We start from the raw sequence: 54,966 nt of genomic DNA, 5'->3' as shown, positions 1-54,966 counted from the left end.
GTCCTGCCTGACGCTGGCCGAGACCTGCAATGGCGCCGCCATCACCACCACCTCGGGGCTGGCGGAAGGCGGCGTTCTGCATCCCTTGCAGCGCGCTTTCCTCGACGCCTTCGCGACCCAATGCGGTTTCTGCACGCCAGGCATGATCATGGCGGCCAAGGTGCTTCTCGACCAAACCCCGAACCCCAGCCGCGAGGACGTGGTCGAGGCGCTGTCGGGTAATATTTGCCGCTGCACCGGCTACGAGCCGATCATCCAGGCGGTGCTGACCGCCGCACGCTCCAATTCGCAGAACGCGGCTTGAGGAGGTCAAAAAGATGGAACTCCGCAAGAATTACTTCGCCGACCAGCGCAAGGACGATCTGCACGAGATCGGCCAGCCGCGGCCGCGTTCGGATTCACCCGGCCATGTCACCGGCAAGACCGCCTATTTCGCCGACCGCAATTTTCCCGGCATGCTGCATTTGAAGATGGTGCGCAGCCCGCACCATCACGCCCGCATCCGCAGCATCGATACGTCAGCGGCGGAAAAGCACTCGGGGGTCGTCAAGGTGCTGACCGCCAAGGATGTGCCGCACAATGTCTACACCATCCTGATCCTGATCCAGATCGGGCCGGAGGACGAAACGGTGCTGGCCGACGGCAAGGTGCGCTGGAAGGGCGAGGCCGTGGTGGCGGTGCTGGCCGAGACCGAGCGTGCCGCCCAGGAAGCCGCCGCCAAGGTCAAGGTCGACTACGAGGTGCTGCCGGCCGTCTTCGACATGGAGGAAGCGCTGAAGCCCGGCGCGCCGATCGTCAACGAATATCACGGCCGGAACTATTACCTCTACGACAGCGGCGAATGCCGCAAGGTGCGCTTCGGCGATGTCGAGGCCGGCTTTGCCGAGGCCGACCACGTGCTCGAACAGACCTACCAGTCTTCACCGATCGAGCATGCGCCGACCGAGACGACAGGCTGCATCGTCGCGCCGGAGGGCAACGACCGCTTCACCTGCTACACCAACACGCAGGCGATGTTCTTCACCCTCGACAACGCCTCGATCATTCTGCAGATGCCGGGCAACAAGCTGCATTTCGTCGGCGGCACCGTCGGCGGCGGCTTTGGCGGCAAGGTCGACGTCATCGTCGAGCCGATCGCCATCCTTGGCGCCAAAATAACCGGACGACCGGTCTGTTTTATCTACAGCCGCGAGGAAGAGATGCAGATTTCCTCGCCGCGCGCCGCCGAGAAAGTCGTCATCAAGGACGGCGTGATGAAGGACGGCCGCATCGTCGCGCGCAAAGTGACCGGCTACACCGACGCCGGCGCCTATTCGCGCCATTCGCCCTACGGCGCGCAGAAGGGCGCCGGACATTATCCCGGCCCGTATACGATCCCGAATGTCTGGATCGACACCTACTGCGTCTACACCAACCGCACCCCGTCCTCGGCGATGCGCGGTTTCGGCGTCACCATCGGCGACTTCGCGCTGGAGGTGCAGATGGACAAGCTCGCCCGGCTGATCGGCATGGACCCGCTCGAATTCCGCTTCATCAACGCCTACCGCGACGGCGACATCAAGGCGCATCGCCAGCCGACCGAGGGGGCGGCGCTGATCGAATGCATGCAGGAAGCCTCGCGCGCCGCCAACTGGCCGGTGGCGGAACAATTCATGGCGATGTCGTCTTACGCGAAGGGAGCTTGAAATGGCGATCAGGCGCGGACGCGGCGTTGCCGCGATCAACTATCCGACCGGCATGAATCTCGGCGGCGACCCGACCCAGGCGCTGGTGCATTCGACGCCGACCGGCAATTTCATGGTCACGCTCTCCAGCGTCGACCTGGGCCAGGGCATGAAGCAGATCATGGCGCAGATCTGCGCCGAGACGATAGGCGTGCCGACCGACCGCGTCGTCGTCGACACCGCCGACACAGACACCGGCCCGCACTGCATGGGCACCTTCGCCTCGCGCGGCACCCATCGCGCCGGCAATGCGGTTATCCAGGCGGCCAGGGAAGCCCGCCAGGTGATGCTGGAAGTGGCGGCCGAGGAACTTGAGGTAAACGCCTCGGACCTCGAGACCGACGGCCAGGGCAATATCCTGGTCAAGGGGGCGCCACAGAAATCGATCTCGATCTTCGATGTCGCGCTGTCGGCGCATTTCAAGCGCGGCCGTTCGATTTCCGGCCGCGGCATGTTTTTGATCCCCCGCTCCTATCCGGAAAAAGAAACCGGCGCGATGAAGCCCTCGACCTGCTATGCGCACGCCTGCACGGTGGCCGAGGTTGAGGTCGACGATGAGACCGGCGAGGTCACCGTGCTGGCGGTGAAGAACGTGTTTGAGATCGGCCGCGCGCTGAACCCGAAAATGGTCGAGCAGCAGTTGGTCGGTGGCTCATGGATGGGTATCAGCCATGCGCTCTACGAAACGACCGAGCCCTACTATCCCAACCGCGACCATGGCGGCACCGACTTCAACCAATATCTGATGCCGGGTCCTGGCGATCTCGCGCAAACCGAGATCATCGTGCTGGAACGACCCTCGGCGGACGGGCCGTACGGCGCCAAGGGGCCGGGCGAAATGTGCGCCAACCCGCAGATCCCGGCGGTCGCCAATGCCGTCTTCGACGCCGTCGGTGTGCGCATCGACACGCTGCCGATCACGCCGGAGCGCATCCTGCGGGCGCTGAAGGCGCAAGCGTCGAACTGAGTGCTGGAAATGGCTAAGAGAAGTGCCGAGACAGTCGCGACCTCGCCGGAGGCGGTGGCGTCGCGCCTCGCCGCCTCGCACTATCTCGCCGATGAGAGCCTGGCAACTGCCATCTTCCTGGCGATCCGGCTGGGCAAGCCGCTGCTGCTCGAAGGCGCACCCGGCGTCGGCAAGACGGAGGCGGCGAAGGCGATTGCCGAAGTGCTCGGGCGAGATCTGGTGCGGCTGCAATGCTATGAAGGCATCGACGCAGCACATGCGCTTTACGAGTGGAACTATCAGCGCCAGCTGCTCGCCATCCGCCACGCCGGTGAGCATGAGGTTGACATCTATGACGACCGTTTCCTGATCGCGCGGCCACTGCTGCAGGTGCTTAAGGCGCCGGAAAAGCGCGTGCTGCTGGTCGACGAGATCGACCGTTCCGACCATGAATTCGAAGCGTTGCTCCTGGAATTCCTGTCGGATTTCCAGATCAGCATTCCCGAGCGCGGCACCATTCGCGCGACGGCGCAGCCGATCGTCATCCTGACCTCGAACCGCACCCGTGAGCTGGCCGAAGCGCTGCGGCGGCGCTGCGTCTACCACTGGATCACCTATCCCGACGCCGGGCGCGAGGCCGAGATCATCATGCTGCGCGCCGGCGATGTTGCCGAGGCCACGGCGCGCGCGGTGGCTGCCGCCGTGCGCGATATTCGCGCCCGTCCGCTGGCCAAGCCGCCCGGCATCGCCGAGGCGGTCGAATGGGCCAACGCCGCGACGATCCTCGAAAAGGGCGGCAGCCCGTGGCCGGAAGCGTTTCGCCGCGCCATCGGCGTGCTGATCAAGGATGAGGAGGACCTTTCCTGCATCGCGCCCGAGCTCGGCAAAATTGTCGAGGAGGCGCTGGCGTGAGCCCCGCGGCTCTGCCTCGAGGGGCGACGCCGTTCCTCGGCTTCGGCCGGCTGCTGCGCCGCTACGGCTTTGCGGTGGCGCCCGAGCAGGTCTCCGGCTTCATGCAAGCGGTGACGCTGCTCGGTCTCCGTTCGATGGCCGACATCCGCGAAGCTGCGCTCGCGACGCTGGCGCCGCCGCCCGACCGCCGCCACGAATTCGAGGCGCATTTCCGGAGCCATTTCTATGGGGACGGAGAGGCGCTGGTCGAAGGCGACAGCGACGAGGAAACCCGCATCAAGGATGACGGCGAAACCAGCGAACAAGAAATCGAGGTAATCCGCCAGGAAGAAGGCGGCGAACTGTCTTCGGCCAGCGAACAGTTGAGCGTCCGCGAATTCAGCCGCGATAGCGACGGGCTTGCCGCCTTCCGCCGCAAGCTCGCCACCGCTTTGCCCGCCCGCCGCTCCTTCCGCACGGTGCGCACGCATGCGCGCGGCAAGCTCGACCTGCGCCGCTCGCTACGCGAAATCGTCAGTGCCGACGGCGATATCCCCTCACCGCTGCTGCGCCGGCGGCAGACAGTGCCGCGCAAGCTACTCATGCTGATCGACGTATCCGGATCGATGAAGCTCTACACATCGGACTATCTCAAGCTGGCGCATGCGGCCGTGCAAGGCGCCGACCGGGCGGAGGTCTTCACCTTCGGCACACGGCTGACCCGTATCACCTCGGCGCTGCGCATTCGCGACCGCGACCAGGCGCTGGCCCGCGCCGCTGCCCAGGTCGACGACTGGGACGGCGGCACCCGCATGGGACCGACGCTGCTCGCGTTTCTGTCGGTGCCGCGCTTCTCCGCCTTTGCGCGCGGGGCGGCAATCGTCATTCTGTCGGATGCGCTGGAGCGCGGCGATCATGCCGGGCTGGAAATCGCGATGCGCCGGCTGAGCGCCCGCGCCTTTCGGCTTTCGCTGGCGACGCCGCTGGCCGGCGATCCACGCTTCCGGCCGGCAACGGCGGCACTTCGCGCGATCCTGCCGGTGCTCGACGATCTGGTCGACGGCTCCTCAATCGCCGGTCTCACCGAGTTCATCCTGTCGCTCGCCCGCCCAGCTCCGGCGGCCGCGGCAATCTGGAAAAGGGTTTCGTGATGCAGAAGGCGATCGACGCGCATTTCCACATCTGGCGCCAAAAGGACCAGCCCTGGCTCGTCGGACCGATGGTGCCACGCATCTTTGGCCCCTACGAGCCGATCCGCCGCGATTATCCGATCGAGGAATTCCTCGCCGACCAGCAAGGCTCGGGCGTCGAGAAGGCGGTCTATGTCCAGACCAACTGGGCCAAGGAAGATTTCGAAAAAGAGGTCGCTTTCCTGCAGAAGACCGCGGAAGAAACCGGTTGGCCGCACGCCGTCGTCGGCTATGCCGACATGACGGTCGACGATGTGCGTCCCCAGATCGACCGGCTGAAAAAATATCCGCTGTTGCGCGGCGTGCGTATGCAGCTGCACTGGCACCAAACGCCGGCCTTCCGCTTCGCCGCCTCGGCCGATCAGGTCATCGATCCGAAGGTGCGGGCCAATGTCGCCCGGCTGAAGGATTACGGCCTGTCCTTCGACCTGCAGCTTTTCCCCGCCCAGATGAAGGATGGGCTGGCGCTTGTCGGCGACAACCCCGAGACGAATTTCGTTCTCACCCATGCCGGCATGCTGACCGACATGGAACCGGAGACCACCGAGGCGTGGAAGACCGGCCTGCGCACGCTGTCAGCGGCACCCAACCTCTATGGCAAGCTGTCCGGCCTCGGCACCTTCGTCCACCGCAACGACCCGGCGCTGATCAGCTATATCGTCGACGCCGCCATCGACATCCTCGGCAGCGACCATCTGATGTTCGGCTCGAACTTCCCGATCGAGAAGCTGTGGACCAGCCATGCCGAGCTGATCAGGGCGCACCGGGAAGCGGTGGGCAAGCACGGCACGACTGCAGAGGCGGACATCTTCTGGAACACGGCGGAGAAGGTTTACCGGCCGGTGTGAGGCGCGCAGACCTTCCCTTCTCCCCCTGTGGGAGAAGGTGGATCGGCGCGTAGCGCCGAGACGGATGAGGGGTGCTGGAAGAAACTCGGTGGAGGAAATCTCGGCGATTTGAAGCACTTACGTCTCCAAGGTAGCGATCCTTCCAGCACCCCTCATCCGACCGAGCTTCGCTCGGCCACCTTCTCCCACAAGGGGAGAAGGGAAGGCGCCACGCCTCACCTCACCTCGAACTCTCGATCGACCGGGATCTGCATCGCCGTGACCATCTGGTTGGTCTGCCCCGCCAGTCCGATGATCGACACCAGCTCGCCATGCTGCGCGTCGGTCATGCCTTTGGCCCGCGCCGCCGCAGTGTGCGAGTGGACGCAATAGGAGCAGCCATTGGCGGTCGAGACGGCGATGTAGATCATCTCCTTGGTCAGCGGGTCGATGGCGCTGTCGGCGACCATCACCGCCTTGAGCTGCTCCCAAACCCGCTTCAGCGAGACTGGATCATTGGCCAGCCCGCGCCAGAAATTGTTGACGAAGTCGGATTTGCGCGTCGCGCGGATATCGTCGAACACGGCCTTCACGGCGGGAATCGCCTCGACCTCGGCATCGGTCAGAAGTCTCGTGGTGGCCATGGGCAGGTTCCTTTCGTTTGAATCAGGTTTTGAGCAAAGGCGGCTAACCGGTTCGACCGATTCAGTTTCTACCTCGGAGTAGCGTAGAATCGTGGAGGTTGGCCGAAGCACCTCAGCGTCGTCATCCCAGGGCGGAGCAGCCGCGAAGCGGCGTCGCGAAGACCCTGGGATCCATGCCGTGACCTCTCGCGAGGGGTGCAGCGGAGCAGAATTCCGCACCGCTGCACCGCTCGAAAGTCGCGGCATGGATCCTGGGGTCTGCGCCGCGTCGCTTCGCTCCTTGCTTCGCCCCAGGATGACGAATGGACTGGCGACACAGCCAATTGTCGAAGTACGCATCGTCCTAATGCACCGCCGCATACATGATCTTCTCCTCCGTCGCTTCGGCCGGCGAGAACTCCTCGACGATGCGGCCTTGCCGGCAGACCAGGATGCGGTCGGATAGGTTCATGATCTCCGGCAGGTAGGACGAGATGACGACGACGGCCAGGCCTTCGTCGGCCAGCCGGTTGATGATCTGGTGAATCTCGGCGATGGCGCCGACATCGACGCCGCGCGTCGGTTCGTCGAAGATGACGATGCGCGGTTTCTGCACCAGCCCCTTGCCGATCACCACCTTCTGCTGGTTGCCGCCGGAAAGCTCGACCACCCGGGCATTGTCGTTGATCGCCTTGACGTTCAGCGTCTTCGTCCACTCCGCCGACAGTGCCCGCATCTCCTGCGCATTGATCACCCAGCCCTTTTCCCGTCCAGCCGCCAGGAAGCCGCCGAATAGGTTCTCGGCGACGTCCATCGTCTCGAAAATCCCCTCGCTCTTGCGGTCTTCGGTGACATAGACGATGCCGTCCGCCACCGCCTCGCTGGGCACGAGATAGCGCACCGGCCGGTCGTCCAGCTCGATGGTGCCGCCGCGCAGGAAGTCGCGCTTGTAGATGCCGGAGACGATCTTGAACGTCTCGGTGCGACCCGACCCGATCAGCCCGAAGACGCCGGTGATCTGGCCCTCGAAAATCGAGAAGGAATTGTTGCGCACGACATTGCTCATCGAGATGTCCTGCACCGACAGCACCTTCTTGCCGGCCTTGCGCAGCCTGGCCTCGTCGCGCTGGCTGTAGAGCTGTCCCGACAGCGTGCGCCCGACCATGGCGGCGACGATCCTGTCGCGATCGAAGGCGGCTGTGTCGTCGGTGATCACCAGTTCGCCGTCGCGCAGGATGGTGATGCGGTCGGCGATATCAAGCGCTTCCTCGAGCGCATGGCTGATGAAGACGATCGACACGCCCCTTGCCTTGAGCCGGCGGATCAGTGCGAAGAAGTGCCGCTTCTCCTCCGGCGTCAGCGTCGCCGTCGGCTCGTCGAAGATGATGATCTCGGCATTGTGGTGGACGGCGCGCGCGATCTCGACCATCTGCCGTTTGGCCGCGCCAAGCGTCGCCACCATGGCGTTCGGGTCGACCGGAAAGTTCAACGACTGCAGGAACTGCTGCGCCGAGATGTAGGTGCCGCGCAGCCGGTTGAGAAAGCGCTCGGTGCCGAGATAGAGGTTCTGCGCCACCGTCATCGACGGCACCAGGCTGGTCTCCTGGAATACCATGGCGATGCCGGCTTCAAGGGCGGCGTGCGGCGAGGGGTAGGCGATCTCCTGCCCGTTGTGGAACATCTTTCCCGATGTCGCGTCGACGACGCCGGCGATGATCTTGGTCAGCGTCGATTTTCCCGCGCCGTTCTCGCCGAGCAGCGCGTGGATCTCGCCCTTGCGCAGCTCGAAGCTGACCTTCTTCACCGCGGGCACGCCGCGATAGGTCTTGGTTACGTTCTCCAGGCGGACGATCGGTTCCATCAGCGATGCCCTTCTGGAGCCAGGTCGATGGCCAGCAGGCAATCGCCGCCTTTCGAGGCAATGAACAGGCGACCGTCTTTCTCCGCCACGCTGCAGATGCCATGACGCGTGCCGTTGGCGCGGCTGTGCAGGCTGTACTGCGGCCGCATCTCCCGATCGAGCCTGACCACCAGCCCGTAGGAGCGGCTCGGCGACCATGGCTTGTGGATGCCCATGGTGCGGATGCCACCGCATTGCAGCGGCTCGAGGAAGCTTCGATTCGAGGCGAGCGCCGGCGCGATCCAGTGCTGCGGCGGCACTTGCGCCAGCATGTCGTTTCGATAGTGCTTTTCCTGCAGCACGAATTCGATCAGCCGGTTTCGGGGCGCAAACAGCGTCAGCCAGGCGCCACCTTCGGCGGCAGTCGACAGGCGCGAGGGATAGCCGGGCAGATGCGCCAGCACCGTCGAGCGGCTGCCCGTCGCGCCATCGAAGCGGACAAGTTGGTGCCGCCAGCTCTCGCTGACCAGCACATCCTTGCCGGTTGGATGCAGCCCAAAGGGAAAGGCGATGTCACCGGCGACCTTGCGGAATTCGCTGCCTGCCGGATCGCGCTTCCACAGCGAACCCGACGCACCCTTCTTCATCAGATCGGCGGCCCATTGCGACGGCCCGTGGTCGGCCGAGCCATTGGCCAGCCAAAGTGTGCCATCCGCCGCATAGGCGACTGCTGTAATGCAGCGGATCTCGGCTGGCAGGGAAGCGCCTTCGCCTGCGATCAATAGCTTGCCGCTTTCGAGCGCCACCGTCAGCTCTCCGGCGGGCGAGCGCGCGAGCGCGGTGACCGCGGCCGGAAATGTCTCGACCAGAACAGGCGCGGCACCGGCGGTGAGCGCGTAGACGGCATTGCCGCTGGAGGCCAACAGCCGGCCGTCGGCAACCAGCAGATTATCGGGCTCGGTCAGGCCAGCAAAAGCCCGAGCATCGTCCAGCAGCGTATTCGGCCTGAAGGCGCCATCGAGCGGCGGGATTGTCACCGCCTTGCCGCGAAAGATGTCGAGGATCGGGTCCAGCATCATGGCTTCGCTCCCCAATAGGAAGCGGGGCTGGTCCAGTTCGGGTCGGCGCCGGCAATCCGGTACCGACCGATCCGGTTGTTGAGGATACCGCCCACGAACAGAAAACCCTTGTGCTCGCGCATCGAAGTGACCATCGGATGCGCGGCGCCCGACAGGTCGCCCATCGCTTCGAGGATGCCGCCCTTCTCGTCGAATTTCACTACACCGCCGGTGTTGATGTTGGGGAACAGCCATTCGTCCTGCGGCAGCCGGCGCGTCATGCGCTTGCGCATGTCGGGATGGCGCAGCGACAGGTCGAAGCTCGGCGTGCGCATGCCTAACCAGGCCATCCAGTAGTTGCCGTCTGACGCCCGGTTGATGTTGTCGGGGTAGCCCGGCATGTCGCGGATGACGCATTCGGCCGTGCCTGCTTTCGGCCCTTCCAGCCAGTAGCGGTGCACGCGGCAGGCCCAGCTTTCGGCGAAGAACAGCGACTTGCCGTCATGCGCCATGCACACGCCGTTGGTGTAGCGGTAGCCGTCTAGCAACGTCTTCGTCGAACCGTCCTTCGGGTCATAGACGAGCAGCCGCCCGGTGGCGCGGTTCTCGATCGAGTCCAGCGCCCAATCGTGCGCGTCATAACGCTTGGTGGAATCGGTGAAGTAGATGCGGCCGTCCGGCGCGATGTCGCAATCATTGGGATCGCGCAGCCGCGCATCGTCAACGATCGAGGTCCAGGAGCGCGACGTTTCCGCCGAAAGCCGCTTCACCTCGCGCTGCGGCGAGACCGAATAGAGGCCCATCGCGCCGACGCAGCTGATCAGGTTGCCTGTCTTGTCGAAGGCCAGGCCGAGCGGAAAGCCGCCAATATGGGCAAAGACCTCCGAGCGTTTGTAGTCCGGCGCGAAGAAGCGGACGATCTCGCCATGCCTGGTGCCGCAATAGAGATGGTCGTCGCGGTCGAGGATGACGTCTTCCGGCCCTTCCAGCTCGCCGAGTCCGATATGGTCAGCCTCAGATAACCGATTGTCGAGTTCGTAAGGCGTGCCTGAGCCCGGTGCAGCCGACTGCGTTGCCCCCATCTTCAAATAGACCGGCGCGACATAGACCTCGTCCAGAACCTTGTGGCGGTTCTTCAGCCAGCGAATGTCGATGGTGACGGCGACGGCCAGCATGATGCCCAGCACCATCTGGTTGGTGCCGGTGCCGTAGCCCAGCCGGATCAGCCCGTTGGTCATCGTCAGCACGATGATCGCGCCCATCAGCCCCTTGATCACCGAGCCACGACCGCCGCCCAGGCTGACGCCGCCGACGACCGCCGCCGTCAGTGCCATGACCTCGAGGTTGAGGCCTGTGCCCGGCCCTGCCCCGCTCAGCCGGCAGGCGATGAGGAAGCCGCCTAGCGAGGCGCAAAAGCCGGAGAACACATAAGTCATGAACACCGTGCGGCGCACGCGGATGCCGGCATTGTGAGCCGATCGCCGCGACCCGCCCACCGCCTGCACATGCCAACCGGGCCGCGAGCGTGTCAGCGCGACATGGGTAATGATCGCCAGGACAATCGCCGCCCACACCGCAACCGAGAGGCCCCAGAAAGTATCGTCGCCGATGAAGTCCAGGACATCCGATGTGGCATCGGAAAGCTGGACGTCGGCGGCATAGGTGGTGACCAGTATGTCGAACAGCGCCCGGCCGAAAATGAAGGTGACCAGTGTCGTCAGGAAAGCGCGCAGCCTGAAATAGCCGATCAGATAACCGTTCATCGCGCCGAACAGCAGGCCGGTGGCGATCGAGGCGGCCAGCGCCAGCCACACCGATTGTTCGAGGATGAAAAAGACGAACACGGCCGAAAAGCAGGAAAGCGCGAAGATCGAGCCGACCGAAAGGTCGATGCCGCCGCCAAGCATGACCACCGTCATGCCGGTGACGACCAGCGAAAACTCGCCGAGCTGGCGGGTCGATTCCTGCAGCGACATCGGCTTGAAGAAGCCGGGGATGATCGAACCGAACACGCCGAGCGTCGCCACCAGCGCCAGGAACGGAATGGCGTTGTCGGTCCAGCGTTTGCTCAGTATCTCGCCGACGAGATGGTCGGGCACGAGATTGTAGCGCCAGGATTGAAGGCGTTCGCGAAAGGACATCGGTTGCTGCTGCCACTCAAGAGAGAAGGAGGCGGCCGAACCCGGTCCGGCCACCTCGTCGATGCCTGCAACGGACCCGCGGTTTACTTGGCCGCAGCTTGGGCTTGCAGTGCTTTCAAGTCCCAGCAGCTGTCCGGCTTGAGGTCGGCCTTGGTCGTCGCCTTCTCCAGCGTGTAGATGTAGGTGTGCGAGGTGCCGGCCGGCTGGCCACTCTGCAACAGGAATTTTATGACGGCGTTCATGTCACCCGACTGGCGGGCAAGGTCGGTCATCACCACCGCGCCATAGGTGCCGTCCTGCAGCTTGTCGCAGTCGGCGGTTTTCTCGCCGCCACCGGTGGTGACCAGGAACACCTTGCCCTCGAGCTTGGCATCGCGGATCGCAGCCGATGCGCCCGTCGCGTCGCCGTCCCAGAAATCGATGATGGAGCAGATGTCGGGGTTCTGCTGCAGCATCGTCGTCGTCACATTGCGCGAGGTCGTCGCATCCCAGTTGGAGTCCGGCTTGGCCACGACCTTGAAGTCGGGGTTCTTGTCCAGCACCTTCATGATGCCCGCATACTGGTAGAGGCTCGACGAGTTGGCCTGGTCGCCCTGCACCAGCCCGATCTTCTTGGAAGAGTTCGGCCCACAACCCTTGATCGCCGCTTCGGCTTCCAGCTGGCCGAGCCGATCCCAGTCGCTGCCGACAAAGGCATCGGCCGGGAAGTTCGCCGGATTGTCGACCAAAAGCACATAGGTGCCGGCGGCCTGCGCCTTCTTCATCAGCTTGGCATAGGAGTTGAGGTCCGGCGAGTGGATGATCAGCACGTCCGGCCTGGTGTCCGACGAGATTGCGTCGGTTATCGCCTGCGCGCCGGCATCGACCACCCAGTTCGGGTCACGCGTCTCGAACACGCCGCCCCAGGCCTCGACCTCCGTCTTCAGGTAATGCGCCCAGCCCTGTGCCAGGTCGAAGCCCATCGCCATCGGCACCAGCATCACCCGCTTGCCCTTGAGCGCTTGCGAATAGGCGGCCGGACCCGGATCCTCGGCAGCGAAGCCTGGCGCCACGAAGGCGGAGACGGCAAGCGCTGCCGCGGCAGCCATAAATGTCCTGATGATTTTCATGTCACATCCTCTGGTTTGGTATGTCGTTCGCGGCCGGCCCCAACCGTTCGCGTCAGTCTAGATATCGCCTTGCTGCGCAGTCTGCTCGTCGCGCGGATTGATGAACCCATCGACGATGATCGCCGCCAGCAGGATCGCTGCCTTGATCAGGTTCTGATAGAGCAGCGGAATGTCGATGATGGTCATCGCGTTGAGCAGGATGCCGATCAGCGCGGCGCCCACCAGCACGTTGCGCACCCCGCCCCGCCCACCCGACAGACCGATGCCGCCGATCACCGCCACCAACACGATGTCGTAGAGCAGCGTGGAATTGACGATGCGGGTGTTGATCGAATGCAGGCTGGCGGCAGTGAGCAAGCCGGCCACCAGCGAGACCAGGGCCGACAGCACGTAGCGCAGCACCAGCATCGGGCGCACTGGAATGCCGATGTTGCGCGCCGCGACCGGGTTGTCGCCGGCGAAATAGACGTAGCGGCCCCATTTGGTGTAGCGCAGGAACAGGAAGAAGGCGAAAGCCAGCCCGGCGAAGACAAAAACCTCGACCGGGATGTCGAGGAAGCGCAGCCCGCCAAGCAGCTCTACCCAATGGCCGGGCGGCACCGGCACCGCGTCCTGCGTGATCAGTTGTGAACGCACATAGCCGAAGACAAAGGACGCAGTCGCCAGCGTCACGAAGATCGCCGGAACCTCGGCGTAGGCGACCAGGATTCCGTTCAACAGCCCGATGGCGAGAACGCCGGCGAGCACGTAGGCGAAGGCCAGCCCGTCGGATGTCCCCGAATTCAGCAGTTGCAGATACCAGGCGACCGACATCGCCATGATCGCCACCGCCGACAGGTCGATGCCCCTGCCGATTATGACGACCGCCATGCCGAGCGCCAATATGCCCAGCACCGAGACCGAGCGCACGATGGCAACGAGATTGTTCGAGTTGATAAACCCGGGCAGTCCGATGGCGGCGGCGATGAACAGCACAACCGCGATGGCAAAGACAATGCCCTCCTGGTTCAGGCTTCTCCAGTTTAGCCAGCCGGTCGCGTTCATTGCCCGCTTTCACCCGCGATGGCTACGCCCTGCTCCCTCTGCGGCCATCGGAACGAAAGCTAATCGGCTCAAGACCAATTCGTCAAATGAATCCGCGCATTGCGGGCCGGCTTGCGAGGAAATTCTGCGGTTGGACGCACCGACTGGCGAGATTGGCGCAATGCCTGGAACTCAAGCACTTTTGCAACTGATTGCGCCGGTCGAACCGCTGGCAAAAGTTTGTTCCAGGACGAGCGGAGCCGGCAGAAATTTATGTCTTCGCTCGCCGCGGAGTTCCTGCGTCAAATCCGCAAAACATGGCCCGAGACCTCGGCGCCGGCAGCGTTCGGCAACGCCAGAAAGCGGCACGAGGCGACGAGACCGATTGCGCCGATCACCAGGAAGGCAAGGCGGAAGTCGACGAGATCGAGCGCTTCCGCGCCTCTGGCGATCTGCGACAGGTTGAGCAGTGCCGCCGCAACCGCCACGCCGAACAGCATCGCCACCTGCTGCAGCATGCTGGACAACGTCGCCGCCGAGCTGCGCTGCTGTGAGGCCACATCGGCGAAGGCCAGCGTGTTCAGCGCGGTGAACTGCATCGAGCGCGAAAGGCCGGCGATCAGCATCAGCACCACCACCAACGCTTGCGGCGTCTGCGGCGAAAGCGCCGCGCAGGCCATGATCGACAAGGAAGCGATCACCCCGTTGACGATCAGCACCGAACGGAAGCCGAAGCGCCTCAGCGTCGGCGTCGTCACCGCCTTCATGCCGAGATTGCCGAGGAAATAGGCCAGGATCATCATGCCCGCATCGACCGGGCTCAGGCCGAAGCCGACCTGGAACAAAAGCGGCAGCAGGAATGGCGTGGCGTTGATGGCGATGCGGAAAATCGTGCCGGCCGACAGCGTCGAGATGGCAAATGTCTGCACCTTGAAAGCTGTGAGATCGAGCAGCGGATGGTTGGTGCGTCGCAGATGCCGCACCGCCAGCCAGCCGACCAAAACGCCCGTGCCGAGCAATGCCATGGTCGGCAACACACCGTCTTGCGGATGCGCGATACGCTCGAGGCCGTAGAGCAGGCAGGCAAGCCCGACCGAGGTCAGCAGGAAGCCCGGCCAGTCGAGCGGCTTGGCCCCGGCATCGCGGTCGCCGGGAATGAAGCGAGCGACCAACGCCAAACCGGCAACCCCCAGCGGAATGTTGATGAAGAAATTCCAGTGCCAGGAGAGATAAGTGGTGATGAAGCCGCCAAGCACCGGCCCGACCACCGGCGCAAACAGCGCCGGCCAGGTGATCAGCGCCGTGGCGTTGAGAAGCTCGGATTTCGGCGCATTGCGCAGCACCAGGATGCGGCCGACCGGCGTCATTAGCGCGCTGCCCAGGCCCTGCACCGCACGCGCGGCAACGAACTCGGCCAGGTTCTGCGAGATGCCGCAAACGAGCGAGGCCAAAGTAAACAGGGCAATCGCCACGAGGAAGATGTTGCGCGCGCCAAAGCGGTCTGCGAGCCAGCCGGACAGCGGCACGAACACCGCCATGGTCAGCATATAAACGGTGATGCCGATGCTCATCGCCACCGCCGGCACGCCGAAAGATTCTCCCATCTGCGGCAGCGAGGTCGAGATGATCGTCGAATCCAGAAGCTGCATGAAGAAGGCGACGGCGACGATCAGCGCCACCCGCCGGGCTTGCCGCGCCGCCGTCGCGGTTTCGGGCAAGGCTTCGTTTTCGGGAATGGCGGTCATGCGCAGAACTATCCGAAGGGAATTTTCACCCGCTCCATCGGTAACCGCACAATTGTCTGGCAAACCGATGACGCACCGGTTTCAACAGCATTTGGCCGGTGCCGTCCAGACATGGACCAACAAACTTTCTTGTGGCACCGCAGCCGACTATGCGATGACCTGGCCCTGCCGCCGAACCGGCCTTTCACGATCCGCCATGGCGCTTCGCGCCGCAGCCGGCGCGTCTCATGCGGCTTCGATCTTCTCCAGGAACAGGCTGAGCTGGTCCGGGTCCATGTGCACGACGTGCCTCTCTTCGGGATAGGCCAGGCTGTTTACATCGGCGACATATTCGGAAAAGGCGGCGATGCGTTCGGCCTGCAGCCGATCGTATTCGGCGGCGAAATTGCGATAGACCTTGGAATGGCGAGGCATGTGGCCACGGTTCTGGCCAAGAATGTCGTCGGCGAACAGATATTGCGCATCGCAGCCGGTGCCCGCTCCCATCGACAACATAATCAGCGACGTGCGTTCCGAAATCGCCTTGGCCACCTCGACCGGCACCACCTCGATCTCGGCGCCGATCGCGCCGGCGGCCTCCAGTTGCTTCACCGCCTCGAACACCTGCATGGCGGTGTCGGCGGTCTTGCCGACGGCCTTGAATCCGCCTGTCCAGGTGGCACGTGACGGGATGAGGCCGACATGGCCGATCACCGGAATGGCGTCGTCGGCCATCCGCTTGATGGTGGCGTAGCCGGCGCTGCAATAGACCGCATCGGCACTGGCCTTGTAGAGCCGGAACGCCCAGCGGACGAAATCATCGGCGGTGCCGATCTCGAAGAAATTCTCACCCGGCATGGTAAACAGGCTGGGTGCCGCATCGCGGTATTGCGGATTGAGCACCAGCTCCGGCGGCACCGAGACGATATCGACGCCGGCGCGTTCGGCGGCCTCGGCCTCGTCCATCGTCAGCACGCGCAGCATGGTCAGCTGCCGCTTGCCCTTCATGGCGCGCAGGTCTGCGACGGTCGGTCTTTTCCGGCTCATGGATTTTGGTCCCCTTTGCTACGTGACAGAAGGCCGGTCAGGCGATCTGGATCATCACCTTGCCAGCTTCCACCTTGACCGGATAGGTCTGCAGATTGACACAGACGGGAGCCCCTTTGGCCTGGCCGGTCTTGTAATTGAAGCGGCCATTGTGCTTTGGGCATTCGATGATGTCGTCCATCACAAGCCCATCGGCCAGATGCGCCTTCTCATGCGTACAAAACCCATCGGTGGCGAAGAATTCATCGTCCGGCGAACGGTAGATAGCGAAGGTGCGGCCGCCATGGTCGAAGCGGATGACATCTTCCTCTTCGACATCGTCCACGGCGCACGCTTCGACCCAATCGGCCATTTCTATCTCTCCTGAAATTTCTGCGTTGCGCTGATGCGCAGTACCTACTCAGCCGCCGCCGACATGTTCACTTCGTGGAACTCGCCACGATAGGGCCTCGCCGTTGGTGGCAGTTCGCGCTTGAGGAAATAATCCTCGTATTTGAGCTGCCTGAGCAGGACAGGCCAGACCTCGCGATAGGCATGCCACATCGATGGATTCGGCTCCGGCAGATCGTGCTTGATCAGTTCATGCAGCCTGGGCAGCGCGTGGTAAGGCACCATCGGAAACATGTGATGCTCGACGTGGTAGTTCATGTTCCAGTAGATGAACCGGCTGATTGGGTTCATGTACACGGTCCTGGTGTTGAGCCGGTGGTCGACGACATTGTCGGCCAGGCCGATATGTTGCAGCAGGCCGGTCAGCACCATGTGCCAGGTGCCGTAGAGGCGCGGCACGCCGATGAGCACCACCGGTATCCACGACCGCATGAAAACGGCGAGCGCGACCGTCGCGATGTAGATGGCGATATGCCAGCGCGCCGCGATGACGGCCTTGTGCTGTTCCATCTCGGGAACGTAGCTTTTCTCGTCGGGCGTCAGCTTACCGAACGCCTGGCGTACCAGCGCCGGAAGCGAATAGCGGAAATCGAGGATACCGGTGAAGGCCAGCGCGGCACGCAAAAGATCCGGCGGGCGCATCACGGCGATCTCGGCGTCGCGGCCGACGATGATGGTGTCTGTATGGTGCCGGGCATGGCTCCAGCGCCAGGTCACCGGATTGCGCATCAGCATGAAGCTGGCGATCTGATAGACGACATCGCTCATCCAGCGCGTGCGGAAGGCCGTGCCGTGGCCGCATTCGTGCCAGCGCGAGTCGCTGGACGAGCCGTAGAGCACGCCGTAGACGAAGAAGAACGGCACGCACCACCAGGTGCCCCAGAAGTAGACGGCGCCGGCGGCGGAGCCGAGGATGGCGACGATCCAGATGATCGTGTCGCGGATCGCCGGACCGTCTGAGCGCTGCATCAACTCCTTGATCGCCTTGCGGGGGACATCCGTGTGGTACCACTCCGCTGAGGCCAGTCCCGTCTCGATCGCCCTGCGCGTGCTCTCGCCGACCAGGCTGTAATCGCGCTTTACCGTGCCAGCCATTGTGACCTCCAATTCCAGCTCGACCGCGAGCCCTCCCCGCTCCGGCCTGAGCCAGCCTCCCAACTGGTGTCCCGTATCCTCTTCGCCATTATCACGACCTGCCTCCAAGAACAGGAAAATGGCCCGACGGCCGCGGGTAGTCCTCTCGCGGCTGTCTGGCAATCGCCGCGATCCGGCTTTCGGCGGCGGCGATCTCGCCAGCGCCGTCGAGAACCCGGAAAACGGCATTGTAGGAGCGGCTCTCGCCATGCTCCAGCCAGATCATCTCGCCGCGTTCGCGCGCCGCCAGATTGCCAAGCACATGATGCGTCGACGGCTCGATCCCAAGCGCGTACTGCCCGGCCTGGAAATTCTGCCATTGATAGGCGCAGGGCAACTGGCCCTTGCGCGTGATCACCTCGAAGCCGAGACCGAGACTGTCGTTGACCACCGCCACAGGGACTTCGCCGGTGCTGTCGGCGCCGAGCTCGTGCTGCCAGACCTGTTCCGTGAATCCCGGTTGCGGCGCCGGCACCGTGCGGTAGCCGACCTTCTGCGCTTCATAGCGCTCGCCGGCATGCCCGGCCCAGACGACGTCGCGGATCGGCGCCAGGTAGCGCGAACCCTCGTCGAGCACCGGATGGCTGACATTGATGTGGTAGAAATACATATGCGGCGTCCGGTTGAAACCGTGATTGACGACACGGTCCGAAAGCCGGATCTCGTTGCTGCCGACATCGGCCTCGATCCGCCGCAGCAGATGCAGATCCTCGCCGAATACGGTCGATTGCTGGACGATGCCTTCGGCCCACAATACGCAGCGGTCGCCGTCCCAGGTCTCGCCGTAGCCGGTCAGCCGCGCCGGGATGGTGCTGATGCGGCCATGTAGCGAATGGCGCACCGTCTTCTTCGGCGGGTAGTTGTAGGTGTCGGCGGGTACCTCGTTCATGAACAATATATGGTCGAGGCCGCAGGTCAGCAGAAGACCGGAAAACGACCGCGCCCAGGCCAATCCCTCCTCGCCTTCGTATTCGTGCAGGCCGGGATGGCGAAAGCCGCTCGGCGAATGCCAGCCGATCGCCTGGCCCTTGAAATCGCAATCGGCGATATCGAGCGCCCGGTCGACCAGCGCGGTGAAGCGCAGGCCGGAGCCGGTGCGGAATTCGAGCATGCGGATGCCGCGCTCGACCCCGTCGCCAAGCGTCATCAGCCGCACGCCGGCGAATTGCGACAACATGCCGGAGCGCTCCGAGACCTGCCGGCGCGACAGCGTCTTGCCGTAGAGCTCTACCATGTGACGGCCAGTTCCTTCACTTTGCTCCTGTCCTTCACTTCGCTCTCGTCTCCTTGAGCAGGGCCGACATGTCGGCGCCGGTGATGATGCTTTCCACGGTCAGCAGATCGGTATCGGCGACCGTCTGCTCGGCGACGATCTCGCCGCGGCGCATAACGATGATGCGGTCGGCGACCTGGAATACGTGATGGATGTTGTGGGTGATCAAAAGCACCGAGTGACCGGCATCGCGCACCTCCTTGACGAAGCGCAGCACGCCGTGCGTTTCCTCGACGCCGAGATTGTTGGTCGGCTCGTCGAGGATTATGACCTTGGCGGCAAATTGCATGGCGCGCGAAATCGCGATCGACTGGCGTTCGCCGCCCGACAGCGTGCTGACCAGCGCATCGGCGTCGAGCTTCTTCGAGATGCCGACGCGCTTCAAAAGTGCCGAGGCAGCATCGCGCAATTGGGCGAGATCGAGCGGCGCGAACACGCCAAGCCATTTGAGGTTGACCGGCTCGCGGCCGAGGAAAAGATTGCGCGCGATGCTGAGGTCCGGTGCCAGCGAGGTATCCTGGTGGATGGTCTCGATGCCGAGATCCATCGCATCTCGCGTCGAGCGGATGGAGACCTTCTGGCCGCGCACATAGATGTCGCCGCGATCGACGGGAAAGACCCCGGAGATCGCTTTGATCAATGTCGATTTGCCGGCGCCGTTGTCGCCGAGCAAGGCCACCACTTCGCCCTCGTTGAGCGTGAAGGAGGCGCTCTTCAGGGCGCGGACGCTGCCGAAGGACTTTTGCAGGTTCTGCAGCCGAAGCACTTCCATGGTCAGCTCCTGGCGGCGTTCTTCTGCAGCAAAGCGTGCAGGATGAGCATGGCAAGTATGATGACGCCGACGAAGATGTTGTAGGCGAGCCCGGGCACGCCGATCAGCACGATGCCGTTGCGGATGCTGCGCAGCATCAGCGCACCGACGATGGTGCCCAAAATGGTGCCTCGCCCACCGGTCAGCGCGGTGCCGCCGACCACCACCATGGCGATCACTTCGAGCTCGTAGCCGGTGCCGGCCACCGGCGAGGCAGCAGAGATGCGGAAGGCGCTGATCATGCCGGCGAGACCGGCCAGCACCGAGGTCAGGATGAACAGCCAGATCTTGACCACATCGGCCGGCACACCGCGCGCCACGGCAGCGTTACGGTTCGAGCCGATAGCGCTGATCCAGTTGCCGAGCTTGGCGTAGCGCAGCACATAGATCGCCAATAGCGAAAGGCCGATGAACCACCACAGCGAGGTATAGAAACGGAACGTTCCGATATTGAAGCTGCCGGCCAGCAGCGTCACGAAGAAGCCTGGCTGGTCCCAGGATTTCAGCGGAAACCCTTGGGTGATGTAAAGCGCTGCCCCACGCACCACCAGCAGCATCGACAGCGTCACCAGGAAAGACGAGATGCCGATCTTGGTGACGATCAGCCCGTTGATCGCACCGATCGCTATGCAGAGCAGCAGGCCGGCCAGCAACGCCACGCCAATATCAACCCCGCCGTTCTGCACCAGCAGCATGACCACGACCGGCGCCAGCCCGAATACGGCACCGACCGAAAGGTCGAACTCGCCCGCCGTCAAAAGCAGTGTCATGCCGAGCGCGATGATGCCGAGCTCGGGCAGGAACGCCATCATGTTGGAGATGTTGAGCGGCGACAGGAAATTCGCGTCGGCGATCGCGAACACCGCAAGCAGGACGATCAGGATGACGAGCGAAGAGAACTGCGGCGAGCGCATCAGGCTCGACCTGCGTTTGGCACGAGGCAATTCCTCTTCTGCGGCAATAGTCATGACTGCTTGGACCATATCTCAGGGTGACGCCCGCCGCCTGCGCGGCGAGCGTCAGTTCCAATCACTTGTTGTAGAGTTTCAGGATCGGTTCGACGCTCGAGGCGTCGTAGAGGCTGAACGTGTGGATGTCGTAGCCGATCGGTTCGCCAGCGGCGGCCAACCCGAGCAGCGCCACCGGCATGAAGCCCTGCGCTGACGGGAACTGCCAGGCAGCCGCGTTGATGAACCCAGACTTCACTGACTCGGCCGTTTCCTTCGAATTGCCCCAGCCGACGACCGGGATCTTGCCGGCCGGCACGCCGGCGCCGTCGAACACCCGTTTGACGCTGGCCGCAACGGAATCGCCGAGCGCGATGATCGCCGGCGGGTTGTTGGCCACCATGTAGTCGGTCATCTTGGCGATGATGCCGGCCGGATCGGTGCCGCAATCGACCACGTCATATTTGATGCCGAGCGGATCGAAGACGCTGGCAATGCCTTCGGTCTCGAGCTGCTGGTAGCTGGCGCCCGGCACTTCGACCGGCAGGAACACCTTGTCGCCCTGCTTCACCATCTTGTGGTCGACCAGATATTTCGCCCAGATGACACCGGCTTCCTTGAGATCGGCGCCGACATAGGCTTGCCGGCCGGTTGCCGGATCGTCGGTATTGAAGAACACGATCGGGATGCCGGCCGCCTTCGCTGCCTTGACCTCCTCGGTCCACAGGCCGGGCTGCGCCGAGGTGGTGGCAATGCCGTCCGGCTTAGCGGCAAGTGCCGAGTTGAAGGCCTCCTTCTGCGCCGCCATGTCGCCACCGCTGAACGAGATCTTGCAGGTCACCTTGAGCTGGTCGCAGGCCTTGGTCGCGCCGGCATTCCAGTCGATCCAGAAGGCATCCGACGGGCCGCCATGCGACAACAGGTAGAACGTCTTCTGAGCGTCCTGCGCCAGCGCCGGCGTACCCAGCGCCACACCGGCGAGAACGGTCGCCGCGGCCGCGATTTTCAACGCGAATTTCAACATTTCTCTTCCTCCCTTGTTTCGTAGCCGAACCGCGCCATCACAGTCCGTTGGCGCGGAATTTCCCATCGAGGAATTTCTTGGCACGCGGCACGTCGTCTTCCGAAAGATGCTCGATGATGACCGGGATGTTCGGGTGCTTTTCGGCCAGCCGCTTGAGATAGAGGTCGTAATTCAGCGAACCGAGGCCGGGCGCCGGCAGCTCGATCTCGCCGACGCCGCGGAAAGTGTGGCTCTCCAGCGCGTCCTCGTCACCGATGTCGGCGTGCTTCTCCGACTTGTCGCCGCCGGAACGCTTGACGTCCTTGGCGTGGGCTATCTTGATCTTGTCCGTCAGCGTGTCGAACACCTGGTTCAGGATCTGGTCCATCCTGTCGATGTTGTGAGTTTCGAAATAGTTGGTCGGGTCCATCAACAGGCCGAGGCCCGGGTGGTCGACCTGCGCGAACATCCTCACCGTCTCTTCGACCGAGCCGACGACATTGTTGACATAGGTTTCGAGCAGGAAGACCGCGCCGTGGTCATAGGCGGTCTGGGCAAGGTCGGCGATGACCTTGCGGCATTCCTCGAAACCTTCCTCGGTCTTGTTCTTCGGGTGATGCACCCAGTCGGACTCGGTGTTGTAGGTACCGGTTTCCGAGATCACGTAAGGGGTGCCGAAATGGCGTGCGTTGCGGATGATCTCCTTCAGATAGCCGACGCGCCTCTCGCGCTCGCCCAGGTCCGGATGGATGATGTTGGTGTAGCCCGATACGCAGCAGATCGGCAGATTGTGGTCGCGGAACGTATCGCGGACGGTCTTGGCCTTGTCCCTGGTGATCTGCCCGGCGGACAGTTCGATGTCCCTGAAATGCAGGTCAAGCTGCACGGTGTTGAAATCGAGCGCACGGATCTTCTGCGCGGTTTCCTTGAGGCCATACGGGAAATAACCCGTGAAAATACCTGCCTGCATCATGATGTGAAGTCCTCCCTGTAAGTGATTCAGTCAGTTGATATTTCGGAAAGTTTGACTGTCCGGCCCTTGTCGATCGAGCGGTAGCCCGCTTCAACCAGCGCCATGGTCTTGACGTTGTCGGCGACGGACAGCGCCGGCGGCTCGCCCGTCTTGACCGCGTGCTGGAGCTGCTCCATGACGCCGATGAAAGCATGCGGGAACCACATCGTGTCCCAGCTTGGCGTCACCCATTCACCGCCGGTGGTCTCGGTCGACGCATAGGTCAGCGTCGAGGCAGCGCCAGTCGGCCAGCCGATGGTGCCCTTGGCGACGCCCTTGGTGCCGTCTACGCGCCAGTTGATGTGCTGGTCGTCCTTGTAGCCCTCCTGGCGCGGACCGGACCAGACATCCTCCAGCGATACGGCGAGCACGCCGGACGGGAACTTGATCGTCGACACGGTGATGCCGTCCGAATGGTCGAAGCGGGTGCGCGGGTCCTTGCGGGTCAGGGTGGTGATCTCCAGGGGATCGCCGAACAGGAAGCGCAGTACGTCGAGATGGTGGACGCTCATATTGGCGAGCGTCAGCCGGTCATAGTCCTCAAGGAAGCTCTGCCAGTGCGGGATCGCATGCATGTCGATCTGGGCGAAGACGACGTCGCCGAGCGCGCCGCTGTCGATGATCTGCTTCAAGACGCGCATCGACTGGTCGTAGCGCATGTTCTGGTTGACCGAGAGGATCTTGCCTGCGTTGGCCGCCTCGTCGCGAAGCTTGACGGCTTCATCGAGGGACAGCGCCAATGGCTTCTGCGCCAGGATCGCCCTGATATGTGCCTGCTTCAGCGCATGGCGGATCAGCGCCGGCTGCTGGTCGGGCGGAAAGGCAAGATCGATGATCTCGACGTTCTTGTCCTCGATGAGCTGTTCCGGCGTGTCGTGGACGGTCGGGATATCCCAGCGTTTGGCGACCTTCTCGGCGCTGGCCTTGGTCCGCGAGGCAATCGCCACCACCGGGAAACCGGCTTCCTTGTAGGCGGCAAGGTGACATTCGGCCATGATCATGCCAGCGCCGACGCAGCCGATCCTGTATTCCCTGGTGCGGACTTTAACGTCCGGCTCGAAGCCGTTGCCCGCTATTTCTTCGCTTGCCATATGTTCCTCCCGAAGCTCGTTCCTTGCAGCCGCCGTCATCTTGCCAGCGCTCCCCCGCTTTGCCCGAAATAGTGCACCCTGCCCGGCTCGCAGGATATCGCCACCATCGCGTCCGGCCTGATGTCCGGCTGGCCGCGCAACAGCGCCCGCAGACGCGCCTGCCCGGCGGCGAGCGTCACAACGGTGTAGCCGCCGAGCGGCTCGACCTCGAACACTCGCGCCGGGCGGCCCGCGCCCCCCTCCGCCCAGGCCCTAACCTTGATGTCTTCCGGCCTGAGTCCAATTTCCACGGCATCGGCCGGGGCGCCGGTATCCGCGATGCGGATCGTGCCTTCCGCCGCCTCCACGCCTTCAGCGCCGTGCACCGATTTCAATATATTCATCATCGGCGAGCCGAGCAGCCGCGCTACATAGGTGCTGGCCGGCCGGTCATAGATCTCGGCAGGCGCGCCGATCTGCCTGATCTTGCCGCTCTCCAGTATGGCCATGCGGTCGGCGACCGACATCGCCTCTTCCTGGTCGTGCGTGACATAGATCAGCGTCTTGCCGAGCTCGCGCTGGATGCGCTTCAGCTCGACGCGCGTCTCCTCGCGCAGCCTGGCGTCGAGCGCCGAGATTGGATCATCCATAAGATACGCGACGGGATCACGCACCAGCGCACGGGCGATCGCGACACGCTGCCGCTCGCCGCCTGAAAGCTGCGCCGGCGGCTTGTGCAGGATATGGCCGATATGCAGCTTAGCCGCGACATCGGCGACGCGTTTTTCGATCTCGGCTTCGGCGACCCGGCGTTCGACCAGCGGAAAGCGGATGTTGTCGCGCGCGCTCATATGCGGAAACAGCGCCAGGTTCTGGAACACCATGGCGACATTGCGCTCCGCCGGCGACACCGTGTTGACCGGCTTGCCGCCAATCAGGACCTCGCCCATGTCGGGCGTTTCCAGGCCGAGTACCAGGCGTAGTATCGTCGACTTGCCAGACAGCGGCGGCCCGAAGAAGCAGAAGAACTCGTTGTCGTTCACCGCAAACGACGCATCGTCGACGGCCAGCGTGTTGCCGTAGCGCTTTGTGACATTGCGAAAGACGATATCGGCCATCTCAAGCTGCTCTCAACGCAACGCCAGCGGCGGCGTCGAAGACGCGCACCGCCTCCGCCGCAGGCGCGACGACGGCTGTCTGCCCGATCGCCAGCCCGACATCATTGTCGAACACCGCCTTCACCGCAGTCTCGCCCTCGCCAAGATGGATGATGGTGCGCGCGCCGATCCGCTCGACGAAACTCACCGGCATGGAGAGGCCACGGCCGCCTTCAGTCAGCGTCACCTGCTCCGGTCGAAAGCCATAAAACACCTCGCCGCGCATCCGGCGTGCGGCATCGGCGATCTCGACCGGCAGCGGCGGCGTCGCCCCGAGTGGGCCAAGATCGATGACCAGGCCACGGTCGCTTTCCGCCGGCCTGCCCTTGAGCAGGTTCATGCCCGGCGCGCCGATGAAGCGGGCGACGAAGACATTGGCCGGGTTGTTGTAGACTTCCAGTGGCGTGCCGACCTGCTGCAGCACGCCATGGTCCATCACCGCGATGCGATCGGCCATGGTCATCGCTTCGAGCTGATCGTGGGTGACATAGACCATGGTCTGCCGGAACTGCCGCTGCAGCTGCTTCAGTTCGGTCCGCATCACCGCCCGGAAGGCGGCATCGACATTGGAAAGCGGCTCGTCGAGCAGGAAGATCGCCGGCTCCATGATCGCCGAGCGGCCGATCGCCACCCGCTGCAATATGTTGACCGACAGCCTGTCCGCCTTGCGGTCGAGCAGCGGCGTCAGCTGCAGCATCTCGGCAATGGCGCCGACACGGCGGTCGATCTCGGCCTTGGGTGCGCCGCGCATTTTCGGCCCGTAGGCGAGGTTCTGCCGCACGCTCATATGAGTGAAGATCGCATAGTTCTGGAAGACGAAGCCGACGCCGCGCCGCCCCATCGGCACGCCGGCCATGTCGCGCTCGCCAAACAGGATCTTGCCGCTGGTCGGCTCTTCCATGCCGGCGATCATGTTCATCGTCGTCGACTTGCCGCAGCCAGACGGCCCGAGCAGCGCCATGAACTCGCCGTCGGCAATGGCCAGGTCCATCGTCTTCAGCGCGGTGAAGTCGCCGAATTTCTTGACCAGGTTCTGCAGATGGATGGTGCTCATGCCGCCACCTCGCGCACCCGGGCCATGCGTTTCATGGCAAACACCGCGGCAATGGACAGCACGATCAGTATGGCCAGCGCGATTGCCGCCACATAGCCCCAGATCAGGTCCTGAGTGGTGAGCTTGTAGATGTAGACGGAGATGGTTTCGGTAGCGACGCCGGGACCGCCGCCTGTCATGATATAAAGCGTGTCGAAGATCTTGAAGTTCTCGATCACCCTGATAGCCAGCGCGATGATGATGATCGTCTTCATCTTCGGCAGCACGATGGTGACGAAGCGCTGCCACGGGTTGGCGCCGAGCAGCGTCGCCGCCTTGATCTGGTCCTCGGGCACGCCGACCAGGCCGGCAAGCAGGATCAGGAACATCAGCGGTGTCCACTGCCAGATGTCGGCGACCATGACCGCGATGAGCGCCAGCGTCGGGTCCGACAGCCAGGCGATGGTGACGGGAGAGCCTGAGATCGCCGACAGGATGTCGTTGACCGGTCCGCCTGACTGAAACAGCATGAAGAACATATAGCCGGCCACCGCCGGCACCACCATCATCGGCATCAAGAGGATCGAGTAGAATATCCGCTTGCCGGGAAACTCGTCGGCAAACAGTGTCGCGAGCGCGAGGCCGAGCAGGAACTCCGCCGGCACGCAGACGATCATGACGATGGCCGTGCGCTTCAGCGCACTCCAGAAGCGCGCATCGGCGGCAAGGTCGGTGTAGTTGGCGAAACTGTTCCACATCGACCAGGCGTTCCACCAGCCGGTGCCCGACAGCGGCGACCAGTCGGTGAGGCTGATATAGAGCTGCATCAACAACGGGAAGACGGCGATGAACAGCACCAGGATCTGCGCCGGTAGGGTCAGCCGGAAGCCGAGCCGTGCGCCCTCGTCCGGCAACACCGACGTCGCTTTAGAGGCCTGCATGTCGCCCTCCGAAATCGTGGCTGTCACCGCGCTCATTGCTTGAGCGCCCCGAAGGTCAGCCCGCGAACCAGGTGGCGCTGGATGGCGATCCCCATGATGACAGGCGGCACGGCGGCGATCAGGCCGAGCGCTGCCTTGGCGCCGTAAAGCTGTCCGGTCATCGAGGAGGACAGCGAGGCCATGTAGACGGGGACCGTCACCCATTCGCGCGTCGTCAGAAGCAATGCAATCAGATAGTCCGACCAGTTGAGGATGAAGACGAACAGCGCGGCACTGGCCAGCGGCGCGCGCATCATCGGCAGCGTGATGCGGGTAAAGACGCGCCACCGCGAACAGCCCTCGACCAGTGCCGCCTCCTCGATCTCGCGCGGCATGTCGTCGAAGAAGGTCTTCATCAGCCAGAAGGCGAAAGGCAGCGTGACGATGCCATAGATCAGCGACAGCCCCCACCAGCTGTCGGTGAAGTTGAGGAAGGCCCACATGATCATCACCGGGGTCATGACCGCCATCGGCGGAAACAGGCGAAGCTGGATCAGTGCCAGCGGCAGGTTCTGGCCCGAGCCGAAGCGCGACAGCCCATAGGCCGCCGCTGTGCCCGCCGACATGGCGATTGCCGTGCCGAATGTGGCCGACAGCAGCGACGACAGGATCGGCTTCAAAGCTGTGCGGTCGAGCGCGACGATCAGATTGTTGGTCGATTCACCGAAGACGAAGCGGAAATTGCTGAGTGTCGGGTTCTTCGGCCACCATGTCAGGTCGGCGCCGGTCGCCGACCATTCGGCGATCGGCTTGAACGCCATCGACACCATCCACAGGATCGGCACCAGCGTCACCGCCATCGCCGCAAAGATCGCGGCATAGCGGAATATCTCGAAAGGAACTGAACGCTTCATCTTGCGGCTTTGCTGGGTCCTTCGTTGCCGAGGGGAAGGGCGACCGCTCCTCCCCTTCTTGGTAAGATCCTGCAAGGATCAGGCGATCGGGTCGAGGACGGTCGGCCAGGCCTCCTTGTTGGTTTTGATGGCCTCGAGAAGCTTCTCCTCGCCGGTGCGGCGGGCAATCTTCTTCCACTCGGCCTCGGTGTCGGCCATCGCCTGCTCGGCTGTCTTGGCCTTGGTCAGCGCGGCGACGAGGTTCTCGTCCAGCGCATTGTGGAAGGCGGTGGCGCCGGGATAGTTGATGGTGGGCACGGTGCGGGCGACCGTCTCTCGCACCACGTCCATGTGGTAAGCATGATAGGTCTGGCGAACCAGCGGATCCGAGAAATCCGATAGCCGGAACGGATCGAAGTAGCCGCCCGGATTGGCAGTCATCCAGGCGTAGATGCGGCTTGAACCCAGCCACTGCAGGAACAGGTAGCAGGCCTCCGGGTTCTTGGCTTGCGAGGACACCGACGCCGATAAATTGAGCCACAGCACCGACCGGCTGACCAGCTTGCCGTCGATCTCGCGGCCGGGTGGCAGCATCGAGCCGATCTTGCCGGTGACGGCTGAATCCTTGTTGCCGGCATTGTCGAGGAATTTCGGCAAATTGGAGAAGGCGCAGGTCATGGCCGCACCGCCCTTGGCGAAATTGCCGTACTGCTCCGGCCAGCCCCAGGAGATCGCATCCGGCGAATGATGCGAAAGCGACGCAATGTACTCGTTGGTCGCCGCGATACCTTGCTCCGAATTGATCAGCGGCTTGCCGGTATCGTCGAACAAGAACTGATTGGGCGAAGCCATTGAGACATAACGCTGATACCAGTTGGTGTAGCCCCAACCCTGGTTGCGCAGATCGGTCGAGCCGAACAAGCCCTTATCCGGGCGCTGGAAGAAGGCCGCGATCTCGTCATGCTGCTTCCAGGTCTTCGGCGCCGCCAGTTCATAACCGTATTTGTCGGAGAAGGCCTTCTTCTCGTTTGCGTCGCCGAACAGATCGGTACGGTAGACCCAGGTCTGAAAGTCGCCATCCAGCGACACGCCATAGGTCGAGCCGCGATACTGATTGAGCAGCGAGACGCCCTTGGCGCCGTCGACATAGCCGCGCTCGGGATCGTCCCATTCCGGCTTGTATTGCGCGACGAAGTCGTCGAGCTTGAGGATGCCGCCGGTTTCGGCGAGGTCGCCAAGGCGGTTCCATTCGACCGCGTAGATGTCATACGCCCCACCCTTGGTGGAGATGTCCTGCATCGTCTTGGTGAATTCCTGGCCGTTCGGCACACCGACGATCTCTAGCGGAATGCCGGTTTCCTTCTCCCAGAGATCCTTGATCGACGGCGCGCCGGCCGGAAACGGCTGGGTTAGCTGGCCGATCGAGCCGTCGGACAGGCCAAGTACGATCTTGGCCGGCGCCTTGCCGGCGCCCTTCATCGCCTTGGCCGCCTCGATGGCGCGGCCCTCCGGCGTATCGGCGCCATACTGATAGCGCTCCGAGCCGTCGAAGCCCGTTGGGCCACCGATCATGCCGGGCGCCAGGGCATCGGCCGCATAGGCACGGCTCGGGCGAATGAATTTCGGTGCAATACCTGCGGCGGCAACAAGGACTGCCGCCTTTCCACCGGACGCCAGCAAACGGCGCCGCGACACGCGGATCAAATTCGACATTGGAACTCCTCCCTCAGGGCCTTGTTCCTCCACGGCCCTATGATGGATATTGACGGCACTATACGAAGGCTGTCAACATCATAAATAATCAAGATACATCATAACATCTCATGGGAGGGGAGGAATGGCGTTTGTGAAGGCTCTCACACTGAAGCCGGTGCTTGAATTTGAGGGAGCCCGGCTGCCCACCTCCCGGCTTTGGTCCGCTTCGGCATTTTGGTGTAGCGCAGCGGCTTGCGCATCGGCCAAGGCCGGTTACATCATTTCCCATCAGAATCATGGGCGGCGATGAAGCCGCTCTGCGACATCGGACCCATGAAATGCGTAATCTCGATGCGCCGTTGGTGCATTTTGGAATGAGGTGATCGACAGTGCGGTCCACCCTGACAGACATAGCCCGGGAAGCCGGCGTTTCCGCCGCCACGGTCGACCGTGTGCTCAACAACCGCGCCGGGGTCAGGGCGCGCACCCGCGAGGTCGTGCTCGAAACGGCACAGCGGCTTGGCTATATCGCTGAAAATTCGAATAGTCCGAGCTCGCTCAACGCGCTGCGCAGTGAGGTCATAAGGCTCGATTTCGCCCTGCCAGCCGGCACCAATTCCTTCATCAAGATGCTGCACCGCCAGATTGAGGCGCAGGCGCAGGCGCGGCCGGACCTCGACGTCCGCGTCGCTACCATCGAAGGTTTCAATCCGGACCGGCTTGCGCGTCTGCTGCAGGAACTGCACGGGCAGACTCAAGGCGTCGGTGTGATCGCGCTCGACCATCCAACGGTGCGTGAGGCGATCCGCTCGCTTTCGGCCAGCGGCGTCAAGGTCGTCACCATCGCTTCCGACATCCTGCATGTGCCGAGGGTTGCCTATATCGGCATCGACAACCGCGCCGCCGGCCGGCTCGCCGGCTACCTGCTCAACCGCTTCATGGGCGCCGGGCGTCCGGGCAAGGTCGCGCTGTTCGCCGGTTCGCTCTCCTATCGCGGCCACGAAGAGCGCGAGATGGGCTTCCGCCACATACTGACGGAAGAATCGCCCAATCTGCAGATCGTCGAGATGCGCGAAATGCTCGATGACCGCGAAAAAGCCTATTCGGAGGCCTCCGCCCTGCTGGATCGGCACCCGGACCTGGCCGCCATCTACAATGTCGGCGCCGGCAACACCGGCATCGCCCGCGCACTCAAGGAGCGCGGGCGCGCGCTGTCGACGGTCTTTCTCGGCCATGAGGTGACGGAAGGCACCAAGGAGCTTCTGCTCGACGGCACGCTCGACGCGGTCATCGACCAGAACCCGCGCGTCGAAGCCCGCGAGGCACTCAACACCTTGACGCACGCGGTCAGGGGGTTGCCTTACGAACTGCACCAGCCACGGCTGCAGGTGATCTTCAGGGAGAGCATCCCGGAGATCTGAACGGAACCTTTAGGGATGAGAAAGGCCGCGCCGACTGGCGCAGCCCGCTACATCGTCAAGCAACGCTACTGGACGGCGGCGACTTCCGCATAAGCGCCGTCGACAAAGCTCTTGTCGACCCATTTGCCATAGTCGATCGACCCCTTCAGCAGCCCGGCGCCGGCCATGAACTTCTCCTCGCCCTTGAGCGCGGTGATCGCATCGTCGGTGAGCTTCGGGTCCTGGTAGAACAGGCCCTGGCTGTACGTCTTGCGCACGGATTTTTCCGACGACTTGGTTGCCTCGACGAAGGTCTTGATCGTCTCACCGGGGTGGGCGTCGGCCCAGCGCGAAATCTCGATATCGACCTTCAGCAGCCGCTTGATCAGTTCCGGGTATTTCGCCGCGAAGGCGCCGTTAACGGAGATGACGTTCGGCACGTTCCATTCCGGATGGGTGCTGGTGTCGTAGAGAACGCGGGCCTCTCCGGTGTCGACCAGCTTGGCCGCCGTCGAGTCAGTCTCGACGATGGCATCGATGTCACCGCGCAGCAGTGCCGGCCCTGACGCCTCGAAGGGTAGGTTCAGCCCTTCGACGTCGCCCGTCGTCAGGCCGACGCTGTTCAGCGCCTTGCTGAAATTCGAATGCCGTACGGTGCCGGTGAGATATGCGACCTTCTTGCCCCTGAGATCCTGCAATGTCTTTAGTGGCGAGTCGGCCTTGACGATGATGGAGGAGCCGCCAGCCTTCACATAGCTCGATAGGCCGATCAGCTTGACGTCGGCTCCAGAGGCAGCGACGCGCAGCGCTGGATTGTTGCCGGTATAGGCGACCTCGATCGCCCCGGTCGCCAGCGCTGTGGTCGCCTCGGAACCGCCATTGAAGGTCACCAATTCGACCTTGATGCCGTCCTTGGCGAATGCCTTCTCCCACCAGCCGTCCTGCTGGGCGAGGATGAATTTGAGGTGCCCCGGCGCTGTGCTGCCGATGCGGATGACATCGGGCTTGTCTTGCGCGAAGCCAGGGGCGACGAAGCCAATGGCGAGACCGGCGGCCGCGACAAGAACGCTCTTGAGCAGCAAGCGGCGAAAGGCACTGAAAAAGATCTTGGACACCTGGAATTCCTTTCCAATTGGCGTGAATTGGTTGCCTGTTTAAATCGGCGAAGCTTCCGACTGGCCCTTCCAGGCAGTTGCCCAGCGCTCGAACCCGACGAGCAGGTAGTTGACGGCAAGGCCGATGACGGTGAGGGTCAGGATGCCGGCATACATATCGGCCGTTTCCATCATCAGTTGCGAGTTTTGGATGAGGAAGCCGAGGCCGGATTTGGCGGCCAGCATCTCGGCGCCGATCACCGCGAACAACGAGGATTTCACGCCGAGCCGCGCGCCGGCGACGATAGAGGGAATACTGGCCGGCAGGATGATTTTCCGGAACAGGTCGAAGTCGGACGTGCCCATCGAGCGCGCCGCCTTGATCAGCAGCGGATCCACCGACTTAACGCCGCTGATCGTGTTTACGAGGAGGAAAAACACCGAGGAATAGAAGGTGATCGCCACCTTCGATTCCTCACCGATACCGAGCAGAAGGATGAACACTGGCAGCAGCGCGAACTGCGAGGTGTTGCGCAGTGTCTGCACCAAAAGGTCGGAGACCTTCTCGAACAGCGAATAGCGCCCCATCAAAAGCCCGAGCGGGATGGCCACGACCACGCCAAGCGCGAAGCCTATGGCCGCTCGCTGCAGGCTGATGCCGATATGCTCGACCAGCACGCCCGAGGCGAGCAGATCCCACCACGCGACCAGCACCTCGCTCAGCGGCGGGAAGAAGATGCGGTTCAGCCAGCCGAGCCGCGGCGCGATTTCCCAGGCGAGGAAGAATAGACCGAGCAGCGGAAGGCCATAGATGAAGGTGCCGAAGCTTGCTCCTCGCTTGCGCCTGACCGCGGGCGTAGCGCTGCGGGCCTTGAGTGCCGGAACCCTGGCGGCTACCATCGCCTCACCGGCTCCGGCAAACGGATGAAAGCCGCCGGCGGGGCTAACTTTTCGGTCAGATAGGCCATGGCCCTAACTCCTCAGTGGCTGAACGCCGGCGACAGCGTCGAGTCCTTCTGCGCCTTGTTGACTTCGTCGCGCAGCGCCTCCCAGACACGGGCGCGGTGATGGTTGAAGGCAGCACTTGCGCGGATGTCGCCGTCGCGCGGCCGCGGCAGGTTGATATCGATGATCTCCTTCACCGTGCCCGGACGCGCGGTCATCACCACTACCCGGTCGGCCAGAAAAATCGCCTCGTCTATCGAATGAGTGACGAAGATCACCGTCGTCTTGATCTTGCCCCAGATCCTGAGCAGTTCGCCTTGCAGGATTTCGCGGGTCTGCTGGTCGAGGGCGGCGAACGGCTCGTCCATCAGCAGCACTTCGGGATTGCTGGCCAGCGCCCGGGCGATCGCCACGCGCTGCTGCATGCCGCCTGAAAGCTGGTTGGGAAACCGATCCTCGAAGCCCGCGAGGCCGAACAGCGACAACAGATGGCGGGCCGTGGCGGTGCGCTCGGCTTTGGCGACGCCACGCACTTCCAGCGCATATTCGATGTTGGCCAGCGCTGTGCGCCAGGGAAACAGTGCATATTGCTGGAACACGTAGCCGGTCTTGGGGTCGGGTCGGGTAATCCGCCTGCCGTCGAGCTGGACGCCGCCGCTGGTCGCTTGCGTCAGCCCGCCGATAATATCGAGCAGCACCGACTTGCCCGAGCCGCTCGGCCCGACCAAGGTGATGAACTCGCCGGTGCGGATGGCGAGATCGACGCCGTCTAGCACGATAACGCGGTCGGTCGCCTCGCCGTCGACGGTAACGAATTGTCCCGGCTTGAGCTGAAAAGTCTTCTTGATGTTGCTGACGACGATGCGGTCCATGTCTCTACTCCGGTCGTCTCTCTGTCACTGCGCCACGCGGATGCGGTGCGTCGGGTCGAACTCAGAGCCGCCGGCCTTGCCGCGCTGCCAGCCGAGCGCGCGGGCATAGCTGCCGAACAGATGGCGCGCTTCGACCTCCATCTCGCTGATGCCAGTCGGCCCTTCGGCGAACTCGGCCACATAGAGCGCATCGGTCGGGCAGTAGATTTCGCAGAGAAAGCAGGTCTGGCAGTCTTCCTGCCGCGCGATAGCCGGCACGCCGTCCGTCGCGTCGAAGACATTCGCCGGGCAGACCTTGACGCAGATGTCGCATTCGACGCAGCGAGTGGCCGAGACGATCTCGATCATGACGCCAACTCCGCCAGCCGATCGGGTGCTCCGGCGATGCGGAAATCATCGACGCCGGTGATCACCAGCCGGTGCGCAAAGGCCGGGTTCTTGCTCGGAAGATCGGTGCGGCGATGCATGCCGCGGCTCTCGCTGCGATGAAGCGCGGCAGTGACCGACCAGCGCCCGGCAGCGGCGATCGACGCCGCCTCGCGGGTGCGTATCCGCTCCAACCCCTCGCCTTGCAGATGGTCGCGCACGTCGCGCCAAACGCTCTGCAGCCGCTCGCCGCTTTTTTCGAGACCAGCACTGGTGCGGAAGAAATTCTTGTCCAACGGCACGACTTCCGCGCGCACCGTCTCGATGATCTCGTTGGTGGCGATATCGGCTCGCGGCGAAGCCGCCGGGCGCAGGCCGGCTTGGCCGAGCGGCTGGACCTCGCTGCGGAACGCCTTGCCGGCGCGGCGTCTGGCATGGGTCGAAGCGCCTTTGCCGGCCCACCAGCCGCTGGCCAGAGCCCAGGACGAATTGACGGCGCCGCCACCCGAAACCGCGCCGGTCATGATCTCGCGGCTGGCGGCGTCGCCGGCGGCGTAAAGACCAGGCACGCCGGTGCCGCAGTCGTCGGACACGATGTCGATGCCGCCAGTACCACGCACAGTGCCTTCGGCGCGCAGCGTAACGCGGAACAAATCGTTGAAGGGGTCGATACCGGCGCGGTCATAAGGCATGAAGCAGTTCGGCTGGCCCTGGCGCAGCCAGCCTTGCAGCGCGAGCTCGGCCTGGTCGAGCCGCGCATAGACAGGCCCCTCGATCAGAGCACGCGCCACTTCCTCCTCGCGGTCGCCGATGCCGTTGCGTAGCGGCTCACCGGTCGGGCCGAGGATCGGCGAACCGTCCTCGCGGTGGAATGACGCCCAGCGGAACGGCAGGCCCTTGTTCAGCGACGAGCCATGCGGTGCCAGCGTGTACTTGCCGGTGAACTCCATGCCCGACAGGCTGGCGCCGGCTTCCGCCGCCATCAGATAGCCGTCACCGGTCAGCCCGCTCGAGCCGAGGATGCGTTCGCGGAAGGCGCAGCCGCCGGTCGCCAGCACGACCGCCTTGGCATCGACCCGCCAGTCGCGCTCGACCTGGCGGCCGACGCCGGCAGCACCGACGACCGCATCGCCGTCCGACAGAAGTTCGAGCGCCGGATGATGGTCGAGCACGGTCACGCCGGCCAAAAGCACACGGCGGCGCATGAAGCGCATATAATCCGGTCCGCGCAGATTGGCGATGTAGAGCCGCCCGTCATCCTGGCTCGGAAACGGATAGCCCCATTCGGAAAGTTGCAGCAGATTGCGGTAGGCGGTATCGACGCAGCGCAGCATCCAGCGCTGGTCGGCGAGCTCGCCGGTGCGCTGCCAGCGTCGCTCGACCACCGCGTGCCTGTTGTCGCCCGGCGGCACGCACCACGTTCCGGTATTCGAGGGCGCCGTGGCGCCGCTGGTGCCGAGATACCCCTTGTCGGCCAGCACCACGCTCGCCCCGCTTTCAGCCGCTGCGATGGCCGCCCAGGCGGCTGACGGGCCACCTCCCAGCACCAGTACATCGGCGGCAAGATGCAGCCTTTCGGGCGCGGATCGAATGGCTGTCGTGGTCTTCGGCATGATCACTCGCGGAAAGGGAGTTGGCGGCGGGCTAAGGGCGGCAGGTTCGGCTCAAGCCGCCCTGGAGAACCACACCGGCTCGTTGCCGGCGCTCCACTTGATGTTGCAGCCGATCGACGGCACCCGGTCGGCGGCAGGCGTTTCGCCCTTCAGCACCGCGTCGACGGCGACGCGCAGATCCACCCCCGTCACCGGCCTGCCGTTGCCTGGCCGGGAATCGTCGAACTGGCCGTGATAGGCCAGCCGACGGTCGGCGCCGAACAGGAAGAAATCGGGCGTGCAAGCCGCGCCATAGGCTTTCGCCGTCTGCTGCGAAGCGTCCTTGAGATAGGGGAAGGTATAGCCGAATTCTTCGGCCTGCTCGCCGATGCGGGCCAGCGTCTCCTCGGGATGTGCTTCATGGTCGTTGGCGTTGATCGCCACCACCTGCAACCCCTTGTCGGCATAGTCCCTGGCGAACGCCGCGAATTGCTCGCGGATCAGCAAGACGAACGGGCAGCGATTTGAGATGAAAGCCACTAACAGCGCCTGCTTGGCATCGAAATCGGCAAGCTTGTGCAGCACGCCACTGGCGTCCGGCAGCAGGAAATCGGCAGCTCTGGTTCCAAGGTCGATAGGATTCGATTCAGTTTTCGGCATCGATGCTCTCCCTTTGGGCGCCCGGCATTGCGGCATTCTCGCCTTGTAAGGCTTGGGCGAATGCCACGGCCGCTACAAATTCACTTTAGTCTATGAACTTAGTAGAATTATAGGCCAGAGAGGCAGTTCGCGGTCAAGCTAGCGGGATAGAATATCGTGCCAATGTTTGTGCCGGCCCGGCAACTTTGTTTGGCTGGGCAAGTGCCTCTGAGAAAAGAGCGCGCCGGCCGGGTAAGGGCAGTCGGCGTGGCTTTCGTCGAGATCGCCGACGAAGGCGAACGGCAGGCCATCGACAACGCGACCGGCATTGAACTGCACTGGCTGCCGAGAAATGGCGTGCAGGCCGGCGTTGACGACAGGCTGGCGCACGCCATCCGGTCGGTCGCATGGCCGACCGGTTTGGCATTCGGCTGGTTCGCGGCCGAAGCGGCTGCTGCCAGGACGGTGCGCGAACACTGGCGCGGTACACTGGCGCTCGGCCGCAACGAAACACTGGCGGCAGCCTATTGGCGGCGGGGCGGGACTGATGGCCGGCTAGAGCTTGCTCACCATCGCTTGCGCATGTTCGCCCAGACCGATGGCGATCCGGTCGCCAGAGACAATGCCTGATGTGTCGCAGACGACCAGCGGCATGCTGATGTCGTAGAGGAATTCGGCAACGATGGCGCCAACGGCAAGGATCGGGTCCGGCCGCTCCAGGATAATGCCGGCCGGCGCCGTGCCCCTGCGGATCGCTTCGGCCAGAACCGAAGACGAGGACGACGACCCCCGCCCGCTCGGCATCACCAGGATCTTGCCGGCGATATTGCCGCCCAGGTCCGGATGCGAATAGTCGATGATGTCGCCCGTTTCGACGTCGATCCCGCCCCAGAAGCTGAGCGCCTGCGAAAGCACCAGCGCCGGGCCCTGTGCCGAGCCGGAAAGGTGGAATGTACCGGTTCTGGTCGGCGCCTTCATGGCGCGGCTCGCACGACGCGGCCGGCCGCAGCCGAGCGGACGCAGTCTTCCATGTCACCGAAGGCCACCGAGACACCGATATTGCCAGGTGCGTAATGCGCCCATTTGCCCGAATTGGTCATCACCACGCCATCGAGACGCTCGAGGATCGACGTGACATAGGTGCAGGTGTCGGTGACCGGAACGAGGCCGAACTCTTCCATGCCGGCCAGTGCGCCTTCGTCCTGCAGTCGCGTCAGCGTGGCACGCCCTGTGTTGACGTAGATCGGGACGCCCCTGCCCGGCGCAACTTCGCGCAGCAGCGGCAACAGGCGCATCCACTCTTCATGGGAGAAATGCGGCGTGCCTAACGACACGGCTGCAAGCTGCACGCCGTCGGGGACGCTCGACAGCCTGACCAGCGCATGGTGGATGTCGGTCCGAGAGATCCGGATTTTTTCCTCCGGCACCAGGCCGTGCAAGGCCTCATCCAGCGTTTTCGCCTCCGGCGTGATGCCGACGGCATGAAATAGCGCCACCGCACCCGTCGTTGCCGCCGCCGCCCCCAGCGCCTTCAGTTGGTCCTCGTCGCGCGGCTTTGGCAGGCCCGATATGACAGGGATGCGGTCGCCAGCCCTGTGCCCAACGATCAGCCCGACGCCGACAAACAGGGCGTCGCTTGGCTCGAAAGCAGCGTCGGTCAGCTCAAACAGGATCTGGCCTCGTCGATTTTCACTCAGATGCAGCCCCCAGGCCGGCGCGCGCCCGGTCATTGCGCAGCACAAATCGATGAAATCGCCATAGCGGTTGGTCCGCGCGCCGATCACCGAATTGGCAAAGACGATGGCGTTGGATTCACCCCAGGCGATCTGCTCGCCGAACCTTGGCCGGAACCGAGTCTGATAGGGTGCGCAGGTGAAGGTCGCCTGGCAGCCGAGTTCCAGATGCGCATTCATCAGGCGTCGCGCCGGCGCTTCTTCCGCGGCCGGCATCTTCACCAATCCGGGATGGATCAGATCGAACGAACCTACGTTCAGCGTCGTCGGCACCCGAACGCGGCCGCCGCCCTCGATCAGCCTTTCGACGAAATCGAGGCTGGCCTGGCCGTGATAGAGGCAGCCGTCGATATGCGCACCGGCAATATCCAACAATTTGTGCGCGCCGACCGCCTTCGAAAAGGCAACCAGGATCTTCATGGCGGCAGCCGCTGCCGAGCCTTGCTCGCCATGCAGCATCGACTGGTCGCCCGCATTCAATTCAAGCGACATCGAGTATTCCGCTCACACTTTGCCCGACCATGCTCCCCGATTGCGGACCGCCTGGCAAGACTGAAGGATTGGATCTGCTAGCTCGCGTCGATCAGCACCGTACTCTCCGACGACCAGCGCAGCACCACCTCTTGTCCTTCCGCCAGCTTTTCGATGCCGGTGTTCTGCACGATGACCTTGATTGTCTGGCCATCGCGATCGACAAAATACGTGCTGTTGTTGCCGGCGAAGATGCGCTTGGAAACCCGCCCCGTGAGCATGTTGGCACGGGCTTCGTCCGGAACGCCGGCATTGGTGGCGATGCGGATTCGTTCAGGCCGCACGGCGCAACTCGCCTTCATGCCGGCGACAAGCGTAACCCCCGCGCCTGCGGCAATCCCCGTTCCGTCAGGCAGCCGGATGCCCGTACCAGTGGCGTTGCCGCGAAGGATGTTGGCGTCGCCTAGGAAGGTGGCGGCAAACTCACTCTTCGGCCGATCGTAGATCTCCTCGGGAGGGCCTTCCTGCACCAGCTTGCCATCGCGCAGAATGCCGATGCGGTCGCTCATCGTCAGCGCTTCTTCCTGGTCGTGGGTGACGAAGATCGTGGTGATGCCGATCTCGCGCTGAATACGCTTCAATTCGATTTGCATGTCCACGCGCAGCGCCTTGTCGAGCGCGCCGAGCGGCTCGTCGAGGAGAAGCACGCGCGGCGTGGTGACGATCGCGCGAGCGAGCGCCACCCGTTGGCGCTGGCCGCCGGAGAGCTGGTGCGGCCGGCGACCACCGAGCGTGCCGAGTTGCACGAGGTCGAGTGCGCGCTGCACCTCGCTGGCAATCACCGCCTTGGGCTCGCCGCGCACCGACAGTCCGAAGGCGACATTGTCGGAGACGCTCATATTGGGAAAGAGCGCGTAGTTCTGGAACACCATGCCGATGCGCCGCTTCTCCACCGGCACCCGCTCAACACTTTCGCCGCCTATGGAGATGCGACCAGAGTCGGGAAAGTCGAAGCCTGCGATCTGGCGCAGCAGCGTGGTCTTGCCGCTGCCGGAGGGACCGAGCAGGGCGTAGAAGCCGCCGTCGGCGAAATCGATCGAGACATCGTCCAGCGCCTTGTGCGCGCCAAAACTGCGCGACACATTCGATACCTGCACGCCCGCCATTATTTCTCTCCGCCGAATTTGAAGAAGCGCGCCGTCAGCAGCATCAGCGCCATCGACACAACAATGATGATCGTCGAGACAGCATTGATCTCGGGCGTGAAACCCTTGCGGATCGCCGCGTAGATTTCGACCGGCAGCGTCGTTTGGCCGGGCGTCGACAGAAAGTAGGAGACGACGAACTGGTCGAAGGACACGGCGAAGGCGAACAGCCCGCCGGCAATGACGCCCGGCATGATCCAGGGCAGCGTGACGCGGTTCGTCACCTGCCATTGATTGGCGCCGAGCGAGCGCGCCGCCTCTTCCAGCTCCGGCGCAAATGTCTGCAGCCGGGCCGAGACGACGACGATGACATAGGGCAGCGCCAACGCCACGTGGCCGAGCAGGATGGCATGCAGCCCGCGGCCGATGCCAACGCCGAAAAAGAAAATCAGCATCGCCGTGCCAGTGATCAGCCACGGTATGGCGATCGGCGGAAACAGTAGCGCCTGCAGGAATTTCTTACCGCGGAAGTCGTAGCGATAGAGCCCTAGCGACGCCGCGGTGCCGAGCGCGGTGCAGATGATGGTAGTGATGACGGCGATCTCGACGCTGTTTCGCGTGGCCGCGATCAGCTGATTGTTCTGCCAGAGCGAGGCATACCATTCCGTCGTCCACTCGAACGGCAGCTGGTAAAAGGGCGAGACGTTGAATGACATCAGCGCCATGATGATGATGGGCAGGTACAGGAAGGCGAGCAGCATCAGAATGTAGACCCGGCCGAGCCATTCCAGGATTCGGGTCGTCGCCACTAAGCGGCCCTCCGCAGCACCGGCGAAGTAACCGCCAGGATGACCAGCACCACAGCCAGCAGGATAAAGGACAGTGCGGCACCCAGCGGCCAGTTGAACACGGCAACGAACTGGTCCTCGATGACAGTGCCGTAGAAGGTGCCGGTGCGGCCGCCGAGGATGCGCGGTTCCATGAACGAGCCAACGACCGGCACGAAGATGAGTACTGCGCCCGCCACTAGCCCCGGCATCGACAGCGGAATCATGACCCGCTTCAGCACCTGCAGCCGCGAGGCGCCGAGCGAGCGCCCGGCCTCGATCAGCGAGTCATCGATGGCCTGCAGGGTCAGATAGCAGGTCAGCACCATGTAAGGCACGTAGGAGTGCACCAGCCCGATGATGACGGCCGGATAGGAATACATGAGATCAATGTTGATCTCGAACGGCAGCACGGCGTTGAGCGCTGTGTCGAGAATGCCCCCTTCACGCAGCACCATCGCCCACGAGAAGATGCGCACCAGCCCGTTCGACCAGAACGGCAGGATGACGAGCAGGAAAATCGCCTCGCGGCTGCGGCCTTTCAGCACCTTGGCCAGCACGTAAGCGGCGGGATAACCGATGACGATGCACCACAGCGTCACCTCGAGGCCGAGGCGCAGCGAGGCCACCAGCAATGTCAGGTAAAGGCTTTGTGAAAAGAAGGCGGCATAGTTTTCGAGCGTGAATGCCCACGGTTTTCCCGACAGCGGCAGGTCGGTCATGAAGGAGAAGAAGACCATGGCTGAGAGCGGCAGGAAAATTGCAACCGTCAGCCAGAGATAGGCAGGCGCCAGAAGCGGCAAGGCCGATCTCAGCCCGCTGCGCGACGCGGCTGCGATCTGTACTGCCATGACATCTTCTCCCAGGATAGGAAGGATCAGCCGACATTGATGGTCGGCTGATCGCGGCTTCTGCTGTTACTTCACGTCGACCTTGAGCTGCTGCCAGAGTGCCAGATAGGTCTCGCGCTGCGCATCAGTAATCGGCGCTTGGAACTGGATGCGCTTGGCGACTGCCGGGTCGCCCATCACCTTGCGGTTGAAGGAACCCTCTGGCAGCGCTTCGACCGCCTTGGTGTTGGCCGACACCGGCGCGCCGACCTTGGTGACCCATTCGACATAGAACTTCGGGTCGATCATGTAGTTGATGAAGGCTTGCGCCCCGGCGACGTTCTTGGAACCGGCCGGAATGGAAAAGGCGTCAAGCCAGGCGACGGCACCCTCCTGGGGAATGACCAGCGAGACCGGCAGCTTGAAATGCGTCTTGGCGCGGTCGGCCGAGCCGCTCCAATAGGTGCCGATGTCGATCTGGTTGGAGGCAACCATCTGGTTCCAGTCGTTCTCCGAGCTCCAGAACGTCTTGATCTGCGGCATCAGCGAGGTCAGCTTCGCCTTGACCGCCTCCATGTCCTTGACGTCGTTGATGTTCTGGCCGGTAGCGATGGCGCCGAACTGCACGGCCTCGACGGCATCGTCACGGATGGTAACGCGGCCCTTGTGGGCGGGATCCCACATTTCGGCGATGCTGGTCGGCGGCTTGTCGAATGACTTGTCGTTGATGGCGAGCGCCGTCAGCCCCCAAACCCACGGCACCCCATAGACCTTGCCGTCATGGACGAGCATCGATGATCCGGCCTTGTCCTTGCTGATGTCGGCATAGTTCGGCAGCTTGGACGTGTCGATCGGCTGAATGAGCTTTTCCGCCATCGCCTGATCGTTGAAGGCGGCATTGATCATGACGACATCGTAAAGGCCGGGATTGGTCCTGAGCTTGGTCAGCATTTCCTGTTCGGAATTGAAGAAGTCGTTGACGACCTTGTTGCCGGTTGCCTTTTCGAAGGCGGCTATGGCCCAGGGCTCGTCGGCGCCATAGCCCTTCCAGTTGAGTACGTGCACCTCGTCGGCCCTGGCGGCCAGCGTAAGGGCCGAAGCGAAGACAGCGGTTGCCGTCAGAAAAGCAGTCAGTTTGGGCATGCGCATGTTCGTTCCTCTCATTATTACCCGGTTGGCGGGCTTGTTATCCCATTAGGCTGTCAGAAATGGGCCTCTTGCTTCCGGCCATGCACGGTCGTCGGTCGATCGTCATGGCTGAGGAATCGCTGGATCTCCTGGTCGTTCGGCGCCGACGACCCGCCGTGGCGGGTGACCGAGAGCGCCGCCGCCGCATTGGCGTAACGCGCCGCTTCGAACGGCGACACGCCATGCGACAGCGCGCTGACGAAGGCGCCGATATGAGTGTCGCCGGCGCCGTTGGTGTCTACCGCCGCGACCTTGAACCCGGGCACATCTTGGGCGGTGCCGTCGGCCAGCCGCACGAAGCAGCCTTTTGCGCCAGCGCGGACGACCACGCCTGCCGCGTTGGGGCAGTGGCTGGCCAGCAGCCGGGCAGCAATAGCCTCGACATCGCCGGTGCCGGCGATCTCAGCCGCTTCGGCGGCGTTGCAGCTCAGCCAGCTCGTGCGCGCCAGCACCCGGTCGAGAATGGTGCGCGGAATGTCTGAGATGATCGGCGTCGGATCGAAGACTAAAGGAATTTCCGCCGGCAGCACCTCGATCCAGTCGACAAGCGCCTCTCGGCTTCCCGGATAGCTAAGCGTATAGCCGGAGGTGAACACCCAGTCGCCCGGTGCGACCGAGATGAGCGCCATCATGTCAGGGCTGAGCAAACTCTCTGCACCAGGCCACGAGACGAAGGTACGCTCGGCATCGCTCGAGATCATGGCGACGCAATTGCCACTGTCCAGAACCGGCGATGGCGGCGTCAGTATCTCGATCCCCTCAGCGGCTAAGGCCGTGCGCAGGAAGTCGCCATTGGGTCCGCTGCCGAGCTGGCCGCCGAACACCACCTTCATGCCGGTGCGGCTAGCCGCGACCATCATGTTGAAGCCGCCACCGGCAACTTGCGCATAGCTAGACGCGGTCTTCTCCGTGCCCGGTGCCGGCAAGGCGTCGATACGGTAGACATAGTCGACCACCGCGCTGCCGACATGGACGAGACGCCCCTTCATGCCGCCGCATCCTTGCCGCTACTGGTCTTGTCCACACGGCCCTTGGACATCCGCGCCACAACAAGGTCGGCGGCGAGCGCGCTGACCTCCGTCATGTCGATACCTTTGAGGCCAGCAATGCGGTTCTGAGGCAATAGGGAAAGGCCGGTGCAGGCACCGGCCATGCCGGCCGCGATGGCGCCGATCGTGTCGGTGTCGCCACCGAGATTGGCGCTGATGACTGCCGCCTGCCAGGGATCACCGCTGGCGACTTCCAGCACCGCGAATGCAGCAGGGACGGATTCCTGACTGGCGACGCCTGTGCCGACCAGCTCGGTGATCAGCCGGATCGCGTCCTTCGTCGGCTTGCCGCGTACGAGCTCCTGCGCCCACCCAATGCGCGCGGCGATGTCACCGCCGGTCACCCAATGGCCGAGCGTTTTCCCGTGCCTTGCCGCGGCGATGGCGCTGTCGGAAGCGGCGCGCCAATCGCCGCCGGCGACGCCGTAACTGACAGCGGCCGCAACTGCAGCTGCGGACGCAATGGCAATCGAGGTGTTGTGCGTCGCACGGCAGGTCTCGGCAACTTTGGCGACCAGCGCTTCCAGCGGCTCCGGCGGCATCATGATGCCGACTGGCGCGATGCGCATGGCCGCACCATTTGTGTCGCCGCCGCGCCCCGCTTCCTCCGGCGCCACGCCACTTTTGATGGCGTCGATGGCGCGTTTGGTCGATGGTCCCAGCAGGTCGTAGCTGCCGCGCGCTTTGACGTCGCGCTCCCAGTCGAGCAGCGCGTTGACCCACCGCGCATGGTCGAACGAGTTACCGGATTCGACCAGGATGCGGCCAAGCAGAAGCGCCTGTTCGGTGTCGTCGGTGATCGTTCCGGCCGGGAGTCCCTTCGACACCGGATGGTCGGCGAAAGGAGAAATGAAGCCTTCGACATGGCCGTAGAGTTCGCCAATCCGGGCCGGCGACAAAAGCTGCGTCGGCATGCCCAGCGCATCTCCCAGTGCCCCGCCGACAAGCGCTCCCATGGCCCGATCGGTCATGTTCCCGGCGTCGTCCAGCATCACTCAGAACCTCATGTGCAGCGCAAAATGCGCCGGGTTGAGCAGGCTGGTCACATATTCGATCGGCCGGTCATCGGCCGCACGCGTCAACCGACGACCGCGCAGGAACGGCGTGCCTTGCGGGCAGCCGAGGATGGCGGCGTCCTCTGCGTTGAGCATTTCGATGCCGACCCATTCCTCGCCATGGTCTGGAATGAGGCCGGCGCCGCGCAGCGTCTGGTGCAGCGAGCCTTCGCGCAGCCCACGCAACGGCACGTCCTCCAGTTCGGGTGACAATGGCAGGCGGCTGCGCTCGATGGAGATAGCATGGCCGTCGCTGGCATTGGTGCGCACCCGGTCAACAGCGATGAAGAACGGATTTTCTATTCCAAGCAGTGCGGCAAGATCGGGGTCCTCGATCACCTCGAGCCGCAGTGTCCGCGTTTCGGCATTGGCGCCGGCGTTGGCGAGCGCCCGCGACCAACCGATTGAGTCATCAACGGGCTTGCCATCGAAGGTGACGAAAGAGCCGATGCCGACCTTCGTGGTGATCAGCCCGCGGCTGGACAGTTCCTCGAGGCCCTTACGGACGGTGTTGCGGCTGACGGAGAAACGCTGGACGAGCTCGTTCTCGCTTTGCAGCCGGTCGCCGAAGCCGAGGACACCGGAGCGGATTTCCTGTTCGAGAACGGTGGCGATCTGTTCGGGCTTGCCCGTGCCGGGAGACGATGGAACCACGCGGCGGACCATAAGCATACCTGTTCATTGCACCTGTATAATCCTGTGCAATGTATCTGCAAAGCCAGCTCTGTCAACCAACAGCGGGAGGGGCCACACAGATAAACCAACCTACTTGATGATACCCAGTGGCCATGAAGCCATGCGAGGTGCGGCGGGCGAACGGGGTCGCTGGAGATGTCACTGTTCGCTGCTGGAAGACCCCTCGACTGCCCCGTCACCATCTGCAGAATGCGGCAGAATGCCGAAGTCGCGCGACTTGGTCCCATGCGCCGCCGTCAGGAAACCATCGGCTGTGAGACCTCGCCTCAAAAGCTCACGTACAGCGGCCGACCGGCTCGGCATGTGCTTGTCGAAGCGCCAGTTCTCCAATGCCGCCAGTTCATCGACGGTCAGCATGATCTGCAATCGTTCCGGGCGTTCCAGTTCGGACATCTCGGCCTCCAATCATACCAGCCTAAATGCAGCTGAGTTAGTATGTTCCTAATTTTCTGTAGAATTAGGTACGTGAGCAGAATGCGTCAAGGCCTTCAGATGAGCGAGTCATGCAGAAGTCCGATGAAGCGGATCAAGCATCAAATGGGTAATCAACAAAATACGCTAACTATTTGACATAAAATAGTTTTTAAGGAATTTCGCTTGCCAATCACGGAACCTGGGCGCATGGTAGAACACGAGGGACAAACCGCTCCTGAAGGGAAGGTTTTTCCATGCGCTACGGATTTTCGGTTCGCCTGCACGAAGACGTCAGTTCCCGAGTTCGGGCTACATTGCGGTCCGGGATTGCTATCAATCTGACTGCTGTCGCCGAAGCCGCGCGACTGCAGAACCTCGCCGAGAATGTTGCGCGCGAAGACATCGAATGGCTCGTCATGCAAGCAGCCCAGCTCTACGGGGCGGCTATCGAGTTCGACGGCTTCGCGGAAACCGATCTGGCGGAATTTGCGTGCCCTCAGCTAACGCAAAGCAGCCCCGCAGTGGGCTGGGATTCCCTGGAAGACGGAGCGTCCGCTTCGCCGGATCTTGGCCGTCAAACGCATTGAGGCGCGTGCTCTTGTGAGCCCCACCATGCTGCCGCCACGTGCCCCGGCAAAAAGCCCGCCGCAATGGCGGGCTCTGGGCTGCTGGAGGTTTGGTGGACGAAGCCTCTAGGCCCGGTCCGACATTTCATCTGATGTATTCGCCTTAGCGGCGGGCGATAAGCAGGCACAATTGGCGCAGATCGCTGTCGTAAGTGCCTTCGCTGCTGAGCACGTCAACGCAGCGCTTTTTCATTCTGGCCAACTTGTCGCCCGACATGTCGGCAACGACCTGGGGCAAGCTGGGATTGCTGGGATTGGACGGGCTGCCCGGGTTGGGCGGATTGCCCGGATTGCTTCCCCCACCGATCCCGACACCGGCGCCGACATTGATGCCACTGCCGACCGTGACCCCGGCGCCAGCGTTAACGCCGCTGCCGATACCTACCCCGGCGCCCGCCGCGATGCCGCTGGAACCGCCGATCGTCGCGCCGGCACCGGCGTTGATGCCGCTTCTGCCCCCGACCGATGCGCCGGCGCCCGCGGCTAAGCCACTGGAACCGCCAATCGTTGCGCCGGCACCGGTGTTAACGCCGCCGCTGCCGCCCACCGAGGCACCGAGGCCTGCCTTGATGCTGCCGCTGCCACCAACCGTTGCGCCGGCACCGGCGTTGATGCCGCCGCGACCGCCAACCGTCGCGCCGAGGCCGGCTTTGATGCCGCCGTTGCCGCCGACGGATGTTCCAACACCAACGGCAATTCCGTCCGCGGCATTCACGGGCATCGAGAGCATGAAAATAACTGCGCTGCCTGCCACCGCATCGGTGATTGTTTTGATTATGGTGGTCATAACACTCTCCTTGCTGTAGTTGCGCTGAACAGCCCGCGACGTCGCCGGTTGCATACCTACTAATTTGCAAGAAGATGATCGGTTTCTTTGACGATCAACTCGCTGGCTCCATGGTATATTTTCAAAAAACAACCGCGCGAAATTTGTAGTGAAATTTTCTGAAAGTTTTACTTCTGGATGACCTCTACCGATTGAAGCGATGCGAGAGTCAGCTGACGGCCGCCGCAACAGACGAACGTCGCGACGGTTGGCGGCCAAAGAAGGCGAATTCCTAATCTGCAAACCACAACATCAAACCGACCCACGGCAATAGAACAATGGGCCGAGAAGTCCGCGCTGCGCCGGTTTGCTTCACCTGCTGCGTCATTTTTGCCGGAACCTTTGCATCACCCGGGTTGTTTTCTCTGTAGTCGCCACATGATGATAGCCGAATGATGGAGATCAACATGCTTATGAAAATCCTGACAGCTTCCATACTTGCAGCCGGTCTGGCGACCGCGGCGATGGCCCAGAACGCCGGATCGGACAACAACGCGCCTGGCAGCGAGAAGAGCATCGTCGTCCAGCCCAAGCCGAACGGTATTGACCCTGGCACGACCAGCAGCACGATGGGTACGACAGGTGCCATGAACTCCAATGCGGATGAAAACTGCCCTGCAACCCCGCAAGGAGCTCAACCCGATGCGTCCAACAAACCTGCCGGGACGATTTCACCGACTGTCAACGACAACAATTGCGGTAAGTAGTTACCCGCACCAATCGGGCTTACCATCGCAAGTGGGCTTGCGGCAGCAGGACCGGTCAGGACTGGTTCCGCTGCCGATCACGGAACGACGTGCGCCAAGTTGATGGGCTCAACCAACTGCGAGATCCAGCGTTGGAATCAAATCCGCTCGAGTTCACGCTTTACGTGGTCGCGCCTTGGGTTTGCTTCCGTCCTTGGTGGCGGGCGTCGTCTTAGGCTGACGTGGTGTCGGCTTCGGCCGGCTGGCAGTCTTCTCTTTCGTGGCGATTTCTGCGTCGATTTCGGCGGTAGCCTGATCCCAATGCTGCTGATGCGCCCCGTCGGGCCTGCCTGCCTGTTCCCAGATCGCGTGTGCTCGCTGGCGAATCCGTTCCTGCCTGTCCGTCACTGATACCTCCGTCGGCTCGGTTCATGCGTAAACAACTTTGTTTTAGCTGAAATTTCGACCGGCGTCTTGAGCGGCAGGCAACACCGTCATTGAACCTCTCTGTCACACAGGACGGCGACCCCGAGGAGCGCCGCCTTCTTGATGATCAGCCCTTCAAGGTCCGCGTCCGAGCGCTCGGTTCCGGTGCGTTCGCGCAACAGTGCTATCGCTGCCTTCATCGACAGCAGGCCATCGCCTCGTTCAGCAAGCAGTTTGTCGACGGCTGCGGCCACGTTGACCGGCTCGACATGCGGCAGCATGGGAATGGCTCCTTTCCTTGTTTCGAGACGACAGCGGCTCCATCCCGATCCCTCGGGATGGAGCTCTGATTTGGTTATTAGACCGTGACCTTTCCAAACCCGGTTCGCGGTTTGGGAACGCCGATCACTCGATGACCTGCACGATCTTGCGGGTGCCTGGGTCGACGAGCACGGTGCGATTGCCGACGACAACGTATCTGTAATGTACGTCGGGAACATCGATCGGCTGCAGCTCGACCGTATCGGGCAACGTGGAACCGATATTGAGCTCCACCCCCAGAAGATTGATCGACGCCAGCGGGTGCTTGTGGACGTATTCGCGGATGACCGTCTGCTGTTCGGGCGTGACAATCACCTGGTCCGCGGTGGCCACGCCGACGCCGGCAAGCAACGCCAATCCCGCCGCAGCAGGAACAAGGTGGATTTTCATCGTCTACTCCTGTTGTTACGGGCCTCGCCCTTACAATTGCGACACGGCATTCCGGTCGAAGCGGCGAACCCTCTAGGCAAACGCCCACGCCACCTTGTTGTTCCGTAAGTGGCGGCTAATCGAATAACGGTGAAGTGCCCGCGCGATGCGGCGAATGCACTGCGAATGAACGGCGGTGGCCCGCGTCGCAAGACGCGGGCCGATCGGTTTCCCGATCAGCAGCAATACCGGAGGGGGTGATATCTACTGCGTCTAAAATAACATTTAGGACAAGCTAATGTTCCTAAGCGAGTGCAACAAACCTGCCGGCGCAAGCGGCGCGAAGTTGCCGCTCGTCGCTGCTACTGCTTTGGCGGCTGTGGCGGCACCTCGCCGGGCTTGATCACCGGGGTCCTGCCCTCATCCGGCGGTGGCGCCGCCATGCCCTGATCGCCCGTTGGCGGCGGCTTCAGGACCCCACCGCATGGCTCGAGCGTATCGGACAAATTGTTGCCGGCCGGCTTCTGCTGCTGGCTGTTCTTGTCGGGCGGCTCGACTTTGCAGCGGTCGGATTGCGCCTGTTCGCCCGGCTGCGCGGCCGCCGGCACCGCCAGCACCAGCGCACCTAGCATATACGGCAAGAAAATGAGCGGTCTCATGTCAAGCTCCTTTCGCGCCAAGATCTTCTGAATGTGCCAAGATCTTCTGAATGTGAAGGCAGGCAGGCGCGATTGGTTCCGTCGTGCGGCAATGCGCCTGGAACCGCAGTGGCCCGGAACCGGACGCCAGACTTATGAGTTCAACCACTGAGCCAATTCAGGGCCGCTGACATTATGGAGAACCGGCGATGGAACCGCGCAGGAAAGATCGAACCGACGACGAGACCGAGAGCCCGACGATCCAGCAACAGGACTGGGATGCCATCCGGAGCGGGAGAATCCTCCCTGACGGCGTGCCGCAAAACGGCGATATTCGCTATGACGTCGAGAAAGACGGCGAACTGCCGGAGGAAGATGACGATAACGCTTATCAGGAAAGCGACGAGGCCTTGCCGGACGATGCCGACGAACGCGTCATTTCGCGCGACCTTGCAAGCGAGGGTGGTTCTTTCGACGAGGAATGAGCCGCCGCCTGCTTTCAATTCGGGAGGTCGAAGACCGGCTCCTGGCAGCGATAGACCAGACATCGACCGTCACGCGTCTTGATATACGCGGCGCGCGGCACCTGCGGCCAGTCGCATTCATTGCCGAATTGGCGGACGTAACGGTCGTAGGTGTTCTGGCCGGTGGTCAGCACCACCGAGCGATCAGAAGCTGTGCCTGTTCGCACGTCATCGCGCGGCTGTCCGGCCGAGCGTCGGCCGTCGCGGCAAACAGAAGCGCCCCGGCTGTCAGGACTGCCGCTTGTGTCAGCACTCTGGCAAGCATGAAACCACCTCCCGCTAAGCCTGACGCGCATGCTGCTCTGGCAGCGCCGGATCGAGCCGCCCTGTCGCGAAAGAAAGATCGTACAGAATGCGAGGAAAAATGCAAAAAGCCCGCCGCACCTTTCGGCGCGGCGGGCTCCAACTGAACGTCACTATTTCGTCGCGCTTGGGCGGCTTACTCCTCCTTCACCGGCCCGAACCGGCGCACGATCATTTCGAAGACGATGTCTGATAAGGCCGATAGGCGGCAAGCTGGTTAGTGCGGCGCCTCCGGTCCAGCTCCGCCAGCAGGCTGAGATATTCCTTCCTTGCCGCCCGGCTGTGCGAGGCCTTTTGCGGGGCCTTGTCTTTCGAGAAACGGCCGGAGGACGGCTTCGAGGCCGCGGATGCGCTGCCTGATTTCGTCATCGCTCAATGCATCCAGATTGTTGATGTTGACACTAAGATCCTTGGGCAGCACCGACAGCACCAGCTTCAGGTACTGGTCGGGTTTTTCGGCGCGCACCTCAGCGATGACGCCGGCGCCATGGGCGCGAAAATCGGCGCGGATCGCCTCTAGGAAACCATCGGCCAGCGTCTTCTTCGCGCGCTTGGTTCGGCCGGGCTTGCCGGGTGCTTGATCGTGCGGCTGCGGATCGCCGGCGGAAGGGGCCCTGGCCATGCCCTACTCCGCCTTCCCGGCGGAGATCGCCGGCTTCTTGTTGGCCGGCCGCACGATGCGCTTGCGCGGCTTCGCCTTCTTGCCGGCGCGTGCCGACTTCGGCTTCCGCAGCTGGCTTGCCGGTCTCGCATCAGTCGTCGTGCCGGGCTTCATCGCACCGGCGTCAGGCAAGGCATTCAGCCTTGCCCTGAGAATTGCCATCGCCTTGCCGTCGAGTGCTCCCGACGGGAAGCCGAAGCCGCCGACCGCATCGACGGTACCGCCACGCATCATGCCGATCCGCACGCCGGCTGCGACCTGCTCGAAGCGGCCATGGCGGGCATAGGGTGCGGCGCCGGCGAACTCGCCAATGGCGCTGACGACCTCTCGGCCGTCATCGTCGGTGATGATGGTGGCGTAACGGTTGGACATGGGGGCTTCTCTGAAGTGGGCGCACGGGGGCGCGTTAATCTGAGGATCGTCGGGGTCGCGTTCCGTCGCGCCCCCCTCTGTCCTGCCGGACATCTCCCCCACAAGGAGGGAGATTGGCCGTCATCACCGCTTTCGCCAATTTTGTAGGATGCAAAAAAGTGCTGTCGCCCAAGCTGCCGATCTCCCCACTCGTGGGGGAGATGTCCGGCAGGACAGAGGGGGGCGCTGTCCCGCCGACTTACAGCCGGCAGCACGCACATCATTCGATCGAAAAGGAGCCTAAAACAAAAAACCCGCCTCGGCGGGCGGGTCCTTGGAGCCAATTAGCACCATACCCAGATTAGTAGCATAGCTGCCGGCACAAAGCAAGAACAAAATGTGGCACCGGCTGGAAAAAATGCACTGACGACCTCACACCCCCCTCGGTGAACGGCTGGAAAGAGTGCGAAAAAGGCGGGGCATTGCGTGAGACTTGCGTTGATGGGATGGTGGTTGCGCTTGAGGGGAACGCGTCATGGGCAATGTCACCAGTCACTACGGCAGCGAGGGCAGCGACGGCATCGTCGATCGCATATTGGCCGCGATCCCGGACGCCGACCCGGCCGGCAAACTCGCGGCGGCGCAACTCTATCCGTTCGATCAGTTCCATGGCCGCGAACTGACCGCCACGCAGGAGCATGCGGCCCGTCTTGCTCCTTTGCCGACAGATCGAATCCTGGATATCGGCAGCGGCATTGGCGGGCCGGCAAGGTTTCTGGCCTCGACCTATGGCTGCGAGGTCGACGGCATCGACCTGACACCAGCCTTTGTCGCCGCGTCGAGCCGACTGACTGCATTCAGCGGACTGGCAGACAAAGTTCGCTTCCATCAGGCCGACGCAACGAAACTGCCTTTTGGCGACAGCACCTTCGATGCGGCGATCTGCTTCTATGTCGGCATGAACATCGAGAATAAGGCCGCGGTCATCGACGAGGCCTGGCGCGTGCTGAAACCGCGAGGCAGGCTGATCTGGACCGAAGCCGCGCTCGCCGGCGGCGAGCCTTACTATCCCGTGCCCTGGGCGGTTTCTGCGGAGACCAGCCACCTCGCCGATCGGGAAACCTTGAAAACCCTGTTTGTCGATGCCGGATTTCGCATCGACGAAATCGTCGACGAAACCGGCGAACATGTTGAGCTGGCGCTGAAGAGAGCCAATTCCGGCATCGTGCCCTCGCCGGCCCAGCAGCAGGCAAATGAAGTCGTCATGGGCACGGAATTCCTGCAGCGCCGCCGCAACTACATCCGAAGCCTGAGTGACGGAAAGCTCGCCTCGCTCGCCGTGATCGTCTCCAAACCGGCCTAAAACAAAAAACCCGCCTCGGCGGGCGGATCGTTGGAGCCAATTAGCACCATACCCAATTTAGTAGCATAGCTGCCGGCACAAAGCAAGAACAAAATGTGGCGCGGCGGCAAAAAAAATGCGAACACCCTCCTCATCGGCTCCTTTGCTGGCGCCGCGCGACCACTTCTGAATTTCACGCCCTTTCGACCGGCAGGACTGCAATAGAAATTTTGGCCGGAACCGGCTTGTTGCGTGGTCAATTCGATGCTTTGCTGCACGCCTTGGTTGAGGGCGGGAAATCATGAATATTGCAAGGCGTTATCTGGCGGCTGTCATTGGCGCTGCCATGCTCACCGGATGCACAACGATCAGCGAAAACGAATACAAGAATGCTCAAGCCATCATCGGCGGCAGCCCGGCAATCAAGCGCAGCGTGATAACGGGTTGCATTGCACGCCAGGCTGCCAGACCGCTGGTGGAAAGGAAATCCGAAAGCACGATCATGAACGCCAGCCTGGCAAGCTTCCCGACGACATTTTGCAATCGTCTTTGGAATGCGTTTGCAAAAGGACGCATAACCTATGCGGATTACCAGGATCTCTCCTCGTCGACGGCCGACCACAGCAAGGTGATCAAGATCATGCAAGGCCGGTAACCATCCCGTTTCTGCTGCAGCCAAACAAATCAAGGTGTCGACATGGAAGACGGTTCAAGCTCTCTGCTCGGCATTATTATCAGCTGGCTCCCGATGGTTCTGATGCTCGGGGTGTTCGGCTATTTCGTCATGAAACTGGTGCGCGTTCAGCGCGGGTCAGTCGCGGCTCTCGACGCCATTGCGCAGAAGCTGAGCGACATCGACGCTCGCCTGGCCAAGAACGCCGCGGAGCCATCGCCACCCGACCGGTCGTAGACCTGGCCGCCGTCCCACACTGGATCGCAACGCGCGCTGGCGCGTTTGAACCCTAGCCAATGGGAGCAAAGCTATGAACGTCGCCAATCTGCAACTCGAAGGCCTGCTTATGGCCATCGCATCGATCAATCAGGTGCTGGTCCGCAAGGGCGTGCTCTCCGTCGAGGAGATCGACATCGCATTGCGCAAGGCCGAAGCCAGCGAGACCAACGAGGAAAGGTCTGAAGGCATGTCGGCGTCGAGCCGCGACGCCGTCAACTTCCCGATCCGACTGCTGGAGTTGGCCAACCAATGTCAGCCGGAGACGGACATGCCGTCCTTCTCGAAACTGGCGCGCATGGTCGGCCAGATCAAGGAACCTTACAACGACCAAATGTGACGCGGCGACCGAGAATGACCGCCGCAGCAAGCTTTGGCGTCACCCCCTGCCAAGCTTCAGCGCCAGGACGCGGCCCGGCCCATGCACGGCGGCGAACAGCAGCCCGGCCAGGAAGGTGAAGTGATCGACGAAGAAGCCGAACTCCGCCTGGTTGCCGGCCCAGTGCGACGGCCCGTGGAAGGCGAAGCCCAGGAACAGCACATAGGCGCCTGCGACGAGTGCTGCCCAGGAGAAGAAGGCGCCCGTCAGGAAGCATAGAACGAGGACGACCTCGAGCAGGGCTGCGCACCAGGCCAGGAACAGCGGGAATGGAAACCCGGCCGCCGCGATATAGCCGGCGGTGGCGCCGATATCGACGAATTTGAAGATCACCGCCATCAGGAAGACGGCGGCAAAGATCAGGCGGGCGATAAGGATTGCCGCGGTCTGCCACGGCGACTGAACGGTTGATCGAGCGGTTTCCAAGGTCATGATGTCCTCCCAAGAGTTACGTGGTTGTGCCCCAAGGACGCACCACCAGCCGCAAGCCCGACATCATCCCCCGAAAAACCTGAGAGATACAAGCGCGGGGCGAGAAGGCCTTGCAGGACCAGGGTTCCTCGCCCTCACGAAGTGGGGGAGAGGTGGCGCGGCGAAGCCGCGACGGAGAGGGGGCCTTCGCCTGCAAGGAAGAAAAGCCCCTCTCCGGCCGCTTCGCGGCCACCTCTCCCCCCGCTTCGCGCGCTATCGGATTCACACATTTTGCAGATTGAGTTTGGTTCCGTACTTGATGGCGTGGAATTCGGCGAGGCCGATGCGCATGACCTT

General features: G+C 63.0%; 61 protein-coding genes (1 of these 61 only partly in view). 15 read left to right on the top strand and 46 right to left on the bottom strand.

Annotated features, from left to right (window positions below; translation table 11 throughout):
• The 6 genes in view from NKH21_RS27590 to NKH21_RS27565 are tightly spaced (at most 13 nt apart) and all read left to right on the top strand, a layout consistent with a single transcriptional unit that may run on beyond the window.
• Positions 1-304 carry the 3' portion of a (2Fe-2S)-binding protein gene (locus NKH21_RS27590; RefSeq protein WP_352868874.1) on the top strand. The gene continues 179 nt to the left of window position 1, outside the view, so 304 of the gene's 483 nt are visible here — the last part of the coding sequence; the start codon falls outside the window, past its left edge; it ends in the stop codon at positions 302-304.
• Positions 305-317: 13 nt separating this feature from the next.
• Positions 318-1,685, top strand: a complete 1,368-nt coding sequence (locus tag NKH21_RS27585; protein WP_352868871.1) for a xanthine dehydrogenase family protein molybdopterin-binding subunit — start codon at positions 318-320, stop codon at positions 1,683-1,685.
• Position 1,686: 1 nt separating this feature from the next.
• Positions 1,687-2,691, top strand: a complete 1,005-nt coding sequence (locus tag NKH21_RS27580) for a xanthine dehydrogenase family protein molybdopterin-binding subunit (RefSeq protein WP_352868869.1) — start codon at positions 1,687-1,689, stop codon at positions 2,689-2,691.
• 9 nt (positions 2,692-2,700) lie between these two features.
• Positions 2,701-3,582, top strand: coding sequence for an AAA family ATPase (locus tag NKH21_RS27575; RefSeq protein ID WP_352868867.1), 882 nt, complete (start codon positions 2,701-2,703; stop codon positions 3,580-3,582).
• Complete coding sequence (locus tag NKH21_RS27570) at positions 3,579-4,712, top strand: vWA domain-containing protein (protein WP_352868865.1); 1,134 nt, start codon at positions 3,579-3,581, stop codon at positions 4,710-4,712. Before NKH21_RS27575 ends, NKH21_RS27570 begins: the two co-directional genes overlap by 4 nt.
• Positions 4,712-5,599 carry an amidohydrolase family protein gene (locus NKH21_RS27565; RefSeq protein WP_352868890.1) on the top strand — a complete coding sequence of 296 codons (888 nt, stop codon included), beginning with the start codon at positions 4,712-4,714 and terminating at the stop codon, positions 5,597-5,599. Before NKH21_RS27570 ends, NKH21_RS27565 begins: the two co-directional genes overlap by 1 nt.
• A gap of 215 nt (positions 5,600-5,814) precedes the next feature.
• On the opposite strand, the gene NKH21_RS27560 is transcribed toward NKH21_RS27565, so the two are convergent.
• The 21 genes from NKH21_RS27560 to NKH21_RS27460 all read right to left on the bottom strand — a co-directional run bounded on the left by NKH21_RS27560 (position 5,815) and on the right by NKH21_RS27460 (position 29,499).
• The gene (locus NKH21_RS27560; RefSeq protein WP_352868863.1) at positions 5,815-6,222 is read right to left on the bottom strand and encodes a carboxymuconolactone decarboxylase family protein; all 408 of its coding nucleotides are present in this window, start codon (positions 6,220-6,222) and stop codon (positions 5,815-5,817) included.
• A 343-nt stretch (positions 6,223-6,565) separates the two neighbouring features.
• Positions 6,566-8,062, bottom strand: coding sequence for a sugar ABC transporter ATP-binding protein (locus tag NKH21_RS27555; RefSeq protein WP_352868860.1), 1,497 nt, complete (start codon positions 8,060-8,062; stop codon positions 6,566-6,568).
• Complete coding sequence (locus NKH21_RS27550; RefSeq protein ID WP_352868858.1) at positions 8,062-9,120, bottom strand: SMP-30/gluconolactonase/LRE family protein; 1,059 nt, start codon at positions 9,118-9,120, stop codon at positions 8,062-8,064. The genes NKH21_RS27555 and NKH21_RS27550 overlap by 1 nt, the downstream gene beginning before the upstream one ends.
• The gene (locus NKH21_RS27545) at positions 9,117-11,240 is read right to left on the bottom strand and encodes an ABC transporter permease (RefSeq protein WP_352868855.1); all 2,124 of its coding nucleotides are present in this window, start codon (positions 11,238-11,240) and stop codon (positions 9,117-9,119) included. Before NKH21_RS27545 ends, NKH21_RS27550 begins: the two co-directional genes overlap by 4 nt.
• 83 nt (positions 11,241-11,323) lie before the next feature.
• A complete protein-coding gene (locus tag NKH21_RS27540) occupies positions 11,324-12,349 on the bottom strand; it encodes a sugar ABC transporter substrate-binding protein (protein ID WP_352868852.1) in 1,026 nt (341 codons plus the stop codon).
• A 57-nt stretch (positions 12,350-12,406) separates the two neighbouring features.
• Positions 12,407-13,393 (bottom strand): ABC transporter permease, encoded by a 987-nt coding sequence (locus NKH21_RS27535; protein WP_023675789.1) that lies wholly within the window; start codon positions 13,391-13,393, stop codon positions 12,407-12,409.
• 281 nt (positions 13,394-13,674) lie between these two features.
• On the bottom strand, positions 13,675-15,117 hold the full coding sequence (locus NKH21_RS27530) for a DHA2 family efflux MFS transporter permease subunit (RefSeq protein WP_352868849.1): 1,443 nt from the start codon (positions 15,115-15,117) through the stop codon (positions 13,675-13,677).
• Between the two features lie 225 nt (positions 15,118-15,342).
• The gene (locus NKH21_RS27525) at positions 15,343-16,143 is read right to left on the bottom strand and encodes a 3-methyl-2-oxobutanoate hydroxymethyltransferase (protein WP_352868846.1); all 801 of its coding nucleotides are present in this window, start codon (positions 16,141-16,143) and stop codon (positions 15,343-15,345) included.
• A 37-nt stretch (positions 16,144-16,180) separates the two neighbouring features.
• Positions 16,181-16,495, bottom strand: coding sequence for a MocE family 2Fe-2S type ferredoxin (locus NKH21_RS27520; protein ID WP_292167569.1), 315 nt, complete (start codon positions 16,493-16,495; stop codon positions 16,181-16,183).
• Positions 16,496-16,539: 44 nt separating this feature from the next.
• Complete coding sequence (locus tag NKH21_RS27515; protein WP_352564298.1) at positions 16,540-17,628, bottom strand: fatty acid desaturase family protein; 1,089 nt, start codon at positions 17,626-17,628, stop codon at positions 16,540-16,542.
• A gap of 91 nt (positions 17,629-17,719) precedes the next feature.
• On the bottom strand, positions 17,720-18,901 hold the full coding sequence (locus NKH21_RS27510; RefSeq protein WP_352668412.1) for an aldose 1-epimerase family protein: 1,182 nt from the start codon (positions 18,899-18,901) through the stop codon (positions 17,720-17,722).
• Positions 18,902-18,935: 34 nt separating this feature from the next.
• A complete protein-coding gene (locus tag NKH21_RS27505; RefSeq protein ID WP_352668485.1) occupies positions 18,936-19,718 on the bottom strand; it encodes an ATP-binding cassette domain-containing protein in 783 nt (260 codons plus the stop codon).
• Entirely contained in the window at positions 19,715-20,719 is a 1,005-nt protein-coding gene (locus NKH21_RS27500; protein WP_352668413.1) for an ABC transporter permease, read from the bottom strand. Before NKH21_RS27500 ends, NKH21_RS27505 begins: the two co-directional genes overlap by 4 nt.
• Positions 20,720-20,780: 61 nt before the next feature.
• A complete protein-coding gene (locus NKH21_RS27495) occupies positions 20,781-21,722 on the bottom strand; it encodes a sugar ABC transporter substrate-binding protein (protein WP_023675781.1) in 942 nt (313 codons plus the stop codon).
• 37 nt (positions 21,723-21,759) lie between these two features.
• Positions 21,760-22,674 (bottom strand): sugar phosphate isomerase/epimerase family protein, encoded by a 915-nt coding sequence (locus NKH21_RS27490; protein ID WP_352668416.1) that lies wholly within the window; start codon positions 22,672-22,674, stop codon positions 21,760-21,762.
• A gap of 26 nt (positions 22,675-22,700) precedes the next feature.
• A complete protein-coding gene (locus NKH21_RS27485) occupies positions 22,701-23,804 on the bottom strand; it encodes a Gfo/Idh/MocA family protein (RefSeq protein WP_352668417.1) in 1,104 nt (367 codons plus the stop codon).
• A gap of 35 nt (positions 23,805-23,839) precedes the next feature.
• Positions 23,840-24,901, bottom strand: coding sequence for an ABC transporter ATP-binding protein (locus NKH21_RS27480; RefSeq protein WP_352668418.1), 1,062 nt, complete (start codon positions 24,899-24,901; stop codon positions 23,840-23,842).
• A 1-nt stretch (position 24,902) separates the two neighbouring features.
• Positions 24,903-25,994 (bottom strand): ABC transporter ATP-binding protein, encoded by a 1,092-nt coding sequence (locus tag NKH21_RS27475; protein WP_352668420.1) that lies wholly within the window; start codon positions 25,992-25,994, stop codon positions 24,903-24,905.
• Positions 25,991-26,950 (bottom strand): carbohydrate ABC transporter permease, encoded by a 960-nt coding sequence (locus NKH21_RS27470; protein WP_352564292.1) that lies wholly within the window; start codon positions 26,948-26,950, stop codon positions 25,991-25,993. The genes NKH21_RS27475 and NKH21_RS27470 overlap by 4 nt, the downstream gene beginning before the upstream one ends.
• The gene (locus tag NKH21_RS27465) at positions 26,947-27,807 is read right to left on the bottom strand and encodes a carbohydrate ABC transporter permease (protein ID WP_292661980.1); all 861 of its coding nucleotides are present in this window, start codon (positions 27,805-27,807) and stop codon (positions 26,947-26,949) included. The genes NKH21_RS27470 and NKH21_RS27465 overlap by 4 nt, the downstream gene beginning before the upstream one ends.
• Before the next feature lie 78 nt (positions 27,808-27,885).
• A complete protein-coding gene (locus tag NKH21_RS27460) occupies positions 27,886-29,499 on the bottom strand; it encodes an extracellular solute-binding protein (RefSeq protein WP_352564290.1) in 1,614 nt (537 codons plus the stop codon).
• Between the two features lie 371 nt (positions 29,500-29,870).
• Between NKH21_RS27460 and NKH21_RS27455 the strand changes: the two genes are divergently transcribed.
• The gene (locus NKH21_RS27455; RefSeq protein WP_352668423.1) at positions 29,871-30,902 is read left to right on the top strand and encodes a LacI family DNA-binding transcriptional regulator; all 1,032 of its coding nucleotides are present in this window, start codon (positions 29,871-29,873) and stop codon (positions 30,900-30,902) included.
• A 65-nt stretch (positions 30,903-30,967) separates the two neighbouring features.
• Here NKH21_RS27455 and NKH21_RS27450 read toward each other — a convergent pair whose 3' ends face one another.
• The 6 genes from NKH21_RS27450 to NKH21_RS27425 all read right to left on the bottom strand — a co-directional run bounded on the left by NKH21_RS27450 (position 30,968) and on the right by NKH21_RS27425 (position 36,410).
• A complete protein-coding gene (locus tag NKH21_RS27450) occupies positions 30,968-31,996 on the bottom strand; it encodes an aliphatic sulfonate ABC transporter substrate-binding protein (protein WP_352668425.1) in 1,029 nt (342 codons plus the stop codon).
• Between the two features lie 39 nt (positions 31,997-32,035).
• Positions 32,036-32,875 carry an ABC transporter permease gene (locus NKH21_RS27445; protein ID WP_352868837.1) on the bottom strand — a complete coding sequence of 280 codons (840 nt, stop codon included), beginning with the start codon at positions 32,873-32,875 and terminating at the stop codon, positions 32,036-32,038.
• Between the two features lie 80 nt (positions 32,876-32,955).
• Positions 32,956-33,792, bottom strand: a complete 837-nt coding sequence (locus tag NKH21_RS27440) for an ABC transporter ATP-binding protein (protein ID WP_352668429.1) — start codon at positions 33,790-33,792, stop codon at positions 32,956-32,958.
• A gap of 24 nt (positions 33,793-33,816) precedes the next feature.
• On the bottom strand, positions 33,817-34,140 hold the full coding sequence (locus tag NKH21_RS27435) for a 4Fe-4S binding protein (protein ID WP_352668431.1): 324 nt from the start codon (positions 34,138-34,140) through the stop codon (positions 33,817-33,819).
• Positions 34,137-35,771, bottom strand: coding sequence for an FAD-binding protein (locus NKH21_RS27430; protein WP_352668433.1), 1,635 nt, complete (start codon positions 35,769-35,771; stop codon positions 34,137-34,139). The genes NKH21_RS27435 and NKH21_RS27430 overlap by 4 nt, the downstream gene beginning before the upstream one ends.
• A 51-nt stretch (positions 35,772-35,822) precedes the next feature.
• Positions 35,823-36,410, bottom strand: coding sequence for a thioredoxin family protein (locus tag NKH21_RS27425; protein WP_352668435.1), 588 nt, complete (start codon positions 36,408-36,410; stop codon positions 35,823-35,825).
• A 201-nt stretch (positions 36,411-36,611) separates the two neighbouring features.
• On the opposite strand from NKH21_RS27425, the gene NKH21_RS27420 reads away from it, so the two are divergent.
• Positions 36,612-37,019: an SIP domain-containing protein gene (locus NKH21_RS27420; RefSeq protein ID WP_352868832.1), complete on the top strand. Its 408-nt coding sequence runs from the start codon at positions 36,612-36,614 to the stop codon at positions 37,017-37,019.
• On the opposite strand, the gene NKH21_RS27415 is transcribed toward NKH21_RS27420, so the two are convergent.
• From NKH21_RS27415 to NKH21_RS27370, 10 genes are all read right to left on the bottom strand, one after another.
• The gene (locus NKH21_RS27415) at positions 36,945-37,367 is read right to left on the bottom strand and encodes an aconitase X swivel domain-containing protein (RefSeq protein ID WP_352668439.1); all 423 of its coding nucleotides are present in this window, start codon (positions 37,365-37,367) and stop codon (positions 36,945-36,947) included. The genes NKH21_RS27420 and NKH21_RS27415 overlap by 75 nt on opposite strands.
• Positions 37,364-38,614, bottom strand: coding sequence for an aconitase X (locus NKH21_RS27410; RefSeq protein ID WP_352868829.1), 1,251 nt, complete (start codon positions 38,612-38,614; stop codon positions 37,364-37,366). The genes NKH21_RS27415 and NKH21_RS27410 overlap by 4 nt, the downstream gene beginning before the upstream one ends.
• A gap of 77 nt (positions 38,615-38,691) precedes the next feature.
• Positions 38,692-39,759 carry an ABC transporter ATP-binding protein gene (locus NKH21_RS27405; protein WP_352868826.1) on the bottom strand — a complete coding sequence of 356 codons (1,068 nt, stop codon included), beginning with the start codon at positions 39,757-39,759 and terminating at the stop codon, positions 38,692-38,694.
• Entirely contained in the window at positions 39,759-40,547 is a 789-nt protein-coding gene (locus NKH21_RS27400; protein WP_031194613.1) for an ABC transporter permease, read from the bottom strand. Before NKH21_RS27400 ends, NKH21_RS27405 begins: the two co-directional genes overlap by 1 nt.
• Positions 40,547-41,416 carry an ABC transporter permease gene (locus tag NKH21_RS27395; RefSeq protein ID WP_352868823.1) on the bottom strand — a complete coding sequence of 290 codons (870 nt, stop codon included), beginning with the start codon at positions 41,414-41,416 and terminating at the stop codon, positions 40,547-40,549. The genes NKH21_RS27400 and NKH21_RS27395 overlap by 1 nt, the downstream gene beginning before the upstream one ends.
• 66 nt (positions 41,417-41,482) lie before the next feature.
• Positions 41,483-42,544, bottom strand: coding sequence for an ABC transporter substrate-binding protein (locus NKH21_RS27390; protein ID WP_352868821.1), 1,062 nt, complete (start codon positions 42,542-42,544; stop codon positions 41,483-41,485).
• A gap of 53 nt (positions 42,545-42,597) precedes the next feature.
• Complete coding sequence (locus NKH21_RS27385) at positions 42,598-43,572, bottom strand: PfkB family carbohydrate kinase (RefSeq protein WP_352868819.1); 975 nt, start codon at positions 43,570-43,572, stop codon at positions 42,598-42,600.
• Positions 43,569-44,624, bottom strand: coding sequence for an ADP-ribosylglycohydrolase family protein (locus NKH21_RS27380; RefSeq protein WP_352868888.1), 1,056 nt, complete (start codon positions 44,622-44,624; stop codon positions 43,569-43,571). Before NKH21_RS27380 ends, NKH21_RS27385 begins: the two co-directional genes overlap by 4 nt.
• A 3-nt stretch (positions 44,625-44,627) precedes the next feature.
• Entirely contained in the window at positions 44,628-45,353 is a 726-nt protein-coding gene (locus tag NKH21_RS27375) for a GntR family transcriptional regulator (protein ID WP_352868885.1), read from the bottom strand.
• Between the two features lie 168 nt (positions 45,354-45,521).
• Positions 45,522-45,776, bottom strand: a complete 255-nt coding sequence (locus NKH21_RS27370) for a hypothetical protein (RefSeq protein WP_352868816.1) — start codon at positions 45,774-45,776, stop codon at positions 45,522-45,524.
• Between the two features lie 275 nt (positions 45,777-46,051).
• Here NKH21_RS27370 and NKH21_RS27365 point away from each other — a divergent pair, with 275 nt between their 5' ends.
• On the top strand, positions 46,052-46,384 hold the full coding sequence (locus NKH21_RS27365; protein ID WP_352868814.1) for a hypothetical protein: 333 nt from the start codon (positions 46,052-46,054) through the stop codon (positions 46,382-46,384).
• Between the two features lie 142 nt (positions 46,385-46,526).
• Here NKH21_RS27365 and NKH21_RS27360 read toward each other — a convergent pair whose 3' ends face one another.
• Positions 46,527-47,210: a hypothetical protein gene (locus NKH21_RS27360; RefSeq protein ID WP_352868882.1), complete on the bottom strand. Its 684-nt coding sequence runs from the start codon at positions 47,208-47,210 to the stop codon at positions 46,527-46,529.
• A 431-nt stretch (positions 47,211-47,641) separates the two neighbouring features.
• Here NKH21_RS27360 and NKH21_RS27355 point away from each other — a divergent pair, with 431 nt between their 5' ends.
• Entirely contained in the window at positions 47,642-47,956 is a 315-nt protein-coding gene (locus NKH21_RS27355; RefSeq protein ID WP_352868811.1) for a hypothetical protein, read from the top strand.
• A 153-nt stretch (positions 47,957-48,109) separates the two neighbouring features.
• Here the strand turns inward: NKH21_RS27355 and NKH21_RS27350 are convergent, their stop codons facing one another.
• The 4 genes from NKH21_RS27350 to NKH21_RS27335 form a co-directional block, all read right to left on the bottom strand.
• Complete coding sequence (locus tag NKH21_RS27350) at positions 48,110-48,343, bottom strand: DUF2934 domain-containing protein (protein ID WP_352868808.1); 234 nt, start codon at positions 48,341-48,343, stop codon at positions 48,110-48,112.
• A gap of 86 nt (positions 48,344-48,429) precedes the next feature.
• A complete protein-coding gene (locus tag NKH21_RS27345) occupies positions 48,430-48,642 on the bottom strand; it encodes a hypothetical protein (RefSeq protein WP_352452715.1) in 213 nt (70 codons plus the stop codon).
• Between the two features lie 124 nt (positions 48,643-48,766).
• Complete coding sequence (locus tag NKH21_RS27340) at positions 48,767-49,072, bottom strand: DUF1236 domain-containing protein (protein ID WP_352564278.1); 306 nt, start codon at positions 49,070-49,072, stop codon at positions 48,767-48,769.
• Positions 49,073-49,413: 341 nt separating this feature from the next.
• Positions 49,414-49,710, bottom strand: a complete 297-nt coding sequence (locus NKH21_RS27335) for a hypothetical protein (RefSeq protein ID WP_352564277.1) — start codon at positions 49,708-49,710, stop codon at positions 49,414-49,416.
• 188 nt (positions 49,711-49,898) lie between these two features.
• Here NKH21_RS27335 and NKH21_RS27330 point away from each other — a divergent pair, with 188 nt between their 5' ends.
• Positions 49,899-50,174: a hypothetical protein gene (locus NKH21_RS27330; protein WP_352668461.1), complete on the top strand. Its 276-nt coding sequence runs from the start codon at positions 49,899-49,901 to the stop codon at positions 50,172-50,174.
• A 14-nt stretch (positions 50,175-50,188) separates the two neighbouring features.
• Here the strand turns inward: NKH21_RS27330 and NKH21_RS27325 are convergent, their stop codons facing one another.
• The 3 genes from NKH21_RS27325 to NKH21_RS27315 form a co-directional block, all read right to left on the bottom strand.
• Complete coding sequence (locus tag NKH21_RS27325; protein WP_352868804.1) at positions 50,189-50,380, bottom strand: hypothetical protein; 192 nt, start codon at positions 50,378-50,380, stop codon at positions 50,189-50,191.
• A 353-nt stretch (positions 50,381-50,733) separates the two neighbouring features.
• Positions 50,734-51,138, bottom strand: coding sequence for a hypothetical protein (locus NKH21_RS27320; RefSeq protein ID WP_352671698.1), 405 nt, complete (start codon positions 51,136-51,138; stop codon positions 50,734-50,736).
• A gap of 3 nt (positions 51,139-51,141) precedes the next feature.
• Positions 51,142-51,549, bottom strand: coding sequence for a hypothetical protein (locus NKH21_RS27315; protein ID WP_352868802.1), 408 nt, complete (start codon positions 51,547-51,549; stop codon positions 51,142-51,144).
• A gap of 514 nt (positions 51,550-52,063) precedes the next feature.
• On the opposite strand from NKH21_RS27315, the gene NKH21_RS27310 reads away from it, so the two are divergent.
• The 4 genes from NKH21_RS27310 to NKH21_RS27295 all read left to right on the top strand — a co-directional run bounded on the left by NKH21_RS27310 (position 52,064) and on the right by NKH21_RS27295 (position 54,159).
• Positions 52,064-52,891, top strand: coding sequence for a class I SAM-dependent methyltransferase (locus NKH21_RS27310; protein WP_352868800.1), 828 nt, complete (start codon positions 52,064-52,066; stop codon positions 52,889-52,891).
• Positions 52,892-53,171: 280 nt separating this feature from the next.
• Positions 53,172-53,525, top strand: a complete 354-nt coding sequence (locus NKH21_RS27305) for a hypothetical protein (RefSeq protein WP_352868798.1) — start codon at positions 53,172-53,174, stop codon at positions 53,523-53,525.
• Positions 53,526-53,567: 42 nt separating this feature from the next.
• On the top strand, positions 53,568-53,780 hold the full coding sequence (locus NKH21_RS27300; RefSeq protein WP_352868796.1) for a hypothetical protein: 213 nt from the start codon (positions 53,568-53,570) through the stop codon (positions 53,778-53,780).
• A gap of 73 nt (positions 53,781-53,853) precedes the next feature.
• Positions 53,854-54,159 carry a hypothetical protein gene (locus NKH21_RS27295; protein ID WP_023675713.1) on the top strand — a complete coding sequence of 102 codons (306 nt, stop codon included), beginning with the start codon at positions 53,854-53,856 and terminating at the stop codon, positions 54,157-54,159.
• A gap of 39 nt (positions 54,160-54,198) precedes the next feature.
• On the opposite strand, the gene NKH21_RS27290 is transcribed toward NKH21_RS27295, so the two are convergent.
• Positions 54,199-54,630: a DoxX family protein gene (locus NKH21_RS27290; RefSeq protein WP_352868794.1), complete on the bottom strand. Its 432-nt coding sequence runs from the start codon at positions 54,628-54,630 to the stop codon at positions 54,199-54,201.
• Between the last annotated feature and the right edge of the window lie 336 nt (positions 54,631-54,966).

It is taken from the genome of Mesorhizobium sp. M1329, from assembly GCF_040318035.1.
Lineage (GTDB): Bacteria > Pseudomonadota > Alphaproteobacteria > Rhizobiales > Rhizobiaceae > Mesorhizobium.
Note: the sequence above shows the minus strand (reverse complement) of the source record. Positions and strands in the feature narration are given on the sequence as shown.

Excerpts from the sequence above, each read along its gene's own strand:
- NKH21_RS27425 (WP_352668435.1), bottom strand. The coding sequence starts at position 36,410 with ATGCCGAAAACTGAATCGAATCCTATCGACCTTGGAACCAGAGCTGCC.
- NKH21_RS27460 (WP_352564290.1), bottom strand. The coding sequence starts at position 29,499 with ATGTCGAATTTGATCCGCGTGTCGCGGCGCCGTTTGCTGGCGTCCGGT.
- NKH21_RS27545 (WP_352868855.1), bottom strand. The coding sequence starts at position 11,240 with ATGTCCTTTCGCGAACGCCTTCAATCCTGGCGCTACAATCTCGTGCCC.
- NKH21_RS27435 (WP_352668431.1), bottom strand. The coding sequence starts at position 34,140 with ATGATCGAGATCGTCTCGGCCACTCGCTGCGTCGAATGCGACATCTGC.
- NKH21_RS27295 (WP_023675713.1), top strand. The coding sequence starts at position 53,854 with ATGAACGTCGCCAATCTGCAACTCGAAGGCCTGCTTATGGCCATCGCA.
- NKH21_RS27410 (WP_352868829.1), bottom strand. The coding sequence starts at position 38,614 with ATGTCGCTTGAATTGAATGCGGGCGACCAGTCGATGCTGCATGGCGAG.
- NKH21_RS27525 (WP_352868846.1), bottom strand. The coding sequence starts at position 16,143 with ATGAGCCGGAAAAGACCGACCGTCGCAGACCTGCGCGCCATGAAGGGC.
- NKH21_RS27430 (WP_352668433.1), bottom strand. The coding sequence starts at position 35,771 with ATGCCGAAGACCACGACAGCCATTCGATCCGCGCCCGAAAGGCTGCAT.
- NKH21_RS27375 (WP_352868885.1), bottom strand. The coding sequence starts at position 45,353 with ATGGTCCGCCGCGTGGTTCCATCGTCTCCCGGCACGGGCAAGCCCGAA.
- NKH21_RS27550 (WP_352868858.1), bottom strand. The coding sequence starts at position 9,120 with ATGATGCTGGACCCGATCCTCGACATCTTTCGCGGCAAGGCGGTGACA.
- NKH21_RS27370 (WP_352868816.1), bottom strand. The coding sequence starts at position 45,776 with ATGTCCGAACTGGAACGCCCGGAACGATTGCAGATCATGCTGACCGTC.
- NKH21_RS27365 (WP_352868814.1), top strand. The coding sequence starts at position 46,052 with ATGCGCTACGGATTTTCGGTTCGCCTGCACGAAGACGTCAGTTCCCGA.
- NKH21_RS27575 (WP_352868867.1), top strand. The coding sequence starts at position 2,701 with ATGGCTAAGAGAAGTGCCGAGACAGTCGCGACCTCGCCGGAGGCGGTG.
- NKH21_RS27500 (WP_352668413.1), bottom strand. The coding sequence starts at position 20,719 with ATGACTATTGCCGCAGAAGAGGAATTGCCTCGTGCCAAACGCAGGTCG.
- NKH21_RS27555 (WP_352868860.1), bottom strand. The coding sequence starts at position 8,062 with ATGGAACCGATCGTCCGCCTGGAGAACGTAACCAAGACCTATCGCGGC.
- NKH21_RS27495 (WP_023675781.1), bottom strand. The coding sequence starts at position 21,722 with ATGTTGAAATTCGCGTTGAAAATCGCGGCCGCGGCGACCGTTCTCGCC.
- NKH21_RS27440 (WP_352668429.1), bottom strand. The coding sequence starts at position 33,792 with ATGGACCGCATCGTCGTCAGCAACATCAAGAAGACTTTTCAGCTCAAG.
- NKH21_RS27530 (WP_352868849.1), bottom strand. The coding sequence starts at position 15,117 with ATGACCGCCATTCCCGAAAACGAAGCCTTGCCCGAAACCGCGACGGCG.
- NKH21_RS27340 (WP_352564278.1), bottom strand. The coding sequence starts at position 49,072 with ATGAAAATCCACCTTGTTCCTGCTGCGGCGGGATTGGCGTTGCTTGCC.
- NKH21_RS27380 (WP_352868888.1), bottom strand. The coding sequence starts at position 44,624 with ATGCTGGACGACGCCGGGAACATGACCGATCGGGCCATGGGAGCGCTT.
- NKH21_RS27470 (WP_352564292.1), bottom strand. The coding sequence starts at position 26,950 with ATGAGCGCGGTGACAGCCACGATTTCGGAGGGCGACATGCAGGCCTCT.
- NKH21_RS27510 (WP_352668412.1), bottom strand. The coding sequence starts at position 18,901 with ATGGTAGAGCTCTACGGCAAGACGCTGTCGCGCCGGCAGGTCTCGGAG.
- NKH21_RS27395 (WP_352868823.1), bottom strand. The coding sequence starts at position 41,416 with ATGGCAGTACAGATCGCAGCCGCGTCGCGCAGCGGGCTGAGATCGGCC.
- NKH21_RS27320 (WP_352671698.1), bottom strand. The coding sequence starts at position 51,138 with ATGGCCAGGGCCCCTTCCGCCGGCGATCCGCAGCCGCACGATCAAGCA.
- NKH21_RS27465 (WP_292661980.1), bottom strand. The coding sequence starts at position 27,807 with ATGAAGCGTTCAGTTCCTTTCGAGATATTCCGCTATGCCGCGATCTTT.
- NKH21_RS27385 (WP_352868819.1), bottom strand. The coding sequence starts at position 43,572 with ATGAAGGGGCGTCTCGTCCATGTCGGCAGCGCGGTGGTCGACTATGTC.
- NKH21_RS27490 (WP_352668416.1), bottom strand. The coding sequence starts at position 22,674 with ATGATGCAGGCAGGTATTTTCACGGGTTATTTCCCGTATGGCCTCAAG.
- NKH21_RS27580 (WP_352868869.1), top strand. The coding sequence starts at position 1,687 with ATGGCGATCAGGCGCGGACGCGGCGTTGCCGCGATCAACTATCCGACC.
- NKH21_RS27515 (WP_352564298.1), bottom strand. The coding sequence starts at position 17,628 with ATGGCTGGCACGGTAAAGCGCGATTACAGCCTGGTCGGCGAGAGCACG.
- NKH21_RS27390 (WP_352868821.1), bottom strand. The coding sequence starts at position 42,544 with ATGCGCATGCCCAAACTGACTGCTTTTCTGACGGCAACCGCTGTCTTC.
- NKH21_RS27560 (WP_352868863.1), bottom strand. The coding sequence starts at position 6,222 with ATGGCCACCACGAGACTTCTGACCGATGCCGAGGTCGAGGCGATTCCC.
- NKH21_RS27565 (WP_352868890.1), top strand. The coding sequence starts at position 4,712 with ATGCAGAAGGCGATCGACGCGCATTTCCACATCTGGCGCCAAAAGGAC.
- NKH21_RS27315 (WP_352868802.1), bottom strand. The coding sequence starts at position 51,549 with ATGTCCAACCGTTACGCCACCATCATCACCGACGATGACGGCCGAGAG.
- NKH21_RS27290 (WP_352868794.1), bottom strand. The coding sequence starts at position 54,630 with ATGACCTTGGAAACCGCTCGATCAACCGTTCAGTCGCCGTGGCAGACC.
- NKH21_RS27360 (WP_352868882.1), bottom strand. The coding sequence starts at position 47,210 with ATGACCACCATAATCAAAACAATCACCGATGCGGTGGCAGGCAGCGCA.
- NKH21_RS27310 (WP_352868800.1), top strand. The coding sequence starts at position 52,064 with ATGGGCAATGTCACCAGTCACTACGGCAGCGAGGGCAGCGACGGCATC.
- NKH21_RS27330 (WP_352668461.1), top strand. The coding sequence starts at position 49,899 with ATGGAACCGCGCAGGAAAGATCGAACCGACGACGAGACCGAGAGCCCG.
- NKH21_RS27445 (WP_352868837.1), bottom strand. The coding sequence starts at position 32,875 with ATGGTAGCCGCCAGGGTTCCGGCACTCAAGGCCCGCAGCGCTACGCCC.
- NKH21_RS27405 (WP_352868826.1), bottom strand. The coding sequence starts at position 39,759 with ATGGCGGGCGTGCAGGTATCGAATGTGTCGCGCAGTTTTGGCGCGCAC.
- NKH21_RS27345 (WP_352452715.1), bottom strand. The coding sequence starts at position 48,642 with ATGCTGCCGCATGTCGAGCCGGTCAACGTGGCCGCAGCCGTCGACAAA.
- NKH21_RS27305 (WP_352868798.1), top strand. The coding sequence starts at position 53,172 with ATGAATATTGCAAGGCGTTATCTGGCGGCTGTCATTGGCGCTGCCATG.
- NKH21_RS27585 (WP_352868871.1), top strand. The coding sequence starts at position 318 with ATGGAACTCCGCAAGAATTACTTCGCCGACCAGCGCAAGGACGATCTG.
- NKH21_RS27335 (WP_352564277.1), bottom strand. The coding sequence starts at position 49,710 with ATGAGACCGCTCATTTTCTTGCCGTATATGCTAGGTGCGCTGGTGCTG.
- NKH21_RS27520 (WP_292167569.1), bottom strand. The coding sequence starts at position 16,495 with ATGGCCGATTGGGTCGAAGCGTGCGCCGTGGACGATGTCGAAGAGGAA.
- NKH21_RS27300 (WP_352868796.1), top strand. The coding sequence starts at position 53,568 with ATGGAAGACGGTTCAAGCTCTCTGCTCGGCATTATTATCAGCTGGCTC.
- NKH21_RS27535 (WP_023675789.1), bottom strand. The coding sequence starts at position 13,393 with ATGAACGCGACCGGCTGGCTAAACTGGAGAAGCCTGAACCAGGAGGGC.
- NKH21_RS27540 (WP_352868852.1), bottom strand. The coding sequence starts at position 12,349 with ATGAAAATCATCAGGACATTTATGGCTGCCGCGGCAGCGCTTGCCGTC.
- NKH21_RS27480 (WP_352668418.1), bottom strand. The coding sequence starts at position 24,901 with ATGGCCGATATCGTCTTTCGCAATGTCACAAAGCGCTACGGCAACACG.
- NKH21_RS27475 (WP_352668420.1), bottom strand. The coding sequence starts at position 25,994 with ATGAGCACCATCCATCTGCAGAACCTGGTCAAGAAATTCGGCGACTTC.
- NKH21_RS27415 (WP_352668439.1), bottom strand. The coding sequence starts at position 37,367 with ATGAAGGCGCCGACCAGAACCGGTACATTCCACCTTTCCGGCTCGGCA.
- NKH21_RS27355 (WP_352868811.1), top strand. The coding sequence starts at position 47,642 with ATGATGGAGATCAACATGCTTATGAAAATCCTGACAGCTTCCATACTT.
- NKH21_RS27485 (WP_352668417.1), bottom strand. The coding sequence starts at position 23,804 with ATGGCAAGCGAAGAAATAGCGGGCAACGGCTTCGAGCCGGACGTTAAA.